Origin of the sequence: Marinobacter sp. EhC06, assembly GCF_001650915.1 — a bacterium.
Lineage (GTDB): Bacteria > Pseudomonadota > Gammaproteobacteria > Pseudomonadales > Oleiphilaceae > Marinobacter.
Genome location: NZ_LXYO01000002.1, coordinates 56812 through 113545, shown reverse-complemented (window position 1 = coordinate 113545; position 56734 = coordinate 56812). Strand labels below are relative to the sequence as shown.

Below are 56734 nucleotides of genomic sequence, written 5' to 3'. Positions count from 1 at the left end.
TGAGTGAGTCCGTCAGCACCTCAGGGTCGCAGCGGCGTACCAGTTGTTCCGCAAGGATCTTGGAGGTGTACGGGAGCTTTTCGTACGCGCCAGCCTGGATGTCTTCCACGGCCTGGCGGGTATCGAAGTAGTCCAGGTCGGTGCCTGGTAATTTTTTACGGTATTCGGTGTTCATGGGCGCTCCTCAATCGGTACCCACTTGGCATCCGCCGGGCCGGTGTAATCGGCGCTTGGGCGGATGATGCGGTTGTTGGCACGCTGCTCTTTCACGTGGGCGGTCCAGCCGGATACCCGGGACATCACGAAGATCGGGGTGAACAGTTCGGTTGGAATGCCCATGAAGTGATAGGCCGAGGCGTGGAAGAAATCGGCGTTACAGAACAGCTTCTTCTCGCGCCACATAACGGCTTCACAGCGCTCGGATACCGGGTACAGCACGGCATCGCCCACTTCTTCCGCCAACTTCTTCGACCACTGCTTGATGATGGCGTTGCGCGGGTCGGACTCTTTGTAGATCGCATGGCCGAAGCCCATGATTTTCTCTTTCCGCTCAAGCATGCCCATCAGACCTTCTTCGGCCTCTTCCGGCGTCTTGAACTTCTGGATCAGGGCCATGGCTGCCTCGTTGGCACCACCGTGCAGAGGACCGCGCAGAGAACCGATGGCGCCGGTCACACAGCTGTGGATGTCAGACAGCGTGGAGGCGCAAACGCGGGCGGTAAATGTGGAGGCGTTGAATTCGTGCTCTGCGTACAGGATCAGAGACACGTTCATCACGCGCTCGTGGAGTTCGCTGGGCTTCTTGCCGTGCAGCAGCTCCAGGAAATGGCCGCCGATGGAGTCCACGTCGCTTTCAGTTTCGATACGAACGCCTTCGTGGGCGAAGCGGTACCAGTAAGTAATGATGGACGGGAACACCGCCAGCATGCGGTCGATCTTGTCGTCCTGCTCACTGAAGTCCTCTTCGGTTTCCAGGTTACCCAGCATGGAGCAGCCAGTACGCATCACGTCCATCGGGTGCGCGTCTTTGGGGATCTGCTCAAGCACGGTTTTCAGGGCAGCAGGTAGACCGCGCAGGCTCTGGAGCTTTTTCTTGTAGGCATCCAGTTCCTGACGGTTTGGCAATTTGCCGCGCAGCAGCAGGTAGGCGATTTCTTCGAACTGGGCTTTCTCAGCCAGATCTGCGATGTCGTAGCCGCGGTAGGTCAGGCCCGCGCCGCTTTTGCCTACTGTACACAGGGCGGTTTCGCCAGCTACCTGGCCACGGAGGCCTGCGCCGCTCAATTGTTTTGCTTCAGCCATTGTTGTCTCCCATCGTTATCTTGTTTGGGGTGTCGGATTACGGCTTCGCCTGATCCGACCTACTGATATTTTTGCTTAACTTTGGATTGGGTTGTCGGATTACGCCTGCGGCTAATCCGACCTACATTTCTGGTTTTTGGCACTGCTTGTTTGATTACGCCTTCGGCTAATCCGACCTACGTTACCAATGCCGGAATTTTTGTAGGTTGGATTAGCCGAAGGCGTAATCCAACAAACCTCATTAACCTTTGCTCTGCTGGAACAGCTGGTCCAGCTTCTGCTCGAAATCGTGGTAGTTCAGGAAATCGTAAAGCTCCATACGGGTCTGCATCAGATCAACCACGTCTTTCTGGTCACCCTTCTCCAGAATGTTCTGGTAAACAGTCAGGGCTGCCTTGTTCATGGCGCGGAAGGCGCTGAGCGGGTACAGAACCATGTCGGCGCCGGCTTCCGCCAGTTCCTTACGGTTGTACAGCGGTGTGGCACCGAATTCGGTGATGTTGGCCAGGATCGGCACGTCCAGGGCTTCAGAGAAGGCCTTGTAGTGCTCGAGTTCCGTAACCGCTTCGGCAAATATGCCATCGGCGCCGGCTTCGATGCAGGCTTTGGCGCGCTCAATGGCGGCTTCGAGACCTTCTTTCTGGAAGGCGTCGGTGCGGGCCATGATGAAGAAGTCTTCGTCTTCACGGGCGTCAACGGCGGCCTTGATGCGGTCGACCATTTCTTCCTGGGACACGATTTCCTTGTTCGGGCGATGACCACAGCGTTTCTGGGCAACCTGGTCCTCAATGTGGACAGCTGCAGCACCGGCACGTTCCATTTCGCGGATGGTGCGGGCGATGTTGAAGGCGCCACCCCAGCCGGTATCAATGTCGACCAGCAGCGGCACGTCGGTGGCTGCGGTGATACGGCGAACGTCCTCGACCACGTCGTTCATGGTGGTCATGCCCAGATCCGGCAGGCCGTAGGAGGCGTTAGCGACGCCGCCACCGGACAGGTAGATGGCCTCGTGGCCCACTTTATCGGCCATCATGGCGGCATAGGCGTTGATGGTGCCGACAATCTGCAGGGGCTGGTTTTCTTTGAGCGCCTTGCGGAAGCGGGCGCCGGGGCTGAGTTTGTTGGACATGGTGTTGGCCTCTTTCATTAAATGGAGATTTCGCCTTCCTGGATCTTTTTCTCGATGTTCTGTCTTGCTGCGTTTATATGGCGTTTCATCAGAAATTCGGCGAGTTCGCCGTCGCGCTGGGCGATGGCCTCGACGATACGGCGGTGTTCACCGAGAGCACGCTGGGGGCGCCCGGTGGAGGTGCTGAGACGGTAGCGGTACATCCGTACCATGTAATAAAGATCACCCAACAGCATCTGGGCAAGTTTGGTGTTGCGGCTGCCGGTGGCGATTCTGTGGTGGAAGTCGTAATCCCCTTCGGCCTGGTAATAGGCCTGGCCCTGCGCTTCGTCGATCATGCGTTCGTGGGTATCGAGGGTAGCCCGAAGATCGGCGATTTCCTGATCGGTCATTCGCTCGGCTGCCTGTCGGGCCGCCAACCCCTCCATGACTTCACGTATGCGGTAGAGCTCCATCAGCTCGGAGGCGCTTACTGAAACCACTTTAACGCCGGCATGGGGGCGGCGCACCAGAAGACCACGGGATTCAAGACGGCCTAGCGCTTCCCGGAGAGGGCCGCGAGTGAGGTTAAAACGGGAGCAAAGCTCCAGCTCGCCAATCTTTTCGCCGGGCGCCAGCTCGCCCTTCACGATTGCCGTTTGCAGACAATCAAAAGCTTCATCGGCGCGCGTATAGGTGGTAGACAGTAACTCAGTCATAGTTTGTCAACAAAACCGGGTTAATTTTGAGAAAAGCTACGCCTGAGTGGTCATATTGTCAACAATATTGACTAAATTCAGCTTCAAATTGTTTACAATAGCTGTAATCAATCAATAGATCTGGCGTTGGGCAACCGGGGGTGGTGTGTACTGGTATAGCCAGGTTTCCGTGAGTGGCTCGCCGCCCAGCCTGAGGTACAGGCGAATATTGATAGGTTCAACGGAGTCGTCCGGCACCAGGTCAAACATGGCCCGATAGCCATCGATTGCAGACAATGGTCTGGCAGAAGTGATTTCAACCTCTCCCCTACTCACACTGATAACCGGCTCCACATTCGCATCCTTGCTGATCATCTCCAGCGCGCCGCCGGCGAAATCAACAGCAAAGCGCCATGAGAAGTAGGTCCGCTTTTGTCCTACCACTCCGCCCAGCCCGGTACGGGTTGCTGTCACCGTGGCCAACTCATAGGGCTGTAGCGGCGCTTGCTCACCCCAGTGCAGGCGGTAGCTGTAGAGATACTCCTGGCCCGGCAACAGGGGTTTTTCCGGGTGCCAGAAAGCAACGATGTTATCGAAGGTTTCATCCACGGTGGGGATTTCCACCAGGTCAACGCTGCCCCGCCCCCAGTCTCCACGGGGCTCCACCCAGAGGCTGGGCCGGCGATCGTAAAACACACCGTCGTCCTGGTAGTGGTCGAAATTCCTGTCCCGCTGCAACAGGCCAAAGCCGATCGGGTTGTTATCCTGGAAACTGTTAAACCGGAGATTGGTGGGATTCACCAATGGCCGCCACAACCACTCGCCGCTTCCGTTGCGTATGGCCAGGCCGTCAGAATCGTGTATCTCCGGCCGCCAGTCGTAGCCCATGCGATTGTCGTTTTCACCCACCTGGTACATGCTGGTCAGTGGCGCAATGCCTGCCCGGGTGATTTCGGTTCTGGGATACAGCGCGACATCGACATCCATGACCATATTGCGCCCCGGGTCGAGCACAAAGGCGTAAGCGCCGGTGGTGCTGGGCGAATCCAGTAGAGCCCATACCCGGAGCAGCTGGCTGACCGGTGCCGGCTTCTCCAACCAGAATTCGGAAAATCGGGGAAACTCTTCTTCGCCGGCAGTGCCGGTATCAATGGCCAGCCCTCTGGCCGACAAACCGTATTGCATCTCGGAGCCCACCGCCCGGAAATAGCTCGCACCCAGGAAGGCGGCCAGGTCCAGGGCAAAATTGTTGTGGTAATGAACCCGAAAGCCGGCGTAGCCGAGGTCTTCCGGCAGATCGCCCAGAGGCTGCTCTCCGCTGTACCGGAACAGATCCTGTCGATAGGCCAGCTCATTGGCCTGGCCATCGATTACTTCGTGGATTTTTACGGGTTGTTGGAAATACAGCCCAAGGTGGAAGAGCTGAATCTGGAAAGCGGTATCGTCGTCTTGCCAAAGCGCCTTATCTGCGCGGAAAGCAATGGCCTGGTAATCGTCCCAGGAAAGATTTTTCAGGGATTGGGGCAATTCACCTTCATGGGATACGTACGCCTCGGCCGCCAGCGCCCGGGCGCGGCCCTTGAGCCAGGCGTAGCTGAATGCACGGGGCCTGCTGCCAGATACCGGTTGAATTCCGGCTCCATTTACCAGGGGCGCTAGCGGCATGAAACCGACGCCTATGATTCCGGCCAACGCCTTGACCACTGATCGTCTATCCACCATGGTGACCCTTTCCATTTTGCCTCCTGTCTCTAGCTCCGGCGTCCAGCTCCGTTAGCCAGATACCGGGTCTTGCCCGGAAACCTGCTCGTGACTTCTGCGGGTGATGCATTGGCCCCAGTAGCCCCGCTCAGGTGCACGCCAGGCGCCTTTATGCAGGTCAGCCAGGGACTGGCTGTCTCTAGCCAGGCCACTCAGTTCTGCACGACTCATCACCGATGGTCCCTTCTCAAGGCAGCGGTCAACGGCGGCCATAAGCTTTTCGCTCCTCGGACCTCTGCGGTGATCTTTTGCCAGAGCCCTGTGTAACCGGTTCAGGCCAGGATTGAGAACGGCCTGTTCAAAGGGACTCCATACGGAATCGCAAACGGGCTCCGAACGAAAAGTGCGCGCATCATCCAGCAATGGCAATGGAGGCTCGCGTTCCTCCGGTATTCTCAGAAGGCCCCAGGCCTTTAGTACGCTGCCCGGCCCAATTCTGCTCAGATAAACTGCGGTTGGAGCCGCCACCAACAACGGAATGGCAACTGGCAATGACCAGAGGAAAAACAGTTTATCCAGGCTCAATGCAAACGCCGACCAGCACCCACCAACGAGCATTCCGGGAAACTGCGTAACCAGCGCCTGCCGCCAGGTTGTTTCCTCCGTGCGGTTCTGGCCAGACCAGGAAAGCGACAAATTGAGCAACGCTGCCACAACATAACGGCTGTGTGCCCACATTCTTACCGGTGCCAACAGGATCGAGATCGCTATCTCCAGCAACACACTGGCAAATAGCCGAAGGAATCCTCCAAACTCCCGGGTGTAACGGTGGAGAACAGCATCAAGAATGGCCAGGAATTTGGGTAGAAACAGCAGAGCAAAGGTGCTTAACGCGAGCACCAGGGCCCAGTCCGGCCGCCATTCCGGCCAGAGCGGAAACGGCCCTTGATGACCTTCAGGAAAGTACTCGATTGGAGCCAGCGTCATTCTCGCTGCCTCTAACGTGGTCAGAACCAGGAAGCCAAACCACAGTGGGGATGCGAGGTACGCCATTACCCCATTGAGAAATGCCATCCGGTGAGCAAAGCGCAATCCCGGCTCACGAAACATCACCCAAAGATGCTGGAGGTTGCCCTTGGCCCAGCGGTTGTCTCGGGACAGTTCATCAGCAAGCGTGGGAGGAGATTCCTCAAAGCTGTTGCCAAACCCCGTCTCGAGCCAGACTTCGTATCCCGCCCTGCCCATGAAGGCTGCCTCGACAAAATCGTGGCTCATGATCGGGCCACCAAAAATGCCGAATCCGCCCAGTTTGGGCAAACCACAATGCTTCATGAAGGGTTCGATTCGGAGGATCGCGTTGTGTCCCCAGAAAGCGGCGTCGCCCATCTGAATCGCGGCCAGGCCCGTAGAAAACAACGTTGAATAGAACCGATTGGCAAATTGTTGAACACGGGCAAACAGTGATTTCCCGTTGATGATGGTCGGATTGGTTTGCAGAATACCGACAACGGGTTCCCGTTCCATCAGCTGCACCATGCGCACAACCGTATCGCCGCTGAGCAGACTGTCGGCATCAAGTACCACCATATACTTGCACCGCCGCCCCCAACGCCGGAGAAAGTCTGCAACATTTCCGCTTTTGTAATTGAGGTTCACCGGACGCCGACGATAGAACAGTCTACCCTCTGCGCCCAGCTCTCGAGCGAGCTCATGCCACCGCCGCTGCTCCTCCAGCCAGACATCCGGATCACGGCTGTCCGAGAGAATATAGAACTCGAAATGCTCAATCCTGCCTGTCCGTTCAATGTCCCTGTACACCGCTTTCAGGCCGCTCAGGGTCCACTCTACCGGCTCGTGGTATATCGGCAGCAAAATAGCCGTTCTTGCCAGTGGCGTAGCGGCAAGGGCTTCCGGATTATGGCGCCGCAACAGCCCGTGACGGTCGCCACCGGTGAGGCGCAGCACAAAACCGAATACCGCCGTCCAGAAACCGACTGCAATCCATGCATAAAGAATGGCAAACAGCGCTGTCATACCCAGTTCGAGCCAGGTCCCTCCATGGTATGGAAGCACCCAGAGCAGGTAGTAGCTGGCTACGGCTGTCTGCCCCAGCACAAACAGGATCAGCAGGCTACGGCGAGCGAATGCAATGTGTCGCCAGCGGTAGCCTTGAGACAAGTTGGCGCCGGGAACTTCAGCCATGAGCGGGGTACCCGATGCTTCCGCGCAACAGCGGCGGAGCTGGCGCGGGAATCGTTTCCTCCACAACGGGGAAGTAGTCGGGAAGGCGATCCATGGCCCGGGCGAGTAACTGCGCTTCACTGAAATCATCGGTCTCACCCTCCCCGCCCGTCTCCGCAAGGGCATCATCCAGCATTTTCAGAAGCTTGCGGGACATGCTTCGGTTCATCGTTACGCCGGATTCCGTCAGGTAAGTGGATAACCGAACGACTACCCTCTGTAGCGTTTGCGCTGTCATCGTTGCCTCCTTTCGTCTGCCGTCGTCACTCAGATTTCGCCCGCAATCCCGTAGCGGATGGCAATGAGTATGTCCATGTTTCGGTTAACGTCTCACTACCCAGGCTCAGGAATCCCCTCAATGACAGCGGCTCTTCTTCAGGGGGTTTTGCAAGAATCGAGAGCCTCCAGGCATCAGTGGCAGGGATGTACTCTACAAAATGCTCTATTATCTCGACGCCTTTGCCACCCGAGACCTGACTGACCACGGCATCCTCTGGCCCCAGGGCGCTCAGTTGTTTGCCCTGAAAGTCGACTATGAACCGATAGGCTCCAACCTCATTGCCTCCGCCAGTACGGTTTCCATCTCCCACGAATGTGTGGATCGCGCGGCCTGAAGGGTGGCGGGATACTGATGGCGATCCGACGGCCAGATCGTATTCGAATCGGCGGCTTTCCCCTTCCTTCACGTCCTGATCCGGTTTCCAGAAGGCCGCAATGTTGTCATTGGTTTCTGCACTGGAGGGAATCTCAACAAGCACAACAGAGCCCGGCCCCCAGTCTTTAACCGGCTGAACCCAGGCGCTGGGGCGCAGATCGTAGCGTGCTTCACTATCCTGGAACTGCTGAAACTGCTGATTCCGCTGCATCAAGCCGAACCCCTTCAACTGCCCTACCTCGTGGAAATTCAGCTGCAGTTGCGATGGGTTGATCAGTGGCCGCCATAGCCATTCTCCAGACTGGCCATCATGAACCAGGAGTCCATCTGAATCATGCACCTGGGGCCGCCATTCTCCCCGGGGACGAAGTGTGTTTTCACCGTAAAAGAACATGGAGGTGAGCGGCGCCAGGCCCAACTGCTGAATATCGTCCCTGAAGAAAAGTTCAGCGGTTACACGAATCCGCGTACTTTCCCCTGGCTGAATCACAAAACGGTATGCACCGGTCAAACTGGGCCCGTCGAGAAGCCCGTACACCACCATGGTGTCACTGTCTGCGGCGGGCCGCTCCAGCCAGAACTCCGTAAAAGACGGAAACTCCTCACCCGAGGGCAAGCCGGTATCAACCGCGATACCACGCCCGGAAAGGCCGAACTGCTGCCCCTTGCCAACAGCCCGGAAATAGCTGGCACCACCAAAAACCAGAAACTGGTTCTGTACGTTCTTGCCATCGAAGGGAAAGGTGAGCTTAAAGCCGGCATAGCCGAGATCAGCCGGGATGCGCTTGGCAAGCTCTGGCGTCGGGTAGTCAAAATCGGCCTTGTCGTAAGCGACCGACTTCACCCCCTCGCTATCAATCACATGGAGCTTTACCGCGTGAGCGTAGAAACTTCCCTGAGGGATCATCATTACCTGGAATGGGGAGCGCCCTGAACGCCAGAGACTTGCCTCAGGTATAAAGCGGATGCCCTGGTACACAGGGTATTCCAGCGCCTGGAGGAAATCCGGTGCAGGTTGTGGTTGCTGATAGCTTTTCCTGGCCAGCTCATTAGCCTTGCCTACCACATCCTCAAAGCCGAAAGCATTCGCCAGTGATGGATGGCAGGCGAGGAAAAACATCATCAGACAAGTTGTTGTTAGTCCTGAACCTTTCATGCACAAAATCCCTTGCTTTCCGTTGCTTGAATGTAGCACCTGATGGGCACATCGCCTCAAGTGACATCTTCGTAACGGCTTTGAAAGGATTTTGCCGATTTTCCGGCGTCAGATTCAGATCCCCAGGGACATGGAAAGAGATACATCCGGACCCGCGGGACGACGCATGGCTTCTCCTGAGAGATCCAGAATCTGCCCAACATTCATGCTGGCATGAAAGCCCCGGCCCTGGAGGCGCAAGGAGATCTCACCGGTACTGGCTCCGAAATTTTCCCCGTCGGCGGCTGATATCGGGGCCCAGCCCCTGAGAACCGACACCGATACATAGGAATTGAGCGCTTGGAAGAAAGGCAGGGAGTAACCCGGGCTCCGGGCATTCATACGAACCCATCCACCCTCGGCTACGTACATGGACTGGCCACTGAAACCATAGGACATCGATGGCCCGGCCACTTGAAGGTACTCCGAGGATGCAAGATCGTCCGGCGCCAGTTGATACCGGCCATCCAGCCCAAGATCCCAGGTGTAGAAGGACCGGCTCAGGGATGCACCCAGGGTCAGTTTGTGGAAGCGGGTTCGCTCCGACGTCACCGCCGATGACATAGTGGATTCACTGCCCTCCAATCCCCCCAGGGCCGTAACGGTGGTATCTGCCTGAACACCACCGACCAAATCCTTCCGGCCTGAACATCGCAACCCGAAACTGGACAGCTGATGGGAGGTGTCCGATATCCAGACTGATTCTTCGTATTTGTGGTTTGTTCCGCTGGAATGGTTGAACACGCTGTTCACTTCAAAGCCGTTCAAGGACCATAGTGCCCGGCTTCCGGAAAGGTTCACCCCCTGGAATTCACCGCGGGTATCCACTTGCTGCCCTGTTTTGGTTGTTACGCCAACATACTCCGAGTCTTCAAGCGTTATGGCGAAGTTAACGCCAGCAACCGGAAACGCATAGCGGATAGCGAGAGACTGGGCATCGCCACTGCCCCGGCGCGACACCGAATCCCTGAAATCCAGCGAAATGTCGTGGCTAGAGAGAATCATGTTGTTGCCGGACACATTAAGACGCCCGCTGGCAGCGTCATTGGTGTGGGTCGAATCCCCGGAAAATTTGAGAGTGGAGGCGAGATAGCTGGTGACAGACCTGAGCAGGTCTTCCGGATATAGATTCCAGCCTGCAGGATTCAGGGGCAACTTCTCAGCTATCGAAACGGCGCTGGCGGGTGCGCACCAAAGTAGTGCAGCCAGACAATAAATTCGCAAAACAAACGCCTCGGCCGGTCAGGTTCAGGATTACCAACACTTTAAAAGAGGTATGCGTTTTGGGCTATGGTTTATTGCTAAAACTTACAATTTTAATCTTTCTAAAAAACAGAGTGTTAGGGCGACCTGTGAAAGTTGTATCTTAACGTTTCCAACCAGCCCTCATGGGACACACAGAGATACTCACAGTTACAAATGTGAATGCCCCCTGCATTTGTCTCGACAACTTGGGTAAACTCGGCACACTTTGTGAAAGAACAACCGTTCACAGGCTAACGCAGAGGCGTTGAGCAGCCACAGGCCGTGAAACCGAACATCAAAGGACGAAAGACATGATCAGAAAATGCCTGTTTCCCGTCGCCGGCTACGGCACCCGTTTTCTTCCGGCAACCAAGGCGATGCCCAAGGAAATCCTGCCGGTGGTGAACAAACCCCTGGTTCAGTATGGTGTTGAGGAAGCCGCGGAAGCCGGTATTCATGAGTTCGGCTTTGTAACCGGTCGGGGCAAGCGGGCTATCGAAGACCACTTCGACATCAGCTACGAGCTTGAGCACCAGATTGCCGGTTCCGGCAAGGAGGATCTGCTGACCTCCATCCGTGATCTGATCGACCACAACAGTTTTGCCTTTACCCGACAGAATGAAATGAAAGGCCTCGGCCACGCCATCCTGACCGGTCGCAACCTTGTAGGTGACAGTCCCTTTGCAGTCGTGCTGGCCGATGACTTCTGCATTGGCCCCGAGGGTGAAGACGGCGTACTGGCGCAGATGGTCAAGCTCTACAACCAGTTCCGCTGCTCCATTGTTGCCATTGAAGAAGTGCCTGCCGACGAAACCCACAAATACGGGGTGATTGCCGGTGAATCCATGAAAGATGGTCTCTACCGGATCACCGATATGGTGGAAAAGCCGGCCCCGGAAGATGCCCCGAGCAACCTTGCGATTATCGGGCGGTACATTCTTACCCCGGATATTTTCGACATTATCGAGCGGACGCCGGCGGGCAAAAACGGTGAGGTGCAGATTACCGATGCCCTCCTCGAACAGGCGAAGAACGGTTGCGTACTGGCATACCAGTTCAAGGGGCGCCGGTTCGATTGCGGCAGCATTGATGGCTTTGTGGAAGCCACTAACTACGTCTACGAGAATATCTACAAGAAAGGCAAGTAACGGATCCGGGGCGGGTTCAGCTGCCCAGAATCTGAAGAATCATTCGCCGGTTTTCCGCGCTCGTCCTGCGGAACCGGCGAAGCAATTCCACCTCTTCTGCAGTCAGCTGCACCTTCTCAAGCGCTTCCTCCAGCTCAGCCAGCGACTCCAGCAGCTCATCACTCTTGTCCAGGGCAATACCGGGAAGCTCAAGTTGCCCGTGGTCCTCAGGCCTCTCTGGTTCCCAGTGCTGAATGGGTTGCGCATGTTGCATGGCCATTTACCTCGTCATCCAAATCGGGATACTTGCCCCAATAATGCCCTGCGAAGTGAATCAATCCGGAAATGTAACGTACATATAGCTTTGCACACAATCTGCCTATACTGAAGATGGCAACAACTGAACAGGCGATTTATGGCGGCAAGAACCCTGGATATCGACTCGGCATGGGAGCTGGTGCTTAGCGCAGTTAACCGCAGCAATGTGACACTGCCATTGCCGGGAACCGACAAAGAAGCAGTAAAACTCAATGGCCACGGCGCCTGGCACCTGATGCAGCCGGCCACTGGCGAGGCGAAGGATCTGCTCTCGGTGTTTCTTCCCCTGTGTCGGCCCGTACCAGAAGATGGCAACCCCAAAGTCATCGGCCAGCTGGGCCAGAGCCTCGATGGGCGGATCGCAACGGTGACCGGTCGTTCCCGTTTCATCAACGGAGATGACGGAATTACCCATCTCCATCGGATACGTGCGGTGTCGGATGCCGTGATCGTGGGTGCCGGCACGGCCTCCACCGACAACCCCCGCCTCACCGTGCGTCGCACCAGCGGGCGTAATCCGGTACGTGTTGTCATCGACCGTCACCGCCGCGTACCAGACAGCCATCACCTGTTTACCGACGGTGAGGCCCCTACCCTGCGATTGGTGGCGGGCCACTATGACAAAAGCAAGAACCCATCTATCAGTTCCGGTGTTAGCGAGATCCACTGCCTTGGAGATGCGAACGCCGAGGAGCCCGTGGATCCAAAGTTCATCCTTCAGGTTCTGGCGGATCTTGGTTTGAAAAAGGTGTTCGTGGAAGGGGGCGGCGTCACCGTCTCCTCGTTCCTCAATGCGGGCTTGCTGGACCGGCTCCATGTGATGGTCGCCCCCATGATCATAGGCAGCGGCAGGCCGGCCTTCTCCCTTCCGGAGATCGATTTTCTGGATGACGCACTCCGGCCACGGGCACAGCTGGTGAACCTTGGAAGCGACATGCTCTTCGATCTCGATTTTTCCCGCGACACGAAGCTGGATTAGCGGCTGGTGAACAAAAACACCACCCCGGGCAAACTCGAAACCAGCACCAACGCCCCATACCCGACGCTAAGCGCCACCCCCTGCTCTGCCGGCAGCCCAACCATAGGCCAAAGCACGGCCGCAGCACCTTCCCGAATCCCCCAGCCAGCCACGGTCAATGGAATAACCATGCTAAACAGCAAAATACTGCCCAGCCCGGCAATCACGGCCACAGATTCCACGCCATCAAGATAACCGGCTCCCCAGGCCAGGCAGAGAAACACCCCAAGATAGCTCGCCAACACCAGTAGCGAAGAGCCAAGCTGGACCGGCAATACGGTGCGATTCAGCAGCGACAGATACAGATCATGCCGAAGACGCTGCAGGTAACTTGCGATTGCGGTTTTCACCGCCATCCAGGCGCCCAGAACAACGACAACAGCGACAATAACCAGCCATTGCCCACCGTCCCAGGGCCTGAAAGTGAGATGCCCGGAACTGACCAGCCAGCCAACGGAGAGAGCGACAACCAGACCCAGCACCAACTGGCCGGAGAGTCGCTCGATGGCCACCCCGTGAACCGCAGACAAACGTTCACCAGCGCCGCTGCCATGGCGCCAGGCCCTGTTTACGTCGCCGAGGACGCCGCCCGGCAGGACCTGATTGAGAAAAGTGGCCAGATAGTACTCCCGAACCGCAACAGGGTACGCCAGAGGCAGACCAAGCCGTTCCACGGTATAGCGCCAGCGCCAGGCAGAAAGTGCCACCTGGAAAACCGTAAGCGCCAATGCAGGCAACAGCACATAGAGAGAAACACGGGCAAGCTCTTCGAAGAGCGCGCTGGCATCCACGGAGCGGATAACAAATCCGATGATCAGAACCGTGAACAGCCACCTGGCCGCCAGTCGCAACTGTCTTTGGCGCAGTTCCGTCAAGGCAACTCCCCGGGTGGCAGCGCCAGCAGATCCAGATGCCGGACAACAACCGTCAGTTTGCCCTCGGACAACTGACGGTTCCGCGTGTCCAGCCATCGGTTCAGGCGATCACGGTCGGTGGGCGACTGTTCGATGGCGGCGTCGGTCCATCCCTGCATCAGCATCCCCACCAATGCCTGATCCCCACTACTCAGGGTCCAGGGGGATTCCGCCAGCTTGACCCGATACCCTTCCTGGGTGAGCAGGTCTCTAAGAACGATGGGGGCTTCAGGCCCGAGGGCCGTGCCGGTGCCCTTGTCGCCATGCTGGTGCTGGTTCACCAGATTCCGAAGCAGCTCATCATCCGGATGACCTGGGGACACTTCAAAATGTCCTGCATAGCTCAGCACAATGAGCATCGCTGATTTCCTGTGCGCCGCCGCCTGGCTGAGCGTTTTCAGCCAGGGCTCTGAAACAAGATCAATCAGTGCTGACGCCGTGATCAGGCTAACCTCGGCAGGCAGGTGTTGCTCCATGTTCTCTGGTGACAACTGTACGGTGGTCGTCTCAAAGGGCACGTCCAGTATGTCCACCCGCTGTCTGGCCTCACGCAGTAGCGCCGCATCCTGATCCAGAGCCAGCCAGGTTTGCGGTACCTGTAAAAAAGGCACGAGGAACAGCGCATTGGAACCACGCCCGGTGCCAATATCGACAATCTGTACGGGGCAATGAATTTCGGGCGGCAGGCTATCGTAATGGAGGAGCAGCCACTGATTTAACTCTTCAGTCAGCTCCCTGGAACGTGCCCGATGATCTGCCGCCTCCCGCGCTGCCAGCCAATCGCTCGCAAACTCGGAGTGCTGGTGCAAGCTGGAAGGCAAACCCTGAAAAAATCGGAACGCTTCGCCGACGTCGTTAGCGGTATCCGCCCATGAGCGGATACGCCTTGATTCTCTGGCAGCCAGTTTTCGGGAATGGTCGAGTTGGTCCGGATGCTCAAGCCAGTTCCTGATCCGGGCCTCAAGGGCCCTGACATCCCCGGCACAATACTGAACCACTCCCGGCCTCGCAGACGTGTTGGCAAGGGCACCGCCATCGGAGGAGATGACCGGCAGCCCCTCGGCCAGCGCCTCGTCGATCACCATGCCATAGCCCTCATAGAGCGACGGCAGTACAAAGAAATCAGCCTGCCCATAGAGATCGGCAAGTTCGGTCTCGTCCACTTCACCGACCAGTTGAATCCTGTTTTCGAGGCCAGCTTCGGCAATGGCCCGACGCACCTGATGGCTGTATCCCGGATCACGAGTGTCAGACCCCGCCAGCGTGCAATGCCATGGGAGGGCCTTCATGTGTTCCAGCGCTTCCACCAGTTGATGTTGGGCCTTTCTTGGTGACAGATGGGCGACGCACAGAATGCGGGGGCCATCTTTTTCAGAAGACTCAATTCGGGCTTTCGGGTTATTGGCTCTGGCCACACCCGGCTCAGCTACGCGAATGGCCTCGGTCGGCACATCGTAATCCGCCAGACGGACAGCCGTGTGTTGGCTGGTGGTAATAACTCCCTTCACGAACTCCAGCGCCCGTTTTTCAGACTCAAAAAACCACTGCCTGTCGGCCTCGCTGATGCCCGTCTCGTCAGCAAGGGGGTGATGCACAAGGGCAAGAAGATTCAGGCGATGGGAATGCTTTTCGAGGATCTCCGGCAGGCCACCCATGGCCAGACCATCGAGTACTACACAAGTGCCATCGGGGAAGCTCTCAAGCCTCTCATCCATCGCATTGCGGGCGACCCTGTCCGGGCGCGGGAACTGCCCGGGCAAACCGCTTACCCGGGCCATACAACCATCCTCGCAAAGTGCCTCCACCAACTTGCGGACATACCGGTAACCGCCAGTGTTCTGCTGCGGATCGCCCGGCACCAGAAACTCGACGGATTCCGGCGCGTCAGATTCCGGCATGGTAGCTGGCCCAGGCAATATGGGATTCAGAGAGGGTGACTTTCAGGCTGACAATTCCTTTACCCGTCTCGCCCAAGCGGCCCCCGTGAATGGCCGCCGCCATCCGGTCGAACACCAGCTTGGCCATGAATTCAGTGGTGGTATTGCGGCCTCGCAGTTCCGGCAGCTCGTCCAGGTTCTGCATGTTGAACTCGGAGAGAATATTCTTTAGAAGTTCGGAGGCCAGGCCGATATCCACGACCAGGTCGTCCTTATCCAGCTGGTGACGTTCAAAGGTCACATCCACCACATAGGTGGCACCATGGACCTTCTGCGCAGGGCCAAAGATCTCTCCGTTGAAGCTGTGGGCAATCATCATATGGTCCCGGACCGTCAAGCCGAACATAGTCTCTCCTTAGCGGGTAGTTTGGATTATCAGTAAACAACTCGATGGCAGAGAGTGTCCCGGCCATCAATGAGAATTCGTGCCATGGATTTTGGCAGGTCATCGAACCGGCACTCGCCGGTGATCAGCGCATCCAGCGCATCGTCCTGGAGCAGTTCCAACGCCAGTGCCAGGCGTTTGCGATAGTCCCACCGTGGAACGCGGGAGGGCCCAATCTGGCCCACCTGGCTGGATTTAAGGGTCATACGCCGCGGATGGAATGCGGCACCCAGTGGTGCAGGTACCAGCTGATCCCCGTACCAGCTCATTTCAACAATGGTAGCCTCCTGGCCAGCCAGCCCCAGGGCCGTTTCCAGGCCCGATGGGTGGCCACTGGCATGGATTACCAGATCGTGATCGTCGGCCCCGGGCCCGCTGCTGAAAGTAAGCCCAAGCTGCTCGGCGACGGCGTGTCTCTCTGGATTCGTGTCGATCGCGGTGACACGGGTTCCCGGAATGCGCCTGGCTAGCCAGGCGACTAGCAGGCCAACCACACCGAGACCAACCACAGCAATCCGGTCACCGACCGCTGGTGCGCCATCCCAGAGGCCGTTGACAGCGGTTTCCATATTGGCCGCCAGAATCGCCCGCTCGGCGGGCAGGTCTTTCGGCAAAGGCGTTACCGCCGATGCCGGCACCCGATAGCGATTCTGGTGCGGGTACAGGCAAAACACGGTCTGCCCCACCAGCTCAGCAGGCCCTTCAGTCACCTTGCCGACGTTGGCGTAGCCGTATTTCACCGGCCACGGAAAATCCCCTGCCTGGAAGGGGGCCCGCATTGCGGTGTATTCACTTCTCGGGACCCGACCATGAAAAACCAGTGATTCGGTACCCCGGCTGATGCCTGAATAAAGGGACTGAACAGTGACCAGCTCTTCTTGCTCTTTAACCCCGGGTTCCGCCAACGGCGTTTCCTGAATCTCGCCTTTTCCGGCGCCGGTTACCCACCAGGCCCGGGCCATTGTCTCGGTGTTGGGAGTGTCAGGGGCACGTTGCACTTCAGGATCGCGTTGTACTTCAGGATCGCGTTGCAATGGGAGCTCCTTTCTTGGCAGTGTTCTCAGCGGCTTTTGTCGTCGCCCTTCCCGGGCTGAACCTTCAGGTCTGAACGCGGTCAATGCTCGTAAGCACACTCAGACATATCAACTATAGTCAGTGTACAGCGCATCCGGGGTGTTTGATGCCTGCAAACCTATACGCTGGAGTTCAGTGATGGATTCTAACGGCAGTTCAGCTTCACAAAAGGTTCCCCTGCCGCTGGACCTCGCCTGGGGGTTTGGTCTTGTCGCCCTGCTATGCCTGGCCACAGGCTGGCTCACCGCTCCACCCGATCTTTTCTATTTGCTGGCAGCCGCACTTTATCTGGGCGTTTGTGGCCTGGTTATCCGGGCCTGGCCCGAAACCCGGGACTTCGGCTGGGCCAACCGGGCAACCCTTTTGAGGGGCTGCCTGGTGATTGTCCTGGTGGCCCTGGCCCCATTTTCCGGACACCTGACTGACAGCCTCTGGCTGTATGGCTGGATGGCATTGCTGGCGCTGATTCTGGATGGAGTGGACGGCAAGGTTGCCAGAGCGACAGGATCCGAGAGCGACTTCGGCGCCCGGTTCGACATGGAGCTGGATGCCCTATTCATCCTCGGGCTCAGTATCGCCGTTCTGACACTGGGCAAGGCGGGCATATGGGTGCTGGCCCTTGGCCTTATTCGCTACGCCTTTGTTGCTGCCAGCCACTTCGCCGATTGGCTGAATGGGCCACTGCCGGACAGCTTCAGACGTAAGACGGTTTGCGTATGGCAGATCGTTACCCTACTTGTGGCGGTACTGCCGCCAGTCAATACGCTGTTTGCCACCACCACCCTTGCAACCGCCCTTGCGCTGCTGGTGTGGTCGTTCTTCGTGGATATTCACTGGCTTTATAAGAGGAGACATCACCATGATGTTCGTTAACCGGAAAACCCTTACCCACTCTGCCATTGCCCTGCCTGCGGCCCTCGCATTGAGCCCTGCAGCCATGGCCGAGCCGCAAAACTTTGTCGTTGATGACGAGCACTTCTCGATGTTCTTCGAGATCATGCACATCGGGTATGCCCCGGTGATGGGCATGTTTCGGGAAGTCGAAGGCCAGTTCGTTTACGACGAGGAAGCCAGGGAACTCAAATCCGGCAAACTGGTGTTCCAGAGTGACAGCGTGTTTACCAACCACAAAAAGCGGGACGAACACGTTCGAAATGAAGACTTCCTCGACAGCGAAGAGCATCCGGAGATCACCTTCACCGTCACCGACTTTGAAACCACCGGCGAGAACACCGGCAAAGTAACAGGAGATCTGGAGCTGCTGGGCCAGACCCGGCCCGTGGTTCTGGATGTAACCCTGAACAAATCTGACGTTTACCCCTTCGGCCACGAGGAATACACGCTCGGGATTAGCGCTTCCGCCACGCTGAAACGCAGTGAATGGGGCATGACCTATGGCCTTGATGGTCAAATGGTCGGTGATGAAGTGAAACTGCACTTCGGGTTCGAAGCCATTCGGGAGTCCGGCTGGCTCTGATTACTGATTGAGTGTTCCGGGCAACTGGAATGTGACCCGGCGCACAATGCGGACACATTCTGTTACACAAACAGGCCGGTTTTTTGGGCTGCGGCGTAATTCCCGTTATGTTTAGACCTACAACAACAAACAAGGGACCTGCCGCATGCCCGGTAAGGCAGCTTTACTGTTCACAATGGTAACCGCCGGTGTGGTTGGCACCGGGTATCTGCTTTCCGCCGACAACCACCGCCAATTCAGTTGGCTCACCGAGCTGGCCAGCACAGACGAATCTGGGTCTGTTCAGAACACACAGCCGGCAAAGCAACCGCCCAACGCCCCCACACAGCAACCCGAGCCTCCATCGGACAACGCCCTTGGCTTCATGCTGGCCAGCGTTGCCGACCAGTACGCCAAATCCACCCGTTTTCCTGCCTGGTCGGTGCCACTCAGCCCGGAACAGGCCAGCGCCTATCGTGGCAATCACTACGAGCCGGTCAGCCTGCCACTGGAGGGTAAAGGGCAATTCACGGTCACGCTTGAAAAGTACCGGTTTACAGAGGGCGAAGAGATCCTTGTTGCTGCAGCCATCCAGGGCCCTCAGGTGGTTGACCGCTCTCTTTCTGCAACCCTCGAGCGACCCGAAAGTCGGGATGCAGTCGCTAGCACCACACTTCAGGAAGCCGGTTCGCCGGGTTACTTCGAGGGCGTTCTGTCCGCCGACGAATCACCGGGTGAATACCGCCTGATCGTCGAAGCCCGACTTGACGGCAAACCGGTTCGCCATGCCTCAACGCTGACCATTGAACCTTACCTGGGCGACTTTGAGGGACTGGGCGATGCCCGCATCAGTAACAACAATCTGATTATCCCCGTTCGGTTCTCACCGGAAGATCCCGGCTTTTACGCGCTCTCGGCCCAGCTTTACGTCGGGCAGCGTCCGGTTGCCCAGCTGCAGATGGAAAAAAGGCTGGACAGCACATCGGACACCATCAACCTGAAGGCACACGGCACGGTATTGGCGAACCAGACCGTGGACGGTCAACTACAGCTGAAGAACCTGCAGATTCGCCAACTCCCCGCCAGGCCAGGTGACAGAACCAACTACGCGTTCGGCCCTGACGAGGGCTACACATTCACACCGCCGGACCTCGACAGTCTTACCGATACGCCGGCGGTGAACCCCGAATCAGAACAACGGGCGGCGCTGCTGCGGCAGCTTGCCGACAAGTTCTGATGGCAGAGCGTAAGCTCTGCGCCGGCTGACGCCGGGCTGTACCGCCAGAAATGGCGGAGAAACGTCTTTTGACAACAATAATTCAGCAAAGACGGAGCAACTATGAAAACAACAAAGATCGGAAGTGCCTGTAAGACCGCCCTGGCGGTCGCTATCACCGGCAGCCTCTTTGCCGGCACCGCCCAGGCCCAGCTGGCCGGGCACAATGTGATACTGGTGCACGGATTCCAGCAGGAAGACCTGGCCAATCCTCCCGCCAACCTTCAGGAAGTGAAGAGTGCTGGTGAGGACTATTGGCGCACCTTCTGGCTCTCCCGTGCCGAAGCCCGTATCGACTGGGGCAGTGACGGACGTGTTGAGGGTGGCATTGCCCAGCAGGCCTATGAACAGATGCGGCAGATCAGTCAGCAAGGGCTGTGCAATGACTACTGCATCGTCGTCTCCCACTCCACCGGTGATCTGGTTACCCGCTATCTGCTGGAAAACCAGGCTCGGTGGCTTCAGTCCGAGGGCCTTCAACCCCTGAAGATCCTGGCAGCCCTGGATTACTCCGGCGCCGGGGGCGGGACGGAACTGGCCAACCTGGCCCTGAGTCTTGCCTACAACGACAGCTGGTACAACTGGCCCCTCAGGGCGGCCGTCGAAGCCTTCACCGGCATAGAGCCGGAGCCCGGCAAGCTGGGCGTGGTAAATGACCTGCAGACCAACGCAGCTCGCAACCTGGCGGTAAGCCCGAATTCAATCCCCAGGCTGCGCTTCGTGGCCGGCGGCTCCTCCTATGGCGGTATCACCAAACCGTTCATCGCCGGCACCGACGATGGCGTGGTGCCCACCCATTCGGCTTGCGGTGCAACCTCCGCCACCGGGATTGATTCCTGCTCCTCCAGCATCAGCCTGGCGGGCAAGGTAACGAGCCAGAATGGCCCGGGCGCTCTGTACTACAACCACTACCCGGTGCTGATGAACGAGGACGTTACCCACAGCGGTGTGCTGGGCTCCGAGACGGGCAACATCTCTGTACCGGTAGTCAACAACACCACCCTCAACGGTCTGCAGGTGGACTTCGCCAGCCGCACCTACAACAAGCGCGCCTGGTGGCAGTGGTGGGGTTCCGGTGACCGGTACATTGAGGTTCCCGGCTCGGACCAGACGGATATGTCCAATCTGGTGTACACAACTCTGAATAACTAGACCCATCCGGACCATGTAAACGAAAGGCTCAGGGAAGAGCCACTTCTTGCCTCGGTAATTCTACCCATCTTTTCTTTTTAGTTCGCAAACTATACATTGGTTCGCTTCCCCGTTTGATTCACCCACTGCCGGCAAGCCATATCCGATGTCTGACACCCACAAATCCGATCTGCTCCTGATTGTTGTCACGCTGTTTGCGGCCATCAGCTGGATGTTCTCCAAAGAAGCAGTGCTGCTGATGCCTCCGCTGATGTTCATGGCTGCGCGGTTTCTGATTGCCGGCACGGTGCTCGCCTTTTTCGCCCGCCGCTCGCTGATGAGGTTAAGCGTGGATCAGCTTCGTCGAAGTGTGGGTGTGGGCCTGGTATTCGGCACCGCCATGACCTGCTGGGTGATGGGCCTGGTTCATGGCACCAGCCTGGGCGAAGGCGCTTTCCTGACCAGCCTGGGTGTGGTGATTGTCCCTATCATTGCCCGATTGGTGTTCAAGGAGGCTCAGCCTCCAAGTACGTGGTTGGCCATTCCCATTGCGGTTGCCGGGCTGGCGTTATTATCCCTTGAAAACGGATTCCGCCCGGAAGCCGGCCAGATTTTCTTTGTTATGGCAGCGACGATCTTCGCCCTGTACTTCAATCTCAATACCCGCGCAGCTAACCAGAGAACGGTGATTAACCGGCTGGGAAAGACGGTGGAAAAGCATCGGGTACCCGCCCTGCCCCTGACAGCCATTGCTTTGCTCACGGTCGGCATGCTGACTATGATCGAGTCCATGATTATGGAGCCCTGGCTGCCTACCCTGAATAACCTTTCGCCAATACTGGTCTGGTGGGTGGCGGCCAGTGCCGTCATTGGCACCGCCGGACGCTTCCTGCTTCAGACCCTGGCCCAGAGCCTGTCTACAAACAGCCATGGCGTCGTAATTCTGGTACTGGAGCCGGTGTGGGTCGCCCTGTTCGCTGCAGGCTGGTTTAGCGAGACCATGACCAGCATTCAACTGGCCGGCTGCGGTCTGATCTTCGCGGCACTGATCGTCAACCGCTGGGCGGTTCTGAGCAAAGTCATCAAGGAAAAACTCCGGAGCCGGAAAACCGCATAAAAGTGGTTGACCAGCATCGGCTGAATCAGTATATTTCGTCCCCGTTGCAGGACACAGGACCATAGCTCAGTTGGTTAGAGCGCTACCTTGACATGGTAGAGGTCCCCAGTTCGAATCTGGGTGGTCCTACCACTCCTGCGAAGAAAGTCAGTTACTTACATCCGCTGTAAGAACTGGCTTTTTTTGTGCCCGCAATTTCCCTGCTGCCTCCGTTACCTGCGATCGCCATCCGGTACAGTGAGAAGTACACCTGTACGTCGGCGAGCATTTATGCTCACCTTAACTTTTAACGAGCAATATTGCGCAGAGCCAGGGAGGAGCCTATACTTTTACTGAACTATTCAGTAATGGGCCTATAGATATTGAGGGCCAGGAGAGGCAGCCATGCTTGGCTTGAAGCACCATCAGCCGTTGGACACTACCCCGCCCACCAATTCCGGACGCGTACTGACAGCTACCCATAGCACAGCAGGACTTCGCTGGTTATTCGAACACAGGGAGCACTGGGGGCTGACTATGGATCAACTGGGAATCCTTCTTGGTGGCATTCGCCGCAGGACGCTTACAGATTGGCAGCAGCGGGCCAATCGTGGAGATGAAGTGGAAGTCTCACGGGATACCATGGATCGAATTAGCCTGCTCCTGGGCATTCACAAGGCCCTGACACTGCTTACCCCGGCCGGACATGAGCAACTGGCGTATGAGTGGTTCCAGACACCAATCGAGCTTATGGGTCTGCAGGGAACATCGATCCGCGACTACCTGCTTAAGCAAGGGTCCATGGATGCGCTCTATTACGTTCGCCGGAACCTTGACGCGATGCGCGGATGAGAATATCAAAACGACAGGGAGTATGGGTTGAATCGTGTAAAGCCTGAATGGAAGCATCACCGGGTCATCCATAGCAAGCACCCTCCGATCGACTGCTTTGAAAGCCCCGACTCCATGATTCTTGCCGAGCTGGAGTCCGCCACCAGCGACCGTATTGCGCATTGGCCCCGTTACGTCGATAAAGCAGACTTTCGGGCCGGCCCCGGCTGGAGCCCCGTCATGGCGTCCTTCTGCTACCCCGCTGAGGGGCGTTTCAATACCAGAAACCGTGGGGCTTACTATGCGGGCGATTCTGTTGAAACGGCACTCCGGGAATGGGTCTACCATGCAGGCAATGTGTGGCGGGGCTTTGGTGTTGGCAACGATTTTTCAGCAGTGGTCCGTTGCTACAGTGGCCACGTGGCTAAACCACTGGTGGACCTTCGGAACCAGCACCAATACATGCATGAAACCAACTATGAAACCGGGCAGAAGGTCGCCGCGGATCTTCTGAATGCTGGTGAATTCGGGGTTCTTTATAACTCGGTCCGCAACCCGGGGGGAGAAGCCATTGCCCTGTTCCGACCACCGGCAACGACACCCGTTGTTCAGGCTGGCCACTATACGCTCTACTGGGATGGCCAACGATTTACCAAGTACGCCCGGCTTGAGGAGTTCAGACCGCTTTAGGCGGTTAGCCCTAGGGCTCCTCGAGGTTCTTTTCCTGCCCTACCAGGATCAATTCTTCCAGATCGAATCCTTCCGCCCTGGCCCGATCCCTGAACGCCTTAATCGCCTCTTCGCTGACTTCCGGCGTGCGTGAGAGAAACCAGAGATAGTCACGGTCGTAACCGGTCACATAGGCATACGAATACTCGTCTTTGTCGAGTTCGAACACCACGTAAGAGGCGTAAAAGGGCCCGAAGAAGGACACCTTCAGATGGCCTGTGTTTTCGTCTTCGACAAATACGGCGCGGCCGTCAGCTTCCTCCCATTGCTCTTCTTCGGCGTTATAGCCGCGGTTGATGACCTTGATGCTGCCGTCGTCGTTAAGGCTGTACTCGGCACGAACATTGGTGAGGCCGCGCTCGAATGAATGGTCCAGGCGGGCGATTTCGTACCAAGTACCCAGGTAGCGGTCACTATCAAAACCAGAGACTGGCTCAATGCCTTCCGGAAGGCTGGTGCAGCTGGCCAGACCCATAAGCCCGACTATCAGGAACCATCTTCTTAACGCTGCCATCATCGCTAAGGCTCCATTTTCGAGTAACAGATACAACAAGGGCCAGCAGTTGCTGGCCCTTGTTTTAAACGTTGTAGAAGTCCCGATACCAGTCAACAAACCTGGCAATCCCCTCCTCGACGGGAGTCGCCGGCTTGTAGCCTACGTCGTCGATCAGATCATCGACATTGGCATAGGTGGCGGGCACGTCTCCCGGCTGCAACGGAAGCAGTTTTTTCTCCGCTTTCTTGCCGACCCGCTCCTCGATAATCTCGATAAACCGGGACAGCTCAACCGGGTTATTGCTGCCAATGTTGTACAAACGGTATGGAGCCTTGCTGGTGCCAGGGTCCGGGGTTGCACCACTCCATTGATCGTTGGGCTCGGCAACATGATCCAGGGTCCGGATCACGCCTTCCACGATGTCGTCGATGTAGGTGAAATCCCGGCGGTGGTGGCCATGGTTAAAGACGTCGATGGGCTCGCCGGCGAGTATCTTTTTGGTAAAGATAAACAGTGCCATATCCGGCCGGCCCCATGGACCATAGACGGTGAAAAACCGCAGGCCTGTGGTTGGCAGGTTGTACAGATGGCTATAGGTGTGGGCCATGAGCTCATTCGCCTTCTTGGAGGCCGCGTAGAGACTCAGAGGATGATCCACGTTGTCGTGCACCGAGAAAGGCATGGTCTCGTTGGCGCCATATACTGAGCTGCTGGAGGCATATACGAGGTGTTTCACCTTGTTATGCCGACACCCTTCAAGGATGTTCATGAAGCCAACAAGGTTGGCATCCACGTAGGCGTGCGGATTCTCGATCGAATACCGCACACCTGCCTGGGCTGCCAGATGCACCACCCTTTCTGGCTTGTGCTCAGAAAAAAGCGCTTCCATGGCGGTTCGGTCTGCCACATCCTCACGAACCTCGGTGAAGCCCGCCTTGCCAACCAGGCGCTGCAGCCGGGCTTCCTTCAGATTCACATCGTAGTAGTCATTGACGTTATCCACGCCAATAACTTCATCTCCCCTGTCGAGCAGGCGATGGGCCAGATGAGAACCGATAAACCCGGCCGTACCAGTCACAAGAATCTTCAAGTGTCTCTCCTTGAAAGGAATGCCATCCTTAGAACGAAACGCCTGCACTCACGAACGGGCCACCAATCTCGACATCGAGGCGATCATTGTCATCTTCGTAATCAATGGACATCTGACGATAGCCCGCACGGAACTGGATCAATGAGATTTCGTACTGACCGTAGGCGTTGAAATCGTGCAGCGAGTCGCCGTCGAAGCTGATGAAATTACCTTCTGCCCCCACAGACAGGCCGGTTAACGGCAGATCGAAACGCGCTGCCAGGTAGGCCATGGGGATAACAGCGTCGACCTTCGTTTGGCTCGAAGGAACGCCGGTAAACGCCTCTTTAACAATCAGCTCACCTGAAAAATCGCGTGCGGTCAGGCCAAGATCAAGGTTTACCCAGTTATCAAGCACTTCGTAATAAAGGGTCAGATCCAGCTGTTCCAGATCCAAATCGGACTGGACCTCACCAGTAACGCCGTCGAAGCCAGCGAGACCTACATCGCCTCGACCACTCTGTTCAACCAAAGTGTAGTTCAACCGAACATTGGGCAACAGCGGCACCGGATGCTCAAGGTACAGGGAGGCATTGGCGTTGGTATCGCTATCGAGATTCAGATCGTTCTCGACATCCACAACATCGTTGTTGGTGGCAGCCTTACCGGAAAGATCAGAATCCCAGTAACTCACGCTGGCACCCAGACCAACCACGTCTGCCTGTGACAGAGGCGCCACCAGCATCAATGAACCACCTACAGCAAGCATCAGTTTACGCATGACACACCTTCTATTTGTTGTCTGTTTCGATCAGTCGAACTGGATTCCCAACCGGCGCCCGACTTCCTCGTAAGTCTCAATGACCTCGCCGAGGCCCTGACGGAAGCGATCTTTATCCATCTTCTTGCGGGTTTCCTTGTCCCAGATGCGGCAACCGTCCGGGCTGAATTCGTCGCCCAGCACGATCTTCCCTTCACTGCGACCAAACTCCAGCTTGTAGTCCACCAGCAACATACCGGCGGCGTCAAACAGGGCCTTGAGTACGTCGTTTACACGGTAGGTCAGCACTTTCATCTGCTCCAGCTCATCAGCTGCAGCCCAGCCAAAGCTGACGGCCAGCGATTCGTTGACCATGGGATCGTGGAGCGCGTCGTTCTTCAGGAACAGTTCGTAGGTTGGCGGATTCAGCTCCTGCCCTTCTTCTACGCCCAGGCGGCGGCAGAGGCTGCCAGCGGAGACGTTACGGACCACGCATTCAACCGGAATCATGTCCAGTTTCTTCACGAGCGATTCGGTGGACGACAGCAGTCCCTCGAAATGTGTGGGTACGCCCGCCGCCTCAAGTTTTTCCATAATGAACGCATTGAACTTGTTGTTCACCATGCCCTTGCGATTGAGCTGTTCCTTTTTCTCGCCGTCAAAGGCGGATGTGTCGTCACGGAACTCCAGCACAAACCGGTCGGGATTGTCAGTCCGGTAGACGGATTTTGCCTTGCCGGCATAAAGTTCTTCGCGTTTTTCCATTGGGGTTCTCCGAAAAGCGGCCGCCCTGGGCGGCCTCTTCCTGAATCAGTATAGGTAATCGAATAGTTGCGCGAGCAAATCCGGCGTAGTACGGCTGCCGGTGTAGCCCGGAACCTCCTCGGCAGAGATGACAATGGCGTCGCTCTGCTGGCTAAGGCTCACTGTATGGGTATGCTGGGGTTCTTCCTTGTCGCTGAACCAGCTGAACCAGCCCGAATCCCGCTCATCTTCGGTGCGGAAGTCAACATGGAACCAGCCTTCACTGCGGTTAAGATCAACAACAGGAATTCCCGAGTCTGTCAGTGCCCGGCTTACTTCCGCCCAGGAGCGACCGTAATCAAGCTCCATGCGGATCGCGACCGCCTCATCATTTTCCGAGATCAGGCGGACAAGGGGATCGCTGACCATACCGGATGCAGCGCGGGAAAAGGATTTGGTTTCCTCCCGGGCCCTGAGGAAATCGCCCAGGTCAGACAACAGGCGTCTCTGCAATTCCAGCGCCTGCTCCGAAGGATCGGATACACCGGTCCAGGGGATCAGCTCTTCCGGCTGATCCGGAACTTCCAGTTTGCGCACCTGCACTTCGGTGGTCTTGCGTCGAACGCCGGGGGCCATACGCACCTGCAGGACCACTTTCTGTTCGCCGGCAGACGGGTTATCGGAAAGTTCTACCAGATTCCGGGCCCGCTTGCTGAAGTTGGCAAGTTCGGTCTGCAGGATGCCCAGTTGAGGGCTATCGAAGCCAACACCCAGACCGCGCTCGGAAAGGTAGCTGTTCACCGCCGGCCAGATTCTTCCAGGCACGTCGTTTACCAACAGCCAGAGACGGCCATCGAGCTCTTCGATCACGTAGTTTTCATCCAGGATGTCCGAGGTCATGTCCGGCGGCTGCGGTATATCGGACGGATACATCTTGCTGGCATCGGCCGGCTGGACATCACGGATTGGCATGGTCTGGCTGAAGCGGGAATCGTCAGCGGTTGCCGGCAATTCCAGTGGCTTCCCTTCCTTCGCATTCACATAGCGTTCGGAACGATCTTCAACAAGACTGCATCCCGAGGCTGCTGCCAGAAGCAGCAGCCCGGATACCATAACAACGGGTTTCAACATCAGGGTACTACCGGTTCCTTTTAGAACCTGCATCAGGTTACTCCGGGGATGGGATGATTTAAGCAAACTCAGAGTACACCTGAGGCCTTGAGGGCATCTTCCACTTCGCCATGGAATTTTTCGCTGAGCGGTGTCAGCGGCAGACGAATGCCTTCCCCAATCATCCCCATGCGATGGAGCGCCCACTTCACCGGAATCGGGTTCGCCTCGAGGAACAGCTTCCGGTTGAGAGGCATGAGCAGTTCGTTAAGACGCTCGGTCTCTTCACGGTTTCCTGCTACAGCCGCTTCGCATAGCTGGGACATTGCTTTCGGAGCGACGTTGGCAGTAACCGACACGTTGCCCTTGGCACCGGCCAGCATCAACTCCGCTGCAGTGGCATCATCACCCGAGTAGACCGCCAGACGGCCATTCAACGCTTCGATCAGTTCAGCGCCGCGGGGAATGTTGCCGGTGGCGTCCTTGATTCCCACAATATTCGGGATATCCGCAAGCCGAAGCACGGTCTCGTTCAGCATGTCGCAGGCCGTTCGACCCGGCACGTTGTAAAGCATCTGGCTCATGCCGGGGACGGCTTCGGCAATAGCCTTGAAATGCTGATACAGGCCTTCCTGGGTCGGCTTGTTGTAGTAAGGAACAACGAGCAGACAGGCATCGGCGCCAAGCTTGTGGGCTTCCGCAGTCAATTCAATGGCCTCACGGGTACTGTTACCGCCCGTGCCCGCAATAACGGGGATACGTCCGTTAACGCGTTTGATGATATGGCCAATGGTCTGGCAATGCTCTTCCGGGTCGAGCGTTGCGGATTCGCCGGTGGTGCCCACAGCAACGATGCCGTGCGTGCCGTTTTCAATATGAAAGTCTACCAGCTTGTCCAGATCCTCCCAGTGAATGTCACCGTTTGGATGCATGGGCGTGACCAGTGCGACAAGGCTACCCGTAATCATAAAAGCTCCGTCCGAATAAAACCGATATGGTAATGTTGGGCACGAACTGACACAAGGGAATTAAAGGAGATGTCATGCCATCAGTTGAGTTAAACAAACCCGTTCCGGATTTTGAAGCTCCGGCAACCGGAGACCAGACCATTCGACTGGACGATCTTAAAGGCCAGAATGTGGTGATTTATTTCTACCCGAAAGACAACACACCCGGCTGCACCACCGAAGGCCAGGACTTCCGGGACCGAATGAAGCAGTTTGAAGAACTGGATACGGTTATTCTCGGGGTATCAAGAGACGGCCTGAAAGCCCATGAGAACTTCCGCGCCAAGCATGAGTTTCCCTTCCACCTGATTTCAGACAAGGACGAAGCCCTCTGCAACCTTTTTGACGTGATCAAGCTGAAAAAGCTCTACGGCAAGGAGTACATGGGCGTCGATCGCAGCACCTTCCTGATCGATAAGGACGGAGCTCTGAGAGCTGAATGGCGTGGCGTAAAAGTCAAAGGCCACGCGGACGAGGTCCTGGAAGCTGTAAAGGCGCTTTAGGCGCCTTTCAGGCGTCGCTGGTCTCGGTCAGCGGCGCAGACTCCTTTACCGGCCAGGCGGCAAACACAGCCTTGAGCATGGTTGCCAGCGGAATGGCAAAGAAAACACCCCACAAGCCCCAGATGCCCCCGAAGAACAATACTGCAACGATAATTGCCACCGGGTGCAGATTGTTGACCTCCGAGAACAGAATCGGCACCAGTACGTTGCCATCCAGCGCCTGGATAACACCGTAGGCCACCATCACCCAGATGAACTGGCTACCCCAACCGAAGGCGAACAGGGCAATCACCGCAACGGGGATGGTAACAACAGCGGCACCGATATAGGGAATAACCACGCTTAGCCCAACCAGCAGAGAGAGCAGTGCCGCATAGGGCATGCCCAGCAGTTTGAAGGCAATGTAGGTGGCGCCGCCCACGATCAGTATCTCCACCGCCTTGCCGCGGACATAGTTGGCGCACTGAAGGTTCACCTCGTGCCAGATCTGCAGCATCATCGGGCGCTGGGGCGGCAGCAACCTGGCAATGGAGCTAAGAAGAACTTCCCGATCCTTGAGAAAGAAAAACACCAGGATGGGCACCAGCACCATATAGATAAGCAATGCCACGAGATCTGGAATGCTGGACAGCGAGAAAGACACCAGCCATTGGGTCATATGTCCCACTTCGGTACTCACCTGGCTATAGACCGTGCTGACAGCCTCGCCGGAGATCAGGTGCGGGTACTGCTGCGGCAGCAGCTCAAGATAGGATTGCAGCTCGCGGATGATCCGCGGTGCCTCACCGGCGAGGTTGCTCAACTGGGTCCAGATTAACGGTAAAAGGCCGAACAGAAAGCCCACGAGCACACCGAGGAACACCAGGAATACACCAATGATCGATACCGTCTCCGGCACACCCAGTTTGTTGAGCTTGGTCACCAGGCCCTGCAGAATAAAGGCTATGATCAGAGAGGCAATGGCCGGCGCAAGCATCGCACCAAACCAGATAACGAAGATGGTTCCCGTTACCAGAATAAGGAACAGGATGACGGCTTCTTCATCCGAGAAATATTTGTGGGCGAGACCGCGTAGTGTACTGATCATTTACAGCTCCGAATCCTTAACCGCCGCACTTTATCACAAACCGGTACTGCCCGGCGGACTCAGAACTGCTCATCAACTTGTGATCGGACAACTGCAGGAAGGCCGGGATATCGCGGGCCGAACCGGCATCCGTGGCAATGACCTCAAGTTCTTCGCCCGGCGACATGCTGTTCAGTTCCAATTTGGTCTTCAGCAGAGGCATGGGGCAGCGTAACCCGGAGGCATCAAGCGTTCGATCAACCATACTAGCGATACACTCTCGCAAAAATTATAAGCGGATTTAACAAGCGGGCATTATGCCGACAGTGATAATGTATTGCATCACAATCCTCTTCAAGCAGGGGATCAGAACTTTTTATCGTAAACCGCTGTCAAACCGGCGACTCAGACCACAGGCACCCGGCACTACATGATTGTTAACCAACCCCGAACCCGAACGCTACCGTCACTGGCCGTCACCGCCCTGCTGGCACTGCTGCTCGTTGCCCTGACCGGCCACGCCCAGGAAAGCAGGCTACCGAGCATTGGTGGCAGTGGCGGAGGCCTGATCGCGGGCCAGCAGGAATCGGATATCGGCCAGCAGGTCATGGTGTCTATCCGCCGATCGGCACCCAGGATCAGCGACCCCCTCGTTTATGACTATTTGAGCGCCATCACCTATCGACTGGTTCCCTCGGCTCCGCTTCAGGACCGGGACCTGACCCTCGCGCTGATTGATAGCCCCGCCATCAACGCATTCGCAGTGCCCGGCGGTATTGTCGGCGTCAACGGCGGCCTGTTCCTCAATGCTGCAACAGAGCAACAGTTTGCTTCCGTCCTGGCCCACGAGCTTGCCCATCTTAGCCAGCGGCATTTTGCCCGGCGCATGGAACAACAGGAAACCAGCGCGCCGCTCACACTGGCAGGCATGATTGCCGGCATTGTGCTGTCGGCGGTCACCCAGTCGGATATTGGTTTTGCTGCCATTGCAGGAACCCAGGCTTTGGCGGCCCAGAACATGCTGGCGTATAGCCGGGCTCATGAACAGGAAGCCGACCGGGTCGGGCTCGACATTCTGGCCAGTGCAGGCATGGATCCTCGTGGCATGCCGGAAATGTTCGAAATCATGATGCGCCAGAATCGAATGCAGGGAAATCGCCTGCCCGAGTATCTGTCAACGCACCCCTTAACCCAGAGCCGTGTTGCCGACACCCGCAGCCGTGCCGAACAGTATCCGGACGAGAACATCCGGGACGGCCAGGAATATCACCTGATGCGCAGCCGCCTCCAGGTGCACTACGCACCTTCGCCTGATGTTGCCGTGGAAACCTTCGAGGCCTATCTGGAAAGCCCGGATGCCCAGAGAAACGACGCTATCCGGTACGGCTTGTCCGTGGCCTACCTCGAGAACAGGCAATACGACAAAGCCGTGGACATTTTGAACGACCTGCTGACCAGGAACCCCGGGCGAATCACATTTCAGGTGACGCTGGCGGAAGTCAGGCTGGCGCAAAATCGTATGGGCGAGGCACGGGATGTTCTGAAAGACGCACTGGCGAGGAATCCGGGGAATTATCCGATCATCCACACCCTGGCTCGCACCGAAATAGCAGACGGCAATGGTGCCGCAGCGGCTGAATACCTGAAACAGCTGACCCGTCAGTTTCCGGGGCAGGAACACCTCTGGCTGAAACTGGCCGAGGCCGAGGGTATGGCAAGGAACATTGTCGGCGTGCATCGCGCCCGGGCAGAGTACGACGTATTGATGGGCGATCTGGAATCTGCCCAGCGTCAGCTCAGGCAGGCACAGGAGAAGTTACCCGCGGGCGCGCCGCAACGACAGATTGTGACCGAGCGACTGGCGGAAATTACCAGTCGCCTGCACGCGCGGGCCAACAGCTGATCAGGCGTTACCGGCAGCCTTGAGATTCATGTTGGCTGTAAAATCCAGCATACGCTGCAAAGGCTGCAGTGCTTTCTCTCTCAGCTCTGAATCCACGAGGACTTCCTGATCGCCCTGCTCCAGCACCTGAAGCAGATTCTGAAGGCCGTTCATGGCCATCCAGGGGCAATGGGCGCAGCTACGACAAGTAGCGCCATTACCTGCAGTGGGCGCCTCGATCAGCGTTTTGTTTGGAGCCAGCTGCTGCATCTTGTAGAAGATGCCGTTGTCGGTGGCAACAATGAACTTTTCATTGGGCAATGTCTGAACAGCGTGAATCAGCTGCGAGGTCGAGCCCACAACGTCTGCCATTTCAACCACCGCATCGGGCGATTCCGGATGCACCAGCACAGCCGCTTCGGGATAGAGCGCTTTCAGATCCTCCAGTCCACGGTACTTGAACTCCTCATGGACGATGCAGGAGCCGTCCCAGAGCAGCATATCTGCGCCTGTGGTTTTCTGAACGTAGTGACCCAGGTGCTTGTCCGGGGCCCAGAGAATTTTTTCGCCGCGGGCATCCAGATCCTCAACAATCGCCTGGGCACAACTTGAGGTAACCACCCAGTCCGCCCTCGCCTTCACGGCCGCAGATGTGTTGGCGTAGACCACAACCGTGCGGTCCGGGTGCTGATCGCAAAACTCGGCGAATTCATCGGCAGGACAACCCACATCCAGGGAGCAGGTTGCCTCAAGGGTTGGCATCAGAACACGCTTTTCCGGGTTCAGGATCTTCGCCGTTTCACCCATAAACCGCACGCCGGCAACCACGACGGTCGAAGCCGGGTGCTGGTTACCAAACCTGGCCATCTCCAGGGAATCCGCAACACAGCCACCGGTTTCCTCGGCAAGGCGCTGAATATCAGGATCGGTGTAGTAATGGGCTACAAGTACCGCATCCTGATCCTGCAGGGCCGACTTGATACGAGCTTCCAGCTCGGACTTTTCATCCTCGCTGAGCGGCTTCGGCTCGGCGGCATGTGCCAGGTGTTCTTGAACAAGGATACGGTCTTCGGCGTATGTCATTACTGCGTCTCTGTGTTGCGTTAACCGGGGGATTATAGCATTCATGCCCGGCCTTCATGTTTCTGAAACAGTGCTATCACAAAGTTGTGATTGCGTTTTCTGTTACCTGTTTACCTAGGTAGGAACGTATACGCAAAAAAAAAGAGCCCGGAGGCTCTTTTTTCACAAAAACCCGCAGGTTTCTGTTATTTGGTGGGTCGTGAAGGATTCGAACCTTCGACCAATTGGTTAANNAATTGGTTAAAAGCCAACTGCTCTACCAACTGAGCTAACGACCCAAACGAGGCGCATATAGTAATGATTTTTGGCCGCTGATCAACCCCTTTTTTTCAGGTTTCTCAACATTTTTGCCACGCCCGACAATCAGCCGTTCTAGGACTCCAGGAACTTCCGGGCCAGGTCCGCAGCGCTGCTGGATGGGTAATCCTCAATCACGGTTTGCATAGTGCGCCGTGCCTGATCCTTTTCACCCAGACGATCGTGGGTCACACCCAGCTTGTAGACGGCATCCGGCGCTTTACGGTGGTCTGAAAAGCGGGTGGCAACAATGGTGAACGCCTGCTTTGCCTGCTCCAGCTGCGGCTTGACGAGATACACCTCACCCAGCCAGTAGTAGGCGTTAACAGTCAGATCACCCTCTGGATACTCATCGATAAACTCGTATATCCGGCTGATGGCCTCATCGTATTTTTTCTGGTTACGGATCAGATCCTGAATCTGTTCGTAAGCCTTTCGCTCCTCCGCATCCGGCTGACGATATTCCCTTGCTGCCGGCGCTGACCCCGAAGCTGTGGAATTACTGGCTGTACTGGCCTCGGGCGCGGGTTGAGAAGCCACCTTCTCCGAGAGATCCAGAATACGCTGATCCAGATCGATATAGCGGTCACGCCCCTGCTGCTGCAGGCGGTTGATCAGGTGCCTCTGCTCCTCGACTTCGCCCTGGAGCCGCCTGACTTCACCCTGAAGCTGCTGGATCATGTAGAACAGCTCAGCTGTCGCCTGGCTATTATTGGCGTTGCGCTGAGTGTCCTGAGCTGATTGCGCCAGAGTAACTCCCGCATGCCCAAGGGCAAGCGGGAGCACCACTGTCGCCATGAGGATTTTTCTCATGGTCCTTCCTGTGTGATTACTCAAATACGAGTTCCACACGACGGTTCTGGGCCCAAGCACTCTCGCTGGAACCCATCACTGCCGGCTTCTCTTCACCATAGCTTACGGTTTCAAGCTGGCCACGTGAAGCGCCATTGACGATCAGGAAGCGCTGTACAGCGTTGGCACGACGCTCACCCAGAGCCAGGTTGTATTCCTTGGTGCCGCGCTCATCGGCGTGACCTTCGATACGCACGTTCTGACCGGGGTTGTTGGCGAGGAAGCGAGCATGGGCCACCAGCACGTCGCGGGCTTCCTGCTTGATTTCGGCAGTGTCGAAATCAAAGTAGAACACGGTAATTTCACGGAGAGCCTGCTGCTCCGCCTGCTCCCGCGCGGCCATGCGCTCTTCTTCGGTCATGGCTGAAGAAGAAACACCACCCTGATCATCACCGCCGTAAACGGTGGAACCGCCTTCCTGATCTACCGCAGAAACGTCAGAGCCGAACTCACCACCGTCTTCTGAGGTGCCACCGGTGGAGCTACAGCCCGCTACCAGGCCAACGGACAGCATCAGTGCGAACGCTTTTGATTGAGCCGAGAAAATCATATTTTCTTCCTTTCAGTTGAGTAACATTATTAATTGAACGATTGCCGACGCCGAAGGGCATGGGCAATCAGCGAACCAAAGGTCCCCAGGCAGGCTCACGGACATCCCCTTCGGATGCCGGCAAGCTGTAGGCTGCCCCACCATCCGCAGAAATAACCGTGAGCACGTTGCTTCCGTTCTGCCGGGTAGCGTAGATCAGCATCCGACCATTGGGCGCAACACTGGGAGACTCATCAGACTCCGTACGGGTAAGGATCGTTTCCTCCCCGGTTTTCAGTTCGGTACGGGCAATGTGAAATGCCCGGTCCCGCTGGTGAACGTAATAGACATATTTGCCGTCATTGTCGGGCCTGGGCCGGGCGTTGTAGCGGCTGCCGAAGGTGATACGACGAGGCTCCGCACCCGGTGTTTCCATATGGTAAATCTGGGGCCCGCCGGAACGATCCGAGGTGAAGAATATACCCTCGCCACTGGCGTCGTAGCTCGGTTCGGTATCAATGGCCCAGTGGTTGGTAAGCTTGGTCAGTTGCCGGCTATCGAGACTCATCCGGTAGATTTCGGCGTTGCCATCCTTCGAAAGGGTCATCAGTAACGACCTGCCGTCGTCGGACCAGGCCGGCGCCGAGTTCAGACCTGGAAAATCAGCAACCTTGGTGCGCTGGCCGGTTGAAAGCTCATGCACAAAGATAACGGGCTTTCCGGTTTCGAAAGAGACATACGCCAGTTTTTTCCCGTCCGGCGACCAGGCGGGTGACAGAATCGGCTCCTGGCTTTCGAGGCGAATCCGGGCACGCTTACCATCGACATCACTCACCTGCAGCCGGTAACGAGGCTTGCCATTGGCGGTATCCAGCGTGACGTAGGCGAGCTTGGTTGAGAAAGCACCGGGCACGCCGGTGATCGCTTCATACACCTTGTCACTGATGTGGTGCGCCAGAGAACGCATATTGGAGGCGGGTGCTGCCGCTGTCTCGCCAAGAATCCTTTCTTCCCGGTTGACATCGAACAGCTCATATCGCGCCTGGACACGGTCACCGCTTCTGGTGAGCGAACCGACCAGGACGTAGCGCTGACCAAGCAGACGCCAGTCCCGGAAATACACTTCTTCCCGCTGGGATGGCAGGCTCAGCATCTTTTCCGGAGGCAAGGTACGGAACTCCCCCGTCATGGTCAGATCGGCCTGGACAACGCTGCCAACCTTGTCTCCCGCCGGCATCTGTCCCGACTCAGCGAAGGGCACTACCGCAACAGGAATGGCGGAATCCGCACCCTCGGTAATCCGGATCAACAGCTCGGCACGGGCTCCTGAAACCGCAAAGAAGATCAATGCAAGGACGGCGAGCAGTGTTCTGGACGGTTTGTACCAAATCCGATGTGTCATGGTGTTATCCGTATCCTTATCTCAACCGGCGTGGGTTGAATTCAATCGTAAACTGTCGGAAATACCGTTCAAAGGTATCCCGATCATTGGGTATCGGGTAACGGCTCAGTGAGCGCACCGCCCCCAGGGCGGAATTATCAAACGCAGTGTTGCCACTGCTGCTGACCAGACGCACTCCTGCAAGCTCCCCCGTTGGCAACAAGGTAATCTGGAGCCGCGCAGTCATATCCTCCGTAGCCGAGGATGGCGGATACCACGCCTGGCTCAATCGCTCCCTGATCAGTGCCTGGTACTTCTCGCTCTCCGACAGCATCTGAGCTTCCCGGGCTTTCGCGGCAGCCGCCTCCTGCTGGCGACGTGCTTCCTCTTCCCGAGCCTTTTGAGCCGCCTCCGCCTGGGCTTCAAGCTGTTGTTCCCGCAGCTTACGCTCCGCCTCAAGACGTTTGCGCTCTGCTTCCTGGCGGGCCAGTTCTTCCTGGCGCTTGCGCTCAGCCTCTTCACGCTTACGCTGTTCTTCCTGCCGCCGCTTCTCCTCTTCGGCCTTTCGTCTGGCCTCTTCCTGACGGCGTTTTTCTTCCTCGGCTTGCTGTCGAGCCCGTTCCTTGGCCTCCGCCTCTGCCTTTTGACGCGCCGCTTCTTCTTCACGCGCTTTCTGGGCTTCACGTTCCTTCGCCTCGGCTTCCTGACGCTCCTGCTCTTTTTGCTGCTGCAGCCGCTTCTGCTCTTCCTGCCGCTTCTGCTCAGCGATACGGCGAGCTTCTTCTTCCTGCCGTTGCCGCTCTACTTCTTCGCGGCGACGCTGCTCCTCAGCCCGGCGCTCCTCATCGCGCTTCTGCTGATCATCTGGCTCAACAACCGGACTCGGCTCCGGCTCTTGCTGGGTAATCAACCGTGCCGATATGCTTCTGGGCGGCGGCTCGTGATCGGTACTGGTCCAGGACCAACCTGCCAGCGCAATACCCAGAATCAACAGATGAAGCGTTACCGAAAGCGCCACCGGTGATTTCCAGGGTGGCACTCCGGTTGTGGTTACTTCGCGCTCGTGATCTCTCACAACACTCCTGCCCGCACCACGATCAATTGTCGTCTCGGGGTGATTCAGTGATCAGGCCGATACTGCTCGCCCCGGCACCCTGTAATTCCGCCATCAATCTGACAACGGTGCCGTAAGGAACGTTTTCATCACCGCGAACCAGGATCTCACTTGAAGCGCGCTGCGAAAGAATCTTGGAGATCTGTTCCCGTAAATCCGCAAGAGTCATGGGGTCACTGCCTTCATCACCAATTTCGACGTAGTAAGCACCGTTCGCATCCACGGAAACAATGATCGACTCAACGTCTTTATCTGCCTGGATCGGGTCCGAGGTAGTCTGAGGCAAATCAACCTTGACTCCCTGGGTCAGCATCGGAGCGGTGACCATGAAAATAATCAGCAGCACCAGCATGACATCAATGTACGGAACCACGTTGATCTCGGACATTGGCTTACGCCGGTTTTCCGGCATCATTCCCATGCCTTTCATAAAGCAGTGCTCCTAAGCTGATCCCTGCCCATGAATTTCCGTGCCATCATGCGGCACCCTTTTCGCTCTGGTGCACGCGACGATGGAGAATGCTGGAAAACTCATCGGCAAAGGTTTCATAGTTCTTCAGCAGTGCATCGGACATGGCCGAGAAACGGTTGTAGGCGATAACCGCCGGTATTGCGGCAAACAGGCCCATGGCAGTCGCAATCAGGGCCTCCGAAATGCCGGGCGCCACCGTGGCCAGGGTTGCCTGCTGAACCTGGGCCAGGCCGCGGAACGAGTTCATGATGCCCCAGACGGTACCAAACAAGCCGATGTACGGACTGGTGGAGCCAACCGTGGCCAGAAACGGCAGGCTGGCCTCAAGCCTCTCGTGCTCCCGGGAGAAGGCCACACGCATTGCCCGCTGGGTACCTTCCATAACCGCATCGGCATCCCGGCTTTGCTGGCGCAAACGGGAAAACTCCTTGAAACCGGCCCGGAACAGGGACTCCATGCCGGAAAACGGCGTCGGATCGGCATTCACCTCCCGGTACAGCTGGCCCAGATCCATACCAGACCAGAAACGCTCTTCAAACGCCAGTTGAGCCCGCTTGGCTTTGCGGAATACCTGCAGACGCTGGAAAATCAACGCCCAGGACATGACCGACGCCAGGGCCAGCAAAAGCATGACCAGTTGCACCAAGACACCGGCATTTGCAATCAGGTACCAGACTGAAAGTTCTGAATCCACTTCTTACTCCTGGCTCGTTCTGTTTATCGTTTCAGTGGGCTGGACATTCCTGGCCAGCAATTCCTGCATGTTTTCCGGCAAACGCCGGGGGCGGCCGGTATCGAGCGCAACGCAGGCGACCCGCACATTGCTATCACTCAAAACCTTGCGGTCGGCGGCCCGCAGGACACGCTGCCGAAAATCCATCCATACCCGGCCAAACGCCACCGGTTCGGCAGTGACAAGCAGCTCATCATCAAGCTTTGCGGCTACCGCGTAATGAATGTCCAGACGCTGCACGACATAACTGATGTTGTCTGCCAGCCCCGCCCTGAGGCCAACTCCGCAACTGCGTACCCATTCGGTTCGGGCCCGCTCCATGTAATGGAGGTATTTGGCGTGAAATACGATGCCGCCGGCATCGGTGTCCTCAATATAGACCCGGATCGGCAGCTCGAACCTTGCCTCTGGCGCCTGTTCAACCAAAAAGATCGTCCTCCCTGCCCGACTTCGGCGGAATGACGCCGAAATGCTGATAGGCGTTGGAGGTCACCATCCGTCCCCTAGGGGTTCGGACCATGTAACCCTGCTGGATCAGGAATGGCTCAAGTACATCCTCAATGGTGCCGCGCTCTTCACTGATCGCGGCGGCAAGGCTTTCAACCCCCACCGGGCCACCGTCGAACTTTTCGATCATGGCCAGCAGCAGACGACGGTCCATATGATCGAAACCCTGGTTATCCACTTTCAGCATGTTCAGGGCCTGATCAGCTATGTCAGACGTGATCCGACCGTCGGAGCGCACCTCCGCAAAATCCCGCACCCGACGCAACAGACGGTTTGCGATCCGTGGCGTGCCCCTTGACCGACGGGCAATTTCAAACGCGCCCGCCTCATCAACGGCAACCGAAGAGAGCCGCGCGGAACGGAGAATGATGCTGGTGAGATCCTCGGTGTTGTAGAACTCCAGCCGCTGCACGATCCCGAAGCGATCCCGCAAGGGCGATGTCAGCAACCCCGCACGAGTGGTGGCCCCTACAAGAGTGAACGGCGGCAAATCAAGCTTGATGGATCGGGCCGCCGGACCCTCACCAATCATGATGTCGAGTTGGTAATCTTCCATCGCCGGATAAAGGACTTCTTCGACGGCGGCACTGAGACGGTGTATCTCGTCGATGAAGAGAACGTCACCTTCTTCAAGATTGGTCAGCATGGCTGCCAGGTCCCCGGCTTTTTCAAGCACCGGACCAGAGGTGGTCTTGATGGACACGCCCATCTCGTTGGCGATGATATTGGCCAGGGTTGTCTTGCCCAGACCGGGCGGGCCAAAAATCAGAACGTGGTCCAGCGCTTCCTGACGGCCACGGGCAGCGGATATAAAAATATCCATCTGCTCACGAACCGTAGGCTGGCCAACGTATTCAGCCAGCAAGGTCGGGCGAATGGCCCTGTCCTGTACTTCCTCGTATTCACCGGCCCGGGCCGAGATCAACCGGTCGGATTCGATCATGGCATCACCCATAGTGTGGGAATCAACATCGTGCCTCACGTTTGCCCGCTATTCCAGCGCAGCCCCAATTGTACAAAGGGGTTTGCAGGTGTCACGTTACGCTCTCTACAGGTTCACGACAGGTTTTCACGCTCAGGCCGGTATCATGTTTCGCAGGGCCAGACGGATGAGGGTTTCGCTGGTCATACCCTCCTCGGCCACTTTGCTGATGGCCTTGGCGGCCTCCTGGGGCTTGTAACCCAGTGCAATAAGTGCGGCTTCCGCTTCCTCGGTGGCCGCCGGCCCGCCAGCGGGACCTTGTCCGCCCGGCTGCACAACTCCTGTCGTCTCTGGCGACGTTGGCACAAATTGCCCTTCAAGTTGCACTATCCGGTCCGCCATTTCAATAAGAAGGCGTTCTGCGGTTTTCTTGCCAACACCGGGGAGTTTGACCAGTGAGGCGGAGTCACGGTTCTCAACGCAGCGAATGAACTGTTGGGCGTCCAGACCGGAAAGAATGCCGACCGCCAGTTTCGGGCCAACACCGTTGACTTTGATCAGCAGGCGGAACAGGTCCCGGTCCAGGCTGGAGGCAAAGCCATAAAGGCTCTGGGCGTCTTCACGGACGGCAAAATGGGTGTGCAGGGTGACTTCATCGCCGGTTTCCGGCAGGTGAAAGAAGGTGGTGTAGGGAATGTCGACTTCGTAACCCAGGCCGGCGCACTCAACCAGCGCCTGGCCCGGAGCCTTTTCAACCAGAATACCTCGGATACGACCAATCAAGTTGAATCTCCTGTCGCTCCTGGGAGCGGTTTATTGTTGTCGCACGCGACCGCTTCGGACCTTTCCGGCGCCACTGGCCACCCGCAGAATACTCTGGCTCATGTGGGCGTGGCACATGGCAATGGCGAGCGCATCGGCCGCATCCGCCTGGGGTTTGCGTGAGAGCGAGAGCAACACCTGAACCATGTGCTGCACCTGGGACTTGTCAGCGCCACCCTTGCCAACCACTGCCTGTTTTACCTGCCTGGCAGAGTATTCATGAACCGCCAAACCACTGTTGGCGGCACTGACGATGGCCGCGCCGCGGGCCTGACCGAGTTTCAGAGCGGAATCGGGATTGCGGGCCATAAACACCTGCTCAATGGCAAATTCTTCCGGCCGATATTCTCCGATCAGGGTGGCAAGGCTCTGGAAGATGGTCTGGAGGCGCTCCGCCATGGGCTTCTCGCCCACCCGGATACAGCCACTGTCGATATACTCGATGTGTCGACCATCGGCGCGAATGACGCCGTAACCGGTTATTCGTGATCCCGGATCAACGCCCAGAATTATCGCCACATCAATGCCCCTGACTGGTCAAAGCGATTCCATGATTTCGCCGGAGATATCCGCGTTGTGGTAGACATTCTGAACATCGTCCAGATCTTCGAGCATATCAATAAGCTTCAGGATGGTTTCTGCGCCGTCCCGATCGAGCTCCACTCGCGTGGACGGAACCATGGTTACTTCGGCATTGTCCGGCACCAGACCGGCATTGACCAGCGATTCCTTGACGTCCAGAAACTGCTCGGGCGTGGTCACGATTTCCCAGGAGCCGTCGTCCTGGGCCGCAAGGTCCTCGGCGCCAGCGCTGAGCACGGCTTCCACCAGCCTGTCCTCTTCCCACTCCGGACCGTAGCTGATGATGCCCTGTTTGCTGAACAGGTAGGCCACCGAACCGTCAGTGCCGAGATTACCGCCCATCTTGTTGAATGCGTGACGGATCTCGGCAACGGACCGGTTCTTGTTATCGGTCATGACTTCCACGAAGATTGCCACGCCACCGGGACCATAGCCCTCGTAGGTCAACTCCTCGTAGTTGTCGTCATCGCCACCACCGGCGCCACGTTCTACCGCGCGCTCGATGGTGTCTTTTTTCATATTCGCGGTGAGCGCCTTGTCGATAACCGCGCGCAGACGGGGGTTATCGTCTGGATTCCCCCCGCCCTGGCGTGCGGCTACGGTCAGCTCACGAATGATTTTGGTGAAGATCTTGCCCCGCTTGGCATCCTGTGCCGCCTTGCGGTGCTTGATGTTGGCCCACTTACTGTGACCCGCCATACAGCTCCTCCCTTAAATCACTGACTTACTCGTTGCCCTCTCCGGCTTCCGCCTTGTTGCCTTCAACCGGCTTTGACGGCTTTCGCAGACGGATATGCAACTCACGCAGCTGCTTCTCATCCACTTCGCCCGGCGCCTGGGTCATCAGACAGGTGGCACTCTGGGTTTTCGGGAACGCGATGACGTCACGGATAGACGTCGCACCAGTCATCAACATGACCAGACGGTCCAGGCCGAACGCCAGGCCACCATGGGGCGGGCAACCGAACTTCAGGGCATCCAGCAGGAAGCCGAACTTGGCTCGGGCTTCTTCCTCGCCGATACCCAGGATGCGGAACACCGCTTCCTGCATTTTCTCATCGTGAATACGGATAGAACCGCCACCCAGCTCGGTACCGTTCAGCACCATATCATAGGCGCGGGACAGCGCATTGGCGGGGTCTGCGGCCAGGTCTTCCGGGCTGCAGGAAGGCGCAGTGAACGGGTGGTGAATCGCGGTCAGGCCGCCGTCCGGGGTTTCTTCGAACATCGGGAAATCCACAACCCAGAGCGGTGCCCACTCGGAGGTCAGCATGTCCAGATCGTGACCGATCTTGATCCGCAGTGCGCCCAGGGCCTCGTTGACCACGTTGGTCTTGTCCGCACCGAAGAACACGATGTCGCCGTCTTCGGCACCTACGCGCTCCATGATGGCCAGAGCAATGTCATCGCCCAGGAACTTGATGATCGGGGACTGCAGACCTTCAACGCCCTTGGACAGATCATTGACCTTGATATAGGCAAGACCCTTGGCGCCGTATATACCGACGAACTTGGTGTAGTCATCAATCTGCTTCCGGGTCAGCTCACCACCCTTCGGCACACGCAAAGCCGCCACACGACCCTTTGGATCCTTGGCGGGACCGGCGAAGACCTTGAAGTCTACCCCTTCAACCAGATCGTTCACATCCAGCAGCTCCAGCGGGATACGCAGATCCGGCTTATCGCTGCCGTAACGTTGCATTGCCTCGGCATACGGCATTTGCGGGAAGGACGGCAGTTCAACCTCCAGCACATCCTTGAACAGCGCCCGGATCATGTCCTCGTTTAGCTTCATCAGGGTCTCTTCATCAATGAAAGAGGCCTCGATGTCTACCTGAGTGAACTCCGGCTGACGATCTGCACGCAGGTCTTCATCCCGGAAACACTTGGCGATCTGGTAGTAACGATCAACACCAGACACCATCAGCAACTGCTTGAACAGCTGGGGAGACTGCGGAAGCGCGAAGAAGGAGCCTTCATGGGTACGGCTCGGCACCAGGTAATCCCGCGCGCCTTCCGGCGTGGCACGGGTCAGGATAGGAGTTTCCACATCCATGAAGCCGTTGCTGTCGAGGTAGTTACGGATATAACTGGTTACCCGGGAACGGAAACGCAGGCGGTTGATCATCTCCGGACGACGCAGGTCCACAAACCGGTAGCGCAGGCGCACGTCCTCGCCCACATCGACATGCTCATCCAGCGGGAACGGCGGCGTTGCGGCGGCGTTCAGGATGCTCAGTTCTTTACCCAGAAGCTCAACCTGCCCGGTCGGCATGTTGTTGTTCTCGGTGCCGGCAGGACGACGACGCACCCGGCCGGTTACCTTGATCACGAACTCGCTGCGGACTTTTTCCGCAAGCGCAAAGCTCTCAGGGGTATCAGGATCAACAACCACCTGAGACATACCATCCCGATCCCGCAGATCCAGGAAGATAACCCCACCGTGGTCACGGCGGCGGTGGACCCATCCGCAAAGTGTGACTTCCTGATCGATGTGGGATTCGTTAATCCCACCGCAATAGTGACTGCGCATACCGGTTCCCGTTACGTTTAATGTGTTCAAATTTGTTGCTCGAAGTGCCGCGCCGGATGTGGTGGCTCTATCCGAAACACGCTGTGGATACATCCATGTACGCTCTGCTCCGCCATCCCTGGCTCCGCAAGGTTTCGGAGAGAGCCACCACACCCGGCGCTACTTTGTTCGTGCCCGCTGAAAATGCTGCGACCATAGCGGAAAAGCCGCCCATTATAAACACTATTGGCCCGAAAATCAGGCGCCCCTGAGGCGTAAATTGGAAGGCAGGATGACTGTGGGGTATTAGAGGACTAGAATGCTGATTTTTAACGGCAGAGGGATGGAGTCTCATCTTGGCAACCAGAGCGGAGCAGAAACTGAAAACCCGGCGGGCACTGATGGATGCGGCGCTCTCGCAACTGAGTGCCGACCGGGGCTTTGGCAGCCTGAGTTTAAGGGAAGTTGCCCGGGAAGCGGGAATCGCCCCCACGTCTTTCTACCGGCACTTTGCGGAGCTTGATGAGCTGGGGCTGGCTCTGGTGGACGAAGGCGGCGTGGCGCTGAGGCAACTGATGCGTCAGGCCCGCAAGCGGATTGCCCGGGACGGTGGCAGCGCCATTTCCACTTCTGTGGAAACCTTCATGGAGTACCTGGGCAACAACGCGAATCTGTTCCGACTGATGCTGCGGGAAAGAACCGGGGTATCCAAGCCGTTCCGGACAGCGGTAAAGGCCGAGATTGATCATTTTGTCACCGAGCTGGCAGATGATCTTCGGCGGATCGCCGATGAACAGAACAGACCGCTTTCCGAAGCAAGACTGGTGGCCGAATCAATGGTGACGCTGGTCTTCAATCAGGGGGCCGAAGCGCTTGATGCAACGCCGGCAGAACGTGAAGAACTCAAGGCCAAGCTGAAAACCGAGCTCCGGATGATTCTGGTGGGCTCGCAGACTCTGGCAAAGCGCCAGTAGCCTGCACTGGGATTAAACGCCCGCTTTCAGTTCCGCCAGCACTGGCGCCAGTCGTTGCCGAACCTGCTCCAATTCCTCATCGGAATACGGTACCGGCGCCCGCTTGCCCCATATCGGGCCCGGCCAGGCCGGATCGCCCTCGAACCGCACGATGTGATGAAGATGAAGCTGGGGCACCATGTTGCCAAGGGCGGCGACATTCATCTTGTCGCCGCCGAAAACGTCCATCATGGCTTCACTGAGGGCCGAGGACTCGCGGACCAGCTGGTGCTGCTGATCCGCCGACAACTGGTAAATCTCCCGGATCCCGGCAACCGCCGGCACCAGGAGCACCCAAGGCCAGGTACTGTCGTTCATCAGTCGGATTTCACACAGCGAGGTGCTTCCAAGGCCCATCGTGTCGGCCTCCAGTCGCTCATGTAACCGGAAAACCACCGGCTCACTCATGATTCCCTCCCCATTATCTGCATTTACTCCGAGTGGAACCGCGTACGGCCACGGCCAATGGCGTAGTAAATGAGGCCGTAGCGCTCGAGCATTTCCGGCTCGTAGAGGTTGCGGCCGTCAAAGACCACTTGCTCGCGAATGGTCGCTGCAATGGATTCAAAGTCCGGCGAACGAAACTCCTTCCACTCGGTACAGATCGCCAGCACATCTGCACCCTTGAGAGCCTGCTCTTTGGTACCACACAGGGTCAGGCCATCCTGATCACCATAAATACGCTGGGTTTCTTCCATGGCCTCCGGGTCAAAAGCCTGCACCTTGGCACCGGCTTTCCAGAGATCTTCCATCAGAGTGCGGGAAGAGGCTTCGCGCATATCATCTGTATTTGGCTTGAATGCCAGTCCCCAGAGCGCGACGACCTTGCCATTCAGATCGCCGCCAAAGTAATGGCTGATCTTGTCGAACAGCACGTGTTTCTGGGCATAGTTCACCGATTCAACTGCGTTCAGCAAGCGTGCTTCATAGCCGCAGTCGCTGGCGGTTCGGGCCAATGCCTGGACATCCTTCGGGAAACAGGAACCGCCGTAACCACAACCCGGATAGATGAAGTGATAGCCAATCCGCGGGTCGGAACCAATGCCCCGGCGCACGGCTTCAATATCGGCTCCCAGCCGCTCTGCCAGGTTCGCAATCTCGTTCATGAAGCTGATTTTGGTGGCCAGCATGGAGTTGGCCGCATACTTGGTAAGTTCCGCCGACCGCAGATCCATAAAGATCATCCGGTCATGGTTGCGATTAAACGGGTAGTAAACCTCCCGCAGCAGTTCCGCCGCCCGCTCGCTGTCGGTACCGACAACAATACGATCAGGCTTCATAAAATCGTTGATGGCCGCGCCTTCCTTGAGAAACTCCGGGTTGGACACCACATCAAAATCGAGCTCCAGACCACGACGGTCCAGCTGGGCGCGAACCGCAGCCCGGACCTTGTCGCCGGTACCCACCGGTACCGTGGACTTGTCGACCACCACCTTGTAGTCCTCCATGTGTTCACCAATGGAACGGGCTACGGCAGTAACATACTGGAGGTCGGCAGAACCGTCTTCGTCCGGGGGCGTGCCCACTGCGATAAACTGGAGTGTTCCGTGACGGACGGCCTCTTCGGTATCTGTTGTGAAGGAGAGGCGGCCCGCCTCAACGGTGTGCTTAACGATATTTTCGAGCCCCGGCTCATAGATGGGAATCTGGCCATTCTTGAGCTTTTCAATCTTGCCCTGGTCAACATCCATACACAGTACATTGTGGCCAACATCCGCCAGGCATGCGCCGGTGACCAGGCCTACATAGCCTGTTCCAAAAATCGTTATTTTCATCCTTTAAATCCCGATACAAATACAGAAAAGTTATTGGGCGTTGTCGGCTTTTTTCTTCTGCCAGATCGCTTCCCACGCCAGAGCCGTGCTCACAATCGTTTCCAGATTGTCGTAATCAGGCTGCCAGCCCAGGGTCTGGCGAATACGCGTGTTGTCCGCCATCAGCGCCGCCGGGTCGCCGGCGCGGCGGCCCGTTTCGGTGACCGGAAAATCAACGCCGGATTGCGCCTTGACCACATCAATCACTTCCCGGACCGTAAAGCCGCGACCATAACCGCAGTTCATTACCTTCGAATGACCACCGCCTGCCATGTAGTCCAGCGCCATTACATGAGCCTTGGCGAGATCTTCCACATGGATGTAGTCACGAATGCAGGTACCATCCCGGGTATCGTAATCGGTGCCGAAGACACTCATCCCCTCACGCTGGCCGGTCACGCATTCGCACGCCACCTTGATCAGATGCGTAGCTTCGGGCGTAGCCTGGCCCAGCAGCCCTTCCGGATTGGCCCCTGCCACATTGAAGTAACGGAGAATCACATAGTTGAGGCTTGAGGCCGCAGACAGATCCATGATCATCCGCTCGCTCATCATCTTGGACGCGCCGTAGGGATTGATCGGAGCCAGCGGCAAATCCTCGGTGAGCACCGTCTGCTCGGGCATACCATAAACGGCGGCGGTGGAGGAAAACACCATGTAAGGCACTTGGTGCTTTTCGACCGCTTTCAGCAGGTTCAGGGTATTGCGGGTGTTGTTGCTGTAGTACTTCAGGGGATTGGCGACGGATTCCGGCACCACAATGTTGGCCGCAAAATGCAGAACGGCTTCAAACCGGTGACGGGAGAACAGATCCTCGACCGCCCCCTCATCAGCCAGATCGCCGACCACCAGTTCGCCGGCGGTCACCGCCCAGCGGTAGCCTGTAGAGAGGTTATCGAACACCACGATATCGTGACCAGCCTGGCCAAGCTGACGAACAACATGACTGCCAATATACCCGGCTCCGCCGGTAACGAGGACTTTCATAGGCGAGAACTACTCCTTCCCTGAATTCTGTTTACGCAAACGCCGGATCTCTGCCCGGCGCCGGCTGAAAAACTCACTGATCACCTGGCTGCACTGGCCTGAGAGAACACCGCCAACCGCCGTCACATCCCAGTTAAGGTGGGGCTCCTCAAGCGTTCGGCGTGCAGATTCTATTGCCCCGGCCTTGGGCTCACTGGCACCGTAGACAAGCCGACTGATGCGGCCATGAACGATAGCGCCCACGCACATGGTACAGGGCTCCAGAGTAACGTAAAGCGTGGCATCGGGCAGCCGATAATTGCCCACCCGGGCGGCGGCATCGCGCAAAGCCCGGATTTCCGCATGGGCCGTGGGATCGCAACCGGAAATCGGCGCGTTAAAACCAGCGCCGACTTCTTTACCGTCCAGAACCACAACAGCACCAACAGGCACTTCGCCTTTGGCTGCGGCTTCACCAGCCAGCTGCAGCGCTCGAGTCATCCAGTATTTGTCTTCCGCTGTCACCTCAGACATCGGACCCGATCACCCGCTGATTATTCCCACTCAATCGTTGCCGGTGGCTTGGACGAAACATCGTAGGTCACCCGGGAAACGCCGGTGATCTCGTTGATGATCCGGTTGGACACGGTTTCAAGCAGATCATAGGGAAGATGCGCCCAGCGGGCGGTCATGAAATCGATGGTTTCTACCGCCCGGAGGGCCACTACGTATTCGTAGCGGCGGGCATCTCCTACCACGCCTACCGACTTGACCGGCAGAAACACCGCAAAGGCCTGGCTGGTCTTGTGGTAGAAATCCGCGCGATGAAGTTCTTCCAGGAATATGGCATCGGCCTTGCGCAGGATATCGGCGTATTCCTTTTTCACTTCGCCAAGAATACGCACGCCGAGGCCCGGCCCCGGGAACGGGTGGCGGTAAACCATGTCGTACGGAAGGCCGAGCTCAAGTCCGATCCGGCGGACCTCATCTTTGAACAGCTCCCGCAGCGGTTCAACCAGCTTCATTTTCATGGTTTCCGGCAAGCCACCTACGTTGTGGTGGGACTTGATCACATGGGCCTTGCCGGTTTTGGAGGCGGCAGACTCGATGACGTCGGGATAGATCGTGCCCTGGGCCAGCCAGTTCACGTCCTTGATGTTGGCCGCCTCGTCATCAAACACGTCGATAAAGGTATTGCCAATAATCTTGCGCTTCTGCTCGGGATCACTCACGCCCTTGAGTTTCGACAGGAACAGGTCTTCGGCATCAACCCGAATCACTTTCACGCCCATGTTGCTGGCGAACATATCCATCACCTGGTCGCCTTCGTGAAGACGCAGGAGGCCATTGTCTACGAACACACAGGTCAGTTGGTCACCGATCGCGCGGTGAAGCAGCGCAGCCGTTACCGAGGAATCAACACCGCCGGACAGGCCAAGCAGTACCTTGTCAGTGCCGACCTGTTCACGAATCTGCTGAACCGCGTCATCCACAATTTTGGCCGGTGTCCAGAGAGCCTCGCATTTACAGATGGTCAGAATGAAATGCTCAAGAATCCGCTTACCCTGAAGGGTGTGGGTAACCTCGGGGTGGAACTGAACACCGTACAAATTCCGGCTGAGATCCTGCATTGCGGAAATCGGAGCACTCTCGGTGGAGGCCAGCAGCTCGAAGCCTTCCGGCATCGCCACCACCTTGTCACCGTGACTCATCCACACGTCCAGAAGAGACTCTCCAGCCGGCGTCAGGTGATCGGTGATATCCGCCAGCAGTGGCCCTTTGGCGCGAACCTTCACCTGAGCATAGCCAAACTCTCGCTTCTCGGAACTGGCAACGCGGCCGCCAAGCTGCTCTGCCATGGTTTGCATGCCGTAACAGATACCGAGAATCGGAATGCCGCGGTCAAACAACCCTTCCGGCGCCCGGGGACCGCCCAGCTGAGTTACTGACTCCGGACCACCTGCAAGAATAATCCCCTTGGGATTGAAGTCATTGAGCTCGTCATCGGTGATATCGAACGCCTTGATTTCACAGTAAACGCCGATCTCCCTTACACGGCGGGCAATCAGCTGGGTGTACTGGGAACCGAAATCGAGAATCAGGATGCGGTGGTCGTGAATGTTCTGGGCCATGGAGTCCTCGGAGCTGAATAAACAACGCGGCCCTCTGGGGGCCGCGTCTGGTAGGGCAATGGTTAACCGATACGGTAGTTGGGCGATTCTTTTGTGATGGTCACATCGTGCACGTGGCTCTCACGCATGCCGGCGTTGGTGATGCGCACGAATTCCGGCTTGGTCCGCATTTCTTCCATGGTCGCACTACCGGTGTAGCCCATAGCCGCACGCAGACCGCCAACCAGTTGATGAACGATGTTACGCATTGGGCCTTTGCAGGCAACGCGGCCCTCGATGCCTTCCGGCACAAGCTTCTCGATGCCTTTACTGGCATCCTGGAAATAGCGATCGCTGGAGCCCTGCCCCATGGCGCCAATGGAGCCCATGCCCCTATACGCCTTGTAACTGCGCCCCTGGAACAACTCTACCTCGCCAGGTGCCTCATCGGTGCCTGCCAACAGACTGCCGATCATGACACTGTGGGCGCCAGCGGCGATGGCCTTGGCAATATCTCCGGAGAACCGGATACCACCGTCTGCAATCACCGGGACCCCAAGCTCCTTGAGGGCTGCTGCCACGTTGGAAACCGCCGAGATCTGCGGTACGCCGATACCAGCCACAATGCGAGTGGTACAGATGGAACCGGGACCAATACCCACTTTCACGGCATCCGCGCCGGCTTCTGCCAGGGCAAGCGCCGCGTGTGAGGTCGCAATGTTACCGCCAATCACCTGGACATCCGGGAAGTTCTTCTTGATCCAGCGAACACGCTCGATAACGCCACGGGAATGGCCGTGGGCCGTATCCACAACGATCACGTCAACGCCGGCCTCGGCCAGTGCAGTGATCCGCGCCTCGGTGTCACCGCCGGTGCTGACCGCTGCACCAACCCGCAGACGCCCCTGGTCATCCTTGCACGCCAGCGGATAATCCTTGGCTTTCTGGATATCTTTCACGGTGATCAGGCCGCGCAGTTCAAAGTTGTCATTAACCACCAGTACCTTTTCGATCCGGTGACGATGCAGTAACTCTTTGACTTCCTCGAGGCAGGCACCTTCCTTGACCGTCACCAGCTTGTCCTTCGGCGTCATGATGTCCCGAACCAGCGTATCCATGCGGCTTTCAAACCGGATATCACGGCCGGTCACGATACCGATCAGGTCGTGGCCATCTACGACCGGCAGGCCGGAAATGCTGTTTGCCATGGTGATATCGACCAACTCACGAACGGTGGTCTCTGGCGATACGGTAATCGGATCCTTGACAACACCACTCTCGAACTTCTTGACCTTGCGGACGGCAGCCGCCTGTTGCTCAACGGTCATGTTCTTGTGCATGATGCCGATACCGCCTTCCTGGGCCATGGCGATGGCCAATTCTGCCTCGGTAACGGTATCCATGGCGGATGACAGAAGAGGGATATTGAGGGTGATACCCTTGGTCAGCTGGGTTTGCAGGCTAACCTCGTGAGGCAGCACTTCTGAATATCCGGGAACCAGCAGAACGTCATCAAATGTGAGGGCTTCTTCGGCAATTCGCAGCATTGGGATCCGCCTTTTGATCGTGCTAAGTTGGGAATTTCCGTGCCGTACCCGCGGCGGTACGACAAAGCAAAATCCTTAATCGATCTATTATAATGGGGCTCTCGGGGACAGTAAACCGGGGCGTTTTTAAGGTTCGATTGCATCTTTTTGAAATTTCGCTATTTTTACCCTTCCTTTTTTCGGCTATTGCGTATGTATAACGACGGATCAGGACCGGCGGCGCCGCATCTTCAGGACAGCCGGCCCCGGGCGCTCAGTGTCAGCGAGCTCAACCACCAGGCCAGACATCTGCTGGAGTCCAGCTTAATGCAGGTGTGGGTGGAAGGCGAACTCTCCGGATTCTCACGCCCCTCCTCCGGCCATTGGTACTTTTCCCTGAAAGACCGCAAATGCCAGGTTCGCTGCGCCATGTTCCGGGGAATGAACCAGCGTATTCGGACATTGCCCAAAGAGGGTGATCAGGTTCGGATACGCGGCAAGGTGACCCTCTACGAGAACCGGGGCGACTTCCAGATCATCGTTGAGCATATTGAGCCAGCGGGGCTCGGCGCTCTGCAGCAGGCCTTCGAGGAGCTCAAACGCAAGCTGCTGGCCGAGGGCCTGTTTGATCAGGCCAGGAAGAAACCACTGCCGTCCCTGCCCCGGCACATCGGTGTGGTTACCTCGCCCACCGGTGCCGCGATACACGACATACTGACCGTCCTGGCCCGTCGCTGCCCCGCCATTCCCGTGACACTTTACCCCACGGCTGTTCAGGGCAAGGCCGCCACGGCCGATATTGTTGGCGCCATTGAAGCCGCCCAGAGCCACGGGGTTGCCGACGTGCTGATTATCGGTCGCGGCGGTGGCTCCCTGGAAGATCTCTGGTGCTTCAACGAAGAAGCGGTAGCCCGCGCCATTGCCGCTTGCCGGATTCCCACCGTGAGCGCGGTTGGCCACGAAGTGGATGTGACCATTGCGGATTTCGTGGCGGATCTCCGAGCACCGACACCGTCGGCGGCAGCTGAAAAGATTTCACCGGATCAGTCTGACTGGCTCAGACAGCTCCGTGAGCGGCAATTCCGTCTTTCCAATGCCATGAGCCTTGCCCTGAAGCGCCTTGGTACCCAGCTCGGGCACCTGGGTGCACGGTTGCGGGACCCGCGACGGGAACTTCTGGAGAAAGCCCAGCGGATGGATGAACTGGAGCTGCGACTTCAGAAGGCTATCCGACAGCGCCTGACAACGGTGGGCGTGCGCAATGATCACCTACGCCAGAGACTGGTCATGCAGTCACCGCGCCGCCAGCTTTCTGATAGCCGGGAAGCCCTTCGGCGCGTGGGCGAACGACTGACTTCTATCATCCAGCAGGATCTGAGGCACCGCCGGGAAAACCTGGAACACGCGGCGCAGACCATGAACGTGGTCAGCCCCCTGGCAACCCTTGGCAGGGGGTATGCGATCGTCCGCGACAACCAGGGGAACATCATCCGGGAAGCATCTGAAGTCGGCCCGGGCGATACCATTTCCGCCCGGGTTGCCAAGGGTGAAATGAAGGCAAAGGTGACGTCGGTCAAATCTGCAGAGGAAACTGGCCCCTAGAGCGCGCAGACTAAGCCAATGGTCTACTAGTCCATGATTTCAAACGGCCTAAAGTTGTCAGGAAACGTATTAAAACAACAACAGGCACGATGAGGTGGAATGTATGGACTACCACTCGGAGTTCCGGCGGTCGATAGACAAACCGGACGACTTCTGGCGTGAACAGGCGGAAAAAATTGACTGGATTGAACCGCCGAAAACCATCTGGCAGCCAACAGACAATGGCCACGGGGAGTGGTTCCCCGATGGCACCCTGAACACCTGCGATATCGCGCTGGATGCCAACATCCGCGCAGGCCGTGGTGACCAGAAAGCCCTGATCTACGACTCTCCGGTTACCGATACCCAGCGTTCCTACACCTACAACGAACTGACCGACGAGGTTGCACGCTTCGCCGGTGCCCTGAAAGACCGGGGCATCACCAAGGGTGACCGGGTCATCATCTACATGCCAATGATCCCGGAAGCCGTCATTGCGATGCTGGGCTGCGCGCGGATCGGGGCTATTCACTCTGTGGTTTTTGGCGGCTTTGCTGCCCACGAACTGGCCGTGCGCATTGATGACGCCAAACCCAAGGCCGTGATTACCGCCTCCTGCGGCATTGAAGTCGCCCGCGTGATCGAATACAAGCCGCTGGTCAACAAGGCCATCGATCAGGCCAGCCATAAACCGGAAACCTGCATTGTTTACCAGCGTCCCCAGGTGAAGGCCGACCTTCAGGCTGGCCGGGACCACGACTGGAACGAGTTGATGAAAACGGCTGAACCCGCCAACCCGGTGCCCGTCAAGTCAACGGATCCGCTCTACATCCTTTACACCTCCGGTACCACCGGAAAACCCAAGGGTGTGGTGCGTGATAATGGCGGTCACGCGGTTGCCCTAAACTACAGCATGAAGCTGGTCTACGATGCCAAACCCGGCGATGTTTACTGGGCCGCCTCCGACGTTGGCTGGGTCGTTGGCCACAGCTACATCGTTTACGCCCCACTGTTTGCCGGCTGCACCACAATCCTGTACGAGGGCAAGCCGGTGAAAACGCCAGATGCCGGCGCATTCTGGCGTGTGGTACAGGACCATAAGGTCAACATGCTGTTTACCGCTCCGACCGCATTCCGGGCCGTCCGCAAGGAAGATCCGGAAGCGGATCAGTTGTCACGCTATGACATCAGCTCACTGAAACGCCTGTTCCTGGCCGGCGAGCGCCTGGATCCAGCCACCTATGAATGGCTGAAGGAACATACCGGCCTGCCGGTTCTTGACCACTGGTGGCAGACCGAGACGGGCTGGGCCATCTGCTGCAACCCGGTGGGTATCGAATTGATGGCCACCAAACCGGGATCTGCGACCGTGCCCTCCCCCGGCTATAACGTTCAGGTGGTGGACATGAAAGGCAGCCAGATGCCCGCCGGCGAGCAAGGCCAGATTGCCGTGAAACTGCCCCTGCCGCCAGGCTGCATGATGACGGTCTGGGGCAACGACGAGCGCTTCCGCAAAACCTATCTGGAACCGATATCGGGATTCTACAGTTCCGGTGACGGCGGATTTATTGACGATGACGGCTATGTGTTTGTCATGGGCCGCACCGATGACGTGATCAATGTGGCCGGCCACCGTCTTTCCACCGGCGAGATGGAAGAAGTGGTGGCTTCACACCCCGCCGTTGCCGAGTGCTGCGTGGTAGGTGCTCACGATGACATGAAAGGGCAAATTCCCATCGGACTGGTTCTCATCAAGGATGGCGCAACCATCGACCATGACGAACTGGAAGACGAACTGGTGGAGATGGTTCGCGACAAGATCGGTGCCATCGCCTGTTTCCGTCGCGCCCTGGTAGTGGACCGACTTCCCAAGACCCGTTCCGGGAAGATCCTGAGACGGGTTATCCGTCAGATCGCTGATGGCGAGGAATACTCGGTGCCCAGCACCATTGATGATCCGGCCATTCTGGAAGAAATCAGCGAGCAATTCCGCCACTGACGGAAGCGCCCTGAACCCTGCCCGCCCCCGGTTAACGGGGAGCGGGCATTTTTTATTCAATCAAATCCCAAGCCGTTGTTTTTGCCGACAATAAAACCTGCATGAAAGGTGCAAAAATTTCGTTGACGCCCCCCAAAGTCGGTCTATACTGAAATTGCTGTGAAAATACAGCGGTATTTGGTGAATGCGTTTCAACGTCCTGCCGAAGTGCTCTTCGTTGCCCCTTCCTCAGTACTCTCTGGATTTCTCAGCAACGATTCCATGTGGAATTTTGAAGGTCCCGTGAGGGCAAATTACAGAAAGACAGGAAAGATCAATGTCCGATACTAAAACCGGCCACGTTAAGTGGTTTAACGAGTCCAAAGGCTTTGGCTTCATCGCTCAGGACGGTGGCAGCGACGTGTTTGTTCACTACAGCGCAATCAACGCAAGCGGTTTCCGTACCCTGACCGAAGGTCAGCAGGTACAGTTCACCGTAACACAGGGCCCTAAAGGCCCGCAGGCGGAAAACGTTACCCCGGTCTGAGGGTTTACGTTCCGTCCTTTGCCCCTCACGGGCATCGGAAAACCAACAAGCCGGCACTCGTGCCGGCTTGTGTCGTCAGGGCAGTGCGTTATCAGGCACCGGCTGTTTCAGCCTCCATTTCCTTCCTGGGCATTTCAACACCCACCGCCTGGGCTACCGCCGAAAACAGTGCCTGCAAAGTAGCAGACGTGGTGTCCTCTGCCAGTGCCGCTGCACTGCAATGCATACCGCTTGCGGTCAAGCGGATACAGGCCAGAGCGTTGGCATTAGTGCCCTCACCCAGGGCAAATTCGTCGTAAGCCTCGACAGCGATGGAGATACCAAAGCGCTTCTCCAGCGCCTCCGATACGGCCTCCACAGCGCCCAGCCCATGGCCATCCAGACGAACCGGCGACGCATCGCGACCCACCGACACCTCGGCGTGCACACCCTCTTCGTCACGGTGCAGGTCGTAGGAGCGCAGAGCCCAGTCGGCGTGGACTTTCAGGTAGCGATCCTCGAACAGGCGATGAATGGTCAGTGAGTCAATTTCACCACCGTTGGTTTCCGCTTCTCGCTGCACCACCTTGCTGAACTCGATCTGCAGCCAGCGCGGCAGGCTGATGTTGTAATCCCGCTCCAGTACATAGGCGACACCGCCCTTGCCAGACTGACTGTTGATGCGCACCACTTCCTCATACCGGCGGCCGATATCGAACGGATCGATGGGCAGGTAAGCGACATTCCAGGTCTCCCCTTCCTTGCGGCGCGCCAGGCATTTTCGGATGGCGTCCTGGTGGCTGCCGGAGAAGGCGGTAAAGACCAGCTCGCCGGCGTAGGGATGACGCGGATGGGTGGAAATCTCGGTGCAGGCCTCGACTACCTCTGTGATCTCTGCCATGCCGGACAGATCCAGTGTGGGATCAATGCCCTGGGAATAGAGGTTCATGGCCATGGTCACCAGATCCATGTTGCCGGTGCGCTCACCGTTGCCCATCAGGGTACCCTCGACCCGGTCGGCTCCGGCCATCACCGCCAGTTCGGCGGCGGCCACGGCGCAGCCACGATCGTTGTGGGTGTGCACGCTGATGCTGATGTGCTCGCGGCGCTGGATCTTGTCGCAGATCCATTCAATCTGGTCCGCGAACACATTCGGTGTCGCCATTTCTACGGTGGCAGGCAGGTTGATAATCATCGGCTGCCCCTCTTCCGGGCGCCAGACCTCACTCACGGCATCAATCACTTCCGCAGCGAAATCCAGTTCGGTTCCGGTAAAGCTTTCCGGTGAATACTGGAAGGTCCACTCGGTTTCCGGGTGGCGGGCAGCAATGTCACGAAC

General features: G+C 57.4%; 57 protein-coding genes and 2 tRNA genes (2 of these 59 running past the window's edge). 16 read left to right on the top strand and 43 right to left on the bottom strand.

The window, feature by feature from the left end; translation table 11 throughout:
* The 9 genes from acnD to A8B84_RS02920 all read right to left on the bottom strand — a co-directional run.
* Window positions 1-175, bottom strand: the beginning of a protein-coding gene (acnD, locus tag A8B84_RS02960; protein WP_064228344.1) for a Fe/S-dependent 2-methylisocitrate dehydratase AcnD. 2423 nt of this gene lie to the left of the window's left edge; only the first 175 of its 2598 coding nucleotides appear in the window; it begins with the start codon at window positions 173-175; its stop codon lies beyond the left edge, outside the window.
* Window positions 172-1302, bottom strand: coding sequence for a 2-methylcitrate synthase (prpC, locus tag A8B84_RS02955; protein WP_064228343.1), 1131 nt, complete (start codon window positions 1300-1302; stop codon window positions 172-174). The genes acnD and prpC overlap by 4 nt, the downstream gene beginning before the upstream one ends.
* 241 nt (window positions 1303-1543) lie before the next feature.
* Complete coding sequence (gene prpB / locus A8B84_RS02950) at window positions 1544-2431, bottom strand: methylisocitrate lyase (RefSeq protein WP_064228376.1); 888 nt, start codon at window positions 2429-2431, stop codon at window positions 1544-1546.
* A gap of 17 nt (window positions 2432-2448) precedes the next feature.
* Window positions 2449-3129: a GntR family transcriptional regulator gene (locus A8B84_RS02945; protein WP_064228342.1), complete on the bottom strand. Its 681-nt coding sequence runs from the start codon at window positions 3127-3129 to the stop codon at window positions 2449-2451.
* Between the two features lie 111 nt (window positions 3130-3240).
* Window positions 3241-4845: a glucan biosynthesis protein gene (locus tag A8B84_RS02940; RefSeq protein WP_227512728.1), complete on the bottom strand. Its 1605-nt coding sequence runs from the start codon at window positions 4843-4845 to the stop codon at window positions 3241-3243.
* Between the two features lie 36 nt (window positions 4846-4881).
* Window positions 4882-7011, bottom strand: coding sequence for a glucans biosynthesis glucosyltransferase MdoH (mdoH, locus tag A8B84_RS02935; protein ID WP_064228341.1), 2130 nt, complete (start codon window positions 7009-7011; stop codon window positions 4882-4884).
* On the bottom strand, window positions 7004-7288 hold the full coding sequence (locus tag A8B84_RS02930; RefSeq protein WP_064228340.1) for a hypothetical protein: 285 nt from the start codon (window positions 7286-7288) through the stop codon (window positions 7004-7006). Before A8B84_RS02930 ends, mdoH begins: the two co-directional genes overlap by 8 nt.
* A gap of 25 nt (window positions 7289-7313) precedes the next feature.
* Window positions 7314-8828: a glucan biosynthesis protein G gene (locus tag A8B84_RS02925; RefSeq protein ID WP_138103106.1), complete on the bottom strand. Its 1515-nt coding sequence runs from the start codon at window positions 8826-8828 to the stop codon at window positions 7314-7316.
* 147 nt (window positions 8829-8975) lie between these two features.
* Window positions 8976-10055: a ShlB/FhaC/HecB family hemolysin secretion/activation protein gene (locus tag A8B84_RS02920; RefSeq protein ID WP_064228338.1), complete on the bottom strand. Its 1080-nt coding sequence runs from the start codon at window positions 10053-10055 to the stop codon at window positions 8976-8978.
* Between the two features lie 401 nt (window positions 10056-10456).
* Here A8B84_RS02920 and galU point away from each other — a divergent pair, with 401 nt between their 5' ends.
* Entirely contained in the window at window positions 10457-11293 is an 837-nt protein-coding gene (gene galU, locus A8B84_RS02915; protein WP_064228337.1) for a UTP--glucose-1-phosphate uridylyltransferase GalU, read from the top strand.
* Between the two features lie 16 nt (window positions 11294-11309).
* Here galU and A8B84_RS02910 read toward each other — a convergent pair whose 3' ends face one another.
* Window positions 11310-11546 (bottom strand): hypothetical protein, encoded by a 237-nt coding sequence (locus A8B84_RS02910; RefSeq protein WP_082905048.1) that lies wholly within the window; start codon window positions 11544-11546, stop codon window positions 11310-11312.
* A gap of 141 nt (window positions 11547-11687) precedes the next feature.
* On the opposite strand from A8B84_RS02910, the gene A8B84_RS02905 reads away from it, so the two are divergent.
* Window positions 11688-12569 (top strand): RibD family protein, encoded by an 882-nt coding sequence (locus A8B84_RS02905; protein WP_064228335.1) that lies wholly within the window; start codon window positions 11688-11690, stop codon window positions 12567-12569.
* Here the strand turns inward: A8B84_RS02905 and A8B84_RS02900 are convergent.
* The 4 genes from A8B84_RS02900 to A8B84_RS02885 are packed head-to-tail and all read right to left on the bottom strand — an operon-like array spanning window position 12566 to window position 16842.
* Window positions 12566-13483 carry a lysylphosphatidylglycerol synthase transmembrane domain-containing protein gene (locus tag A8B84_RS02900; protein WP_064228334.1) on the bottom strand — a complete coding sequence of 306 codons (918 nt, stop codon included), beginning with the start codon at window positions 13481-13483 and terminating at the stop codon, window positions 12566-12568. The genes A8B84_RS02905 and A8B84_RS02900 overlap by 4 nt on opposite strands.
* Window positions 13480-15420 (bottom strand): glycosyltransferase, encoded by a 1941-nt coding sequence (locus A8B84_RS02895; RefSeq protein ID WP_064228333.1) that lies wholly within the window; start codon window positions 15418-15420, stop codon window positions 13480-13482. Before A8B84_RS02895 ends, A8B84_RS02900 begins: the two co-directional genes overlap by 4 nt.
* Window positions 15407-15805 (bottom strand): 6-pyruvoyl trahydropterin synthase family protein, encoded by a 399-nt coding sequence (locus tag A8B84_RS02890; protein WP_064228332.1) that lies wholly within the window; start codon window positions 15803-15805, stop codon window positions 15407-15409. The genes A8B84_RS02895 and A8B84_RS02890 overlap by 14 nt, the downstream gene beginning before the upstream one ends.
* A 29-nt stretch (window positions 15806-15834) precedes the next feature.
* Complete coding sequence (locus A8B84_RS02885) at window positions 15835-16842, bottom strand: zinc-dependent alcohol dehydrogenase (protein ID WP_082905052.1); 1008 nt, start codon at window positions 16840-16842, stop codon at window positions 15835-15837.
* Between the two features lie 214 nt (window positions 16843-17056).
* On the opposite strand from A8B84_RS02885, the gene A8B84_RS02880 reads away from it, so the two are divergent.
* The 8 genes from A8B84_RS02880 to A8B84_RS02845 all read left to right on the top strand — a co-directional run bounded on the left by A8B84_RS02880 (window position 17057) and on the right by A8B84_RS02845 (window position 23398).
* Window positions 17057-17791, top strand: a complete 735-nt coding sequence (locus A8B84_RS02880) for a CDP-alcohol phosphatidyltransferase family protein (protein WP_064228331.1) — start codon at window positions 17057-17059, stop codon at window positions 17789-17791.
* Window positions 17778-18395, top strand: coding sequence for a YceI family protein (locus A8B84_RS02875; RefSeq protein WP_138103102.1), 618 nt, complete (start codon window positions 17778-17780; stop codon window positions 18393-18395). Before A8B84_RS02880 ends, A8B84_RS02875 begins: the two co-directional genes overlap by 14 nt.
* Window positions 18396-18540: 145 nt before the next feature.
* The gene (locus A8B84_RS02870) at window positions 18541-19611 is read left to right on the top strand and encodes a hypothetical protein (protein WP_064228330.1); all 1071 of its coding nucleotides are present in this window, start codon (window positions 18541-18543) and stop codon (window positions 19609-19611) included.
* Window positions 19612-19713: 102 nt separating this feature from the next.
* Window positions 19714-20802 carry a hypothetical protein gene (locus A8B84_RS02865; RefSeq protein ID WP_064228329.1) on the top strand — a complete coding sequence of 363 codons (1089 nt, stop codon included), beginning with the start codon at window positions 19714-19716 and terminating at the stop codon, window positions 20800-20802.
* A gap of 145 nt (window positions 20803-20947) precedes the next feature.
* The gene (locus tag A8B84_RS02860; protein WP_064228328.1) at window positions 20948-21898 is read left to right on the top strand and encodes a DMT family transporter; all 951 of its coding nucleotides are present in this window, start codon (window positions 20948-20950) and stop codon (window positions 21896-21898) included.
* A gap of 55 nt (window positions 21899-21953) precedes the next feature.
* A tRNA-Val gene (locus A8B84_RS02855) sits at window positions 21954-22030 on the top strand.
* Between the two features lie 252 nt (window positions 22031-22282).
* Complete coding sequence (locus A8B84_RS02850; protein WP_064228327.1) at window positions 22283-22729, top strand: antitoxin Xre-like helix-turn-helix domain-containing protein; 447 nt, start codon at window positions 22283-22285, stop codon at window positions 22727-22729.
* Between the two features lie 27 nt (window positions 22730-22756).
* Complete coding sequence (locus A8B84_RS02845; RefSeq protein WP_064228326.1) at window positions 22757-23398, top strand: RES family NAD+ phosphorylase; 642 nt, start codon at window positions 22757-22759, stop codon at window positions 23396-23398.
* Between the two features lie 10 nt (window positions 23399-23408).
* Here A8B84_RS02845 and A8B84_RS02840 read toward each other — a convergent pair whose 3' ends face one another.
* The 6 genes from A8B84_RS02840 to dapA all read right to left on the bottom strand — a co-directional run bounded on the left by A8B84_RS02840 (window position 23409) and on the right by dapA (window position 28584).
* Window positions 23409-23954 (bottom strand): lipocalin family protein, encoded by a 546-nt coding sequence (locus A8B84_RS02840; RefSeq protein ID WP_082905047.1) that lies wholly within the window; start codon window positions 23952-23954, stop codon window positions 23409-23411.
* Between the two features lie 61 nt (window positions 23955-24015).
* The gene (locus A8B84_RS02835) at window positions 24016-25023 is read right to left on the bottom strand and encodes an NAD-dependent epimerase (RefSeq protein WP_064228325.1); all 1008 of its coding nucleotides are present in this window, start codon (window positions 25021-25023) and stop codon (window positions 24016-24018) included.
* Window positions 25024-25051: 28 nt separating this feature from the next.
* On the bottom strand, window positions 25052-25783 hold the full coding sequence (locus tag A8B84_RS02830; protein WP_064228324.1) for a TIGR04219 family outer membrane beta-barrel protein: 732 nt from the start codon (window positions 25781-25783) through the stop codon (window positions 25052-25054).
* 30 nt (window positions 25784-25813) lie between these two features.
* Entirely contained in the window at window positions 25814-26527 is a 714-nt protein-coding gene (gene purC / locus A8B84_RS02825; protein ID WP_064228323.1) for a phosphoribosylaminoimidazolesuccinocarboxamide synthase, read from the bottom strand.
* A 45-nt stretch (window positions 26528-26572) separates the two neighbouring features.
* The gene (bamC, locus tag A8B84_RS02820) at window positions 26573-27670 is read right to left on the bottom strand and encodes an outer membrane protein assembly factor BamC (protein WP_064228322.1); all 1098 of its coding nucleotides are present in this window, start codon (window positions 27668-27670) and stop codon (window positions 26573-26575) included.
* 35 nt (window positions 27671-27705) lie between these two features.
* Window positions 27706-28584: a 4-hydroxy-tetrahydrodipicolinate synthase gene (dapA, locus tag A8B84_RS02815; RefSeq protein ID WP_064228321.1), complete on the bottom strand. Its 879-nt coding sequence runs from the start codon at window positions 28582-28584 to the stop codon at window positions 27706-27708.
* 74 nt (window positions 28585-28658) lie between these two features.
* Here dapA and A8B84_RS02810 point away from each other — a divergent pair, with 74 nt between their 5' ends.
* The gene (locus tag A8B84_RS02810; protein WP_064228320.1) at window positions 28659-29126 is read left to right on the top strand and encodes a peroxiredoxin; all 468 of its coding nucleotides are present in this window, start codon (window positions 28659-28661) and stop codon (window positions 29124-29126) included.
* Window positions 29127-29133: 7 nt separating this feature from the next.
* On the opposite strand, the gene A8B84_RS02805 is transcribed toward A8B84_RS02810, so the two are convergent.
* Both A8B84_RS02805 and A8B84_RS02800 read right to left on the bottom strand, forming a co-directional pair.
* Window positions 29134-30213 (bottom strand): AI-2E family transporter, encoded by a 1080-nt coding sequence (locus A8B84_RS02805; RefSeq protein ID WP_064228319.1) that lies wholly within the window; start codon window positions 30211-30213, stop codon window positions 29134-29136.
* A gap of 16 nt (window positions 30214-30229) precedes the next feature.
* Window positions 30230-30457 (bottom strand): sulfurtransferase TusA family protein, encoded by a 228-nt coding sequence (locus tag A8B84_RS02800; RefSeq protein ID WP_064228318.1) that lies wholly within the window; start codon window positions 30455-30457, stop codon window positions 30230-30232.
* Between the two features lie 165 nt (window positions 30458-30622).
* Here A8B84_RS02800 and A8B84_RS02795 point away from each other — a divergent pair, with 165 nt between their 5' ends.
* Window positions 30623-32095, top strand: a complete 1473-nt coding sequence (locus A8B84_RS02795) for a M48 family metalloprotease (RefSeq protein WP_064228317.1) — start codon at window positions 30623-30625, stop codon at window positions 32093-32095.
* On the opposite strand, the gene nadA is transcribed toward A8B84_RS02795, so the two are convergent.
* The 14 genes from nadA to aspS all read right to left on the bottom strand — a co-directional run bounded on the left by nadA (window position 32096) and on the right by aspS (window position 43901).
* A complete protein-coding gene (gene nadA / locus A8B84_RS02790; protein WP_064228316.1) occupies window positions 32096-33157 on the bottom strand; it encodes a quinolinate synthase NadA in 1062 nt (353 codons plus the stop codon).
* Between the two features lie 190 nt (window positions 33158-33347).
* Window positions 33348-33435, bottom strand: a tRNA-OTHER gene (locus A8B84_RS02785).
* Window positions 33436-33529: 94 nt separating this feature from the next.
* Complete coding sequence (ybgF, locus tag A8B84_RS02780; RefSeq protein ID WP_064230138.1) at window positions 33530-34267, bottom strand: tol-pal system protein YbgF; 738 nt, start codon at window positions 34265-34267, stop codon at window positions 33530-33532.
* A 16-nt stretch (window positions 34268-34283) separates the two neighbouring features.
* Complete coding sequence (pal, locus tag A8B84_RS02775) at window positions 34284-34856, bottom strand: peptidoglycan-associated lipoprotein Pal (RefSeq protein WP_064230139.1); 573 nt, start codon at window positions 34854-34856, stop codon at window positions 34284-34286.
* Window positions 34857-34923: 67 nt separating this feature from the next.
* Window positions 34924-36237 (bottom strand): Tol-Pal system beta propeller repeat protein TolB, encoded by a 1314-nt coding sequence (gene tolB, locus A8B84_RS02770; protein ID WP_064230140.1) that lies wholly within the window; start codon window positions 36235-36237, stop codon window positions 34924-34926.
* A 16-nt stretch (window positions 36238-36253) separates the two neighbouring features.
* Window positions 36254-37234, bottom strand: coding sequence for a cell envelope integrity protein TolA (gene tolA, locus A8B84_RS02765; RefSeq protein ID WP_064230207.1), 981 nt, complete (start codon window positions 37232-37234; stop codon window positions 36254-36256).
* Window positions 37235-37313: 79 nt separating this feature from the next.
* Window positions 37314-37760, bottom strand: coding sequence for a protein TolR (tolR, locus tag A8B84_RS02760; RefSeq protein WP_064230141.1), 447 nt, complete (start codon window positions 37758-37760; stop codon window positions 37314-37316).
* A gap of 46 nt (window positions 37761-37806) precedes the next feature.
* Window positions 37807-38496 (bottom strand): protein TolQ, encoded by a 690-nt coding sequence (tolQ, locus tag A8B84_RS02755; protein ID WP_064230142.1) that lies wholly within the window; start codon window positions 38494-38496, stop codon window positions 37807-37809.
* Window positions 38497-38499: 3 nt separating this feature from the next.
* Window positions 38500-38961, bottom strand: coding sequence for a YbgC/FadM family acyl-CoA thioesterase (locus A8B84_RS02750; RefSeq protein ID WP_064230143.1), 462 nt, complete (start codon window positions 38959-38961; stop codon window positions 38500-38502).
* Window positions 38954-39985 carry a Holliday junction branch migration DNA helicase RuvB gene (gene ruvB, locus A8B84_RS02745; RefSeq protein WP_008169131.1) on the bottom strand — a complete coding sequence of 344 codons (1032 nt, stop codon included), beginning with the start codon at window positions 39983-39985 and terminating at the stop codon, window positions 38954-38956. Before ruvB ends, A8B84_RS02750 begins: the two co-directional genes overlap by 8 nt.
* A 132-nt stretch (window positions 39986-40117) precedes the next feature.
* The gene (ruvA, locus tag A8B84_RS02740; protein WP_064230144.1) at window positions 40118-40747 is read right to left on the bottom strand and encodes a Holliday junction branch migration protein RuvA; all 630 of its coding nucleotides are present in this window, start codon (window positions 40745-40747) and stop codon (window positions 40118-40120) included.
* A 30-nt stretch (window positions 40748-40777) separates the two neighbouring features.
* Window positions 40778-41305 carry a crossover junction endodeoxyribonuclease RuvC gene (gene ruvC / locus A8B84_RS02735; RefSeq protein ID WP_014577393.1) on the bottom strand — a complete coding sequence of 176 codons (528 nt, stop codon included), beginning with the start codon at window positions 41303-41305 and terminating at the stop codon, window positions 40778-40780.
* Between the two features lie 18 nt (window positions 41306-41323).
* Window positions 41324-42067, bottom strand: a complete 744-nt coding sequence (locus A8B84_RS02730; RefSeq protein WP_064230145.1) for a YebC/PmpR family DNA-binding transcriptional regulator — start codon at window positions 42065-42067, stop codon at window positions 41324-41326.
* 25 nt (window positions 42068-42092) lie between these two features.
* Window positions 42093-43901, bottom strand: a complete 1809-nt coding sequence (aspS, locus tag A8B84_RS02725; protein WP_064230146.1) for an aspartate--tRNA ligase — start codon at window positions 43899-43901, stop codon at window positions 42093-42095.
* Between the two features lie 335 nt (window positions 43902-44236).
* On the opposite strand from aspS, the gene fabR reads away from it, so the two are divergent.
* Complete coding sequence (gene fabR, locus A8B84_RS02720; RefSeq protein ID WP_064230147.1) at window positions 44237-44854, top strand: HTH-type transcriptional repressor FabR; 618 nt, start codon at window positions 44237-44239, stop codon at window positions 44852-44854.
* A gap of 12 nt (window positions 44855-44866) precedes the next feature.
* On the opposite strand, the gene A8B84_RS02715 is transcribed toward fabR, so the two are convergent.
* From A8B84_RS02715 to guaB, 6 genes are all read right to left on the bottom strand, one after another.
* Window positions 44867-45301, bottom strand: coding sequence for an HIT domain-containing protein (locus A8B84_RS02715; protein WP_064230148.1), 435 nt, complete (start codon window positions 45299-45301; stop codon window positions 44867-44869).
* A gap of 23 nt (window positions 45302-45324) precedes the next feature.
* Complete coding sequence (locus A8B84_RS02710; RefSeq protein ID WP_064230149.1) at window positions 45325-46668, bottom strand: UDP-glucose dehydrogenase family protein; 1344 nt, start codon at window positions 46666-46668, stop codon at window positions 45325-45327.
* Window positions 46669-46698: 30 nt separating this feature from the next.
* Window positions 46699-47694 carry a UDP-glucose 4-epimerase GalE gene (gene galE, locus A8B84_RS02705; protein WP_064230150.1) on the bottom strand — a complete coding sequence of 332 codons (996 nt, stop codon included), beginning with the start codon at window positions 47692-47694 and terminating at the stop codon, window positions 46699-46701.
* Between the two features lie 9 nt (window positions 47695-47703).
* Complete coding sequence (gene tadA, locus A8B84_RS02700; protein WP_064230151.1) at window positions 47704-48207, bottom strand: tRNA adenosine(34) deaminase TadA; 504 nt, start codon at window positions 48205-48207, stop codon at window positions 47704-47706.
* 20 nt (window positions 48208-48227) lie between these two features.
* Entirely contained in the window at window positions 48228-49805 is a 1578-nt protein-coding gene (guaA, locus tag A8B84_RS02695) for a glutamine-hydrolyzing GMP synthase (protein ID WP_064230152.1), read from the bottom strand.
* 62 nt (window positions 49806-49867) lie between these two features.
* Complete coding sequence (gene guaB, locus A8B84_RS02690; RefSeq protein WP_064230153.1) at window positions 49868-51331, bottom strand: IMP dehydrogenase; 1464 nt, start codon at window positions 51329-51331, stop codon at window positions 49868-49870.
* A gap of 192 nt (window positions 51332-51523) precedes the next feature.
* On the opposite strand from guaB, the gene xseA reads away from it, so the two are divergent.
* From xseA to A8B84_RS02675, 3 genes are all read left to right on the top strand, one after another.
* Entirely contained in the window at window positions 51524-52912 is a 1389-nt protein-coding gene (xseA, locus tag A8B84_RS02685; protein ID WP_064230154.1) for an exodeoxyribonuclease VII large subunit, read from the top strand.
* Window positions 52913-53015: 103 nt separating this feature from the next.
* The gene (locus A8B84_RS02680) at window positions 53016-54890 is read left to right on the top strand and encodes a propionyl-CoA synthetase (protein WP_064230155.1); all 1875 of its coding nucleotides are present in this window, start codon (window positions 53016-53018) and stop codon (window positions 54888-54890) included.
* A 316-nt stretch (window positions 54891-55206) separates the two neighbouring features.
* Window positions 55207-55416 carry a cold-shock protein gene (locus A8B84_RS02675; protein ID WP_008169155.1) on the top strand — a complete coding sequence of 70 codons (210 nt, stop codon included), beginning with the start codon at window positions 55207-55209 and terminating at the stop codon, window positions 55414-55416.
* A 91-nt stretch (window positions 55417-55507) separates the two neighbouring features.
* Here A8B84_RS02675 and leuA read toward each other — a convergent pair whose 3' ends face one another.
* Window positions 55508-56734, bottom strand: the 3' portion of a protein-coding gene (gene leuA, locus A8B84_RS02670; RefSeq protein ID WP_064230156.1) for a 2-isopropylmalate synthase. 468 nt of this gene lie beyond the right edge of the window; the window shows 1227 of its 1695 coding nt (coding positions 469-1695); its start codon lies beyond the right edge, outside the window; the stop codon is at window positions 55508-55510.

What these genes read in the sequence shown, in the direction of transcription:
- prpC (WP_064228343.1), bottom strand. Translation starts at nt 1,302, where the DNA reads ATGGCTGAAGCAAAACAATTGAGCGGCGCAGGCCTCCGTGGCCAGGTA.
- prpB (WP_064228376.1), bottom strand. Translation starts at nt 2,431, where the DNA reads ATGTCCAACAAACTCAGCCCCGGCGCCCGCTTCCGCAAGGCGCTCAAA.
- A8B84_RS02945 (WP_064228342.1), bottom strand. Translation starts at nt 3,129, where the DNA reads ATGACTGAGTTACTGTCTACCACCTATACGCGCGCCGATGAAGCTTTT.
- A8B84_RS02940 (WP_227512728.1), bottom strand. Translation starts at nt 4,845, where the DNA reads ATGGAAAGGGTCACCATGGTGGATAGACGATCAGTGGTCAAGGCGTTG.
- mdoH (WP_064228341.1), bottom strand. Translation starts at nt 7,011, where the DNA reads ATGGCTGAAGTTCCCGGCGCCAACTTGTCTCAAGGCTACCGCTGGCGA.
- A8B84_RS02930 (WP_064228340.1), bottom strand. Translation starts at nt 7,288, where the DNA reads ATGACAGCGCAAACGCTACAGAGGGTAGTCGTTCGGTTATCCACTTAC.
- A8B84_RS02925 (WP_138103106.1), bottom strand. Translation starts at nt 8,828, where the DNA reads ATGATGTTTTTCCTCGCCTGCCATCCATCACTGGCGAATGCTTTCGGC.
- galU (WP_064228337.1), top strand. Translation starts at nt 10,457, where the DNA reads ATGATCAGAAAATGCCTGTTTCCCGTCGCCGGCTACGGCACCCGTTTT.
- A8B84_RS02910 (WP_082905048.1), bottom strand. Translation starts at nt 11,546, where the DNA reads ATGCAACATGCGCAACCCATTCAGCACTGGGAACCAGAGAGGCCTGAG.
- A8B84_RS02905 (WP_064228335.1), top strand. Translation starts at nt 11,688, where the DNA reads ATGGCGGCAAGAACCCTGGATATCGACTCGGCATGGGAGCTGGTGCTT.
- A8B84_RS02895 (WP_064228333.1), bottom strand. Translation starts at nt 15,420, where the DNA reads ATGCCGGAATCTGACGCGCCGGAATCCGTCGAGTTTCTGGTGCCGGGC.
- A8B84_RS02890 (WP_064228332.1), bottom strand. Translation starts at nt 15,805, where the DNA reads ATGTTCGGCTTGACGGTCCGGGACCATATGATGATTGCCCACAGCTTC.
- A8B84_RS02880 (WP_064228331.1), top strand. Translation starts at nt 17,057, where the DNA reads ATGGATTCTAACGGCAGTTCAGCTTCACAAAAGGTTCCCCTGCCGCTG.
- A8B84_RS02875 (WP_138103102.1), top strand. Translation starts at nt 17,778, where the DNA reads ATGATGTTCGTTAACCGGAAAACCCTTACCCACTCTGCCATTGCCCTG.
- A8B84_RS02870 (WP_064228330.1), top strand. Translation starts at nt 18,541, where the DNA reads ATGCCCGGTAAGGCAGCTTTACTGTTCACAATGGTAACCGCCGGTGTG.
- A8B84_RS02865 (WP_064228329.1), top strand. Translation starts at nt 19,714, where the DNA reads ATGAAAACAACAAAGATCGGAAGTGCCTGTAAGACCGCCCTGGCGGTC.
- A8B84_RS02860 (WP_064228328.1), top strand. Translation starts at nt 20,948, where the DNA reads ATGTCTGACACCCACAAATCCGATCTGCTCCTGATTGTTGTCACGCTG.
- A8B84_RS02850 (WP_064228327.1), top strand. Translation starts at nt 22,283, where the DNA reads ATGCTTGGCTTGAAGCACCATCAGCCGTTGGACACTACCCCGCCCACC.
- A8B84_RS02840 (WP_082905047.1), bottom strand. Translation starts at nt 23,954, where the DNA reads ATGATGGCAGCGTTAAGAAGATGGTTCCTGATAGTCGGGCTTATGGGT.
- A8B84_RS02830 (WP_064228324.1), bottom strand. Translation starts at nt 25,783, where the DNA reads ATGCGTAAACTGATGCTTGCTGTAGGTGGTTCATTGATGCTGGTGGCG.
- purC (WP_064228323.1), bottom strand. Translation starts at nt 26,527, where the DNA reads ATGGAAAAACGCGAAGAACTTTATGCCGGCAAGGCAAAATCCGTCTAC.
- bamC (WP_064228322.1), bottom strand. Translation starts at nt 27,670, where the DNA reads ATGCAGGTTCTAAAAGGAACCGGTAGTACCCTGATGTTGAAACCCGTT.
- dapA (WP_064228321.1), bottom strand. Translation starts at nt 28,584, where the DNA reads ATGATTACGGGTAGCCTTGTCGCACTGGTCACGCCCATGCATCCAAAC.
- A8B84_RS02810 (WP_064228320.1), top strand. Translation starts at nt 28,659, where the DNA reads ATGCCATCAGTTGAGTTAAACAAACCCGTTCCGGATTTTGAAGCTCCG.
- A8B84_RS02805 (WP_064228319.1), bottom strand. Translation starts at nt 30,213, where the DNA reads ATGATCAGTACACTACGCGGTCTCGCCCACAAATATTTCTCGGATGAA.
- A8B84_RS02800 (WP_064228318.1), bottom strand. Translation starts at nt 30,457, where the DNA reads ATGGTTGATCGAACGCTTGATGCCTCCGGGTTACGCTGCCCCATGCCT.
- A8B84_RS02795 (WP_064228317.1), top strand. Translation starts at nt 30,623, where the DNA reads ATGATTGTTAACCAACCCCGAACCCGAACGCTACCGTCACTGGCCGTC.
- nadA (WP_064228316.1), bottom strand. Translation starts at nt 33,157, where the DNA reads ATGACATACGCCGAAGACCGTATCCTTGTTCAAGAACACCTGGCACAT.
- ybgF (WP_064230138.1), bottom strand. Translation starts at nt 34,267, where the DNA reads ATGAGAAAAATCCTCATGGCGACAGTGGTGCTCCCGCTTGCCCTTGGG.
- pal (WP_064230139.1), bottom strand. Translation starts at nt 34,856, where the DNA reads ATGATTTTCTCGGCTCAATCAAAAGCGTTCGCACTGATGCTGTCCGTT.
- tolB (WP_064230140.1), bottom strand. Translation starts at nt 36,237, where the DNA reads ATGACACATCGGATTTGGTACAAACCGTCCAGAACACTGCTCGCCGTC.
- tolR (WP_064230141.1), bottom strand. Translation starts at nt 37,760, where the DNA reads ATGAAAGGCATGGGAATGATGCCGGAAAACCGGCGTAAGCCAATGTCC.
- ruvB (WP_008169131.1), bottom strand. Translation starts at nt 39,985, where the DNA reads ATGATCGAATCCGACCGGTTGATCTCGGCCCGGGCCGGTGAATACGAG.
- A8B84_RS02730 (WP_064230145.1), bottom strand. Translation starts at nt 42,067, where the DNA reads ATGGCGGGTCACAGTAAGTGGGCCAACATCAAGCACCGCAAGGCGGCA.
- aspS (WP_064230146.1), bottom strand. Translation starts at nt 43,901, where the DNA reads ATGCGCAGTCACTATTGCGGTGGGATTAACGAATCCCACATCGATCAG.
- A8B84_RS02715 (WP_064230148.1), bottom strand. Translation starts at nt 45,301, where the DNA reads ATGAGTGAGCCGGTGGTTTTCCGGTTACATGAGCGACTGGAGGCCGAC.
- A8B84_RS02710 (WP_064230149.1), bottom strand. Translation starts at nt 46,668, where the DNA reads ATGAAAATAACGATTTTTGGAACAGGCTATGTAGGCCTGGTCACCGGC.
- galE (WP_064230150.1), bottom strand. Translation starts at nt 47,694, where the DNA reads ATGAAAGTCCTCGTTACCGGCGGAGCCGGGTATATTGGCAGTCATGTT.
- tadA (WP_064230151.1), bottom strand. Translation starts at nt 48,207, where the DNA reads ATGTCTGAGGTGACAGCGGAAGACAAATACTGGATGACTCGAGCGCTG.
- guaA (WP_064230152.1), bottom strand. Translation starts at nt 49,805, where the DNA reads ATGGCCCAGAACATTCACGACCACCGCATCCTGATTCTCGATTTCGGT.
- guaB (WP_064230153.1), bottom strand. Translation starts at nt 51,331, where the DNA reads ATGCTGCGAATTGCCGAAGAAGCCCTCACATTTGATGACGTTCTGCTG.
- xseA (WP_064230154.1), top strand. Translation starts at nt 51,524, where the DNA reads ATGTATAACGACGGATCAGGACCGGCGGCGCCGCATCTTCAGGACAGC.
- A8B84_RS02680 (WP_064230155.1), top strand. Translation starts at nt 53,016, where the DNA reads ATGGACTACCACTCGGAGTTCCGGCGGTCGATAGACAAACCGGACGAC.
- A8B84_RS02675 (WP_008169155.1), top strand. Translation starts at nt 55,207, where the DNA reads ATGTCCGATACTAAAACCGGCCACGTTAAGTGGTTTAACGAGTCCAAA.